Here is a 56,383-nt window from a genome sequence, read left to right as displayed (position 1 = left end):
ACATGACCAAAGAGTTAGGGCAACCCGTGGTGGTGGATAACAAGCCTGGCGCAAACGGTATTGTGGGAACCAAAGCGGGTGCAACGGCAAACCCAGATGGTTATACGCTGACGTTTGTGTTGCAAGCCACCATGGCACTTAACCCCAGCTTATACAAAGCGACAAACTACGATCCAGAGAATGATTTTGCAGCAATCTCACAACTGGCGAGTGTGCCCTATGTTGTGGTGGCAAATCCCGGATTGGGCGTCAAAACAGTCGAAGATCTCGTTGCGATGGCAAAAGCCAAACCCGGTGAAATTGATTTTGCGAGCGGTGCCTCGGCAGCTTACTTAGCGTCCTTGTTGTTCCAGAAAACCATGGGTATTGAAATGACGCATATCCCTTATCCTGGTTCAGGCCCAGCCTTAACGGATGTGATGGGCGGTCGTGTCAATATCATGCTTTCAAGTCCAGTGTCCGTCTTGCCGCATATCAATAGTGGGAAGCTGGTGCCATTGGCAGTGACAAGCCCACAGCGAGTGCCGTCACTCCCTGATGTACCTACGATCGCCGAGCTGGGCTTCCCAGAATTTGAGGTATCAGGTTGGTACGGTATGTCTGCACCCAAAGGAACACCGAAAGAAGTCCTCAATCGCCTGAACGAATCAGTCCAAAAAGCGTTGGCTGATGAAAAAGTACAAGCTAGTTTTGCGGGTGTCGGTGTCGGGGTACAGGGATCCACACCAGAAGAGTTTCAAGCACTGATTGCATCCGAAGGCAAGCGCTGGTCGGAGCTGATTAAAGAAGCGGGTATCGAAGCGCAATAAAAATCGTTATCGGCAGATCGATGTCTAGCCAGCACATGACTAGAAAGATTTGATAAAAACCAAACATTGGTCTGCCGATAACGCTTAACGTCAAGGAATCAAAATGCCTCACGCATGGATTGAGTATTCAAAAAACATTAAAGATCGTTCAGAAATTAAAACTCTAAAACACACGGTATATCGCAGCGCACTGGAGAGTGGGATTTTTCCGGTGGGAGGCGTTCGAGTGCGCTCACAGATGATTGACGATTACATCGTGGGTGATGATCATCCGGACAACAGCTTTGTGCACATTGTTTTGCGGATTGGCGCAGGTCGTGATTTGGAAACCAAGAAAAAAGCTGCAGACATGATTTTTGAAGCAGTTAAAGCTCATCTCAAACCTTTGCATGAGGCTGTGCCTTTGGCCGTGGCCTTTGAGGTTCAGGAGATGAGTGCTGATCTGAATTACAAGTACAACAATTTGCACGAATACATTAAAAACCGACAAGGTTAAGGGTTGGGGTTGGTGTTAGGAATTGGGGTTAGGGATCCACTTCGCCAATCCAGTCGTTTTCATTCTTTCGGGTATTTGCACATTCAAGCCACGAATTCATTCAACAAGCAGGAGTACACGCGTTGAAAAAGCTTATTAGTTTTTATGCCGCAGGGCAAAATCGTTTTGGGATTTTGCACGACAAGGACATTACCGATTTATCCACCAAAACGGGTTATGCGAGCCTGCGCGATCTCATTGCGGCAGGGGATCGAGATGCGTTGAGTGCAACCCGAACGGTGGATTTCAATGAAGACGAAGTGCAGTTTTTGACGCCTGTGCCCAACGCCGACAAAGTGTTGTGTATTGGCGTGAACTACGCCAATCGTAATGCAGAGTACAAAGACGACTCAGCACTGCCTAAGTATCCTAGCCTCTTTACCCGTACCAACTCTTCGCTGGTTGGGCAAGATCAGCCCTTGATGCTGCCCCCTGAGTCTGAGCAGTTTGACTATGAGGGCGAGATCGTGCTGGTGATTGGTAAGGCGGGTCGCCGCATCTCCCAAGAAGACGCGATGAGCCACGTGTTTGGCTTGACCTTGTGCAATGAAGGCAGTGTGCGCGATTGGATGCGCCACGGTAAATTTAACGTCACTCAAGGCAAGAACTTTGATGCTTCTGGCTCCATGGGTCCTTGGATTGTGCCCATTGAAGACATGCCTGATTTGTCCGACTTGTCGTTAAAGACGTATGTGAATGATGAACTGCGCCAATCAGACACAACGGCCAACATGATCTTCCCCTTTGCCTATCTGATCAGTTACCTGTCCACGTTTATGACGTTGTTGCCCGGTGATTTGATTGTGACGGGGACGCCCACGGGTTCGGGTGCACGCTTTGATCCTCCGAAATATTTGAAAGACGGTGATGTGGTGCGTGTTGAGGCGACAGGCCTTGGTGTATTACAGAATACGGTTAGACGCGAAACAGTTTGAGCGTCTTAGCTCAAGTCCTTCATTTAATTCGCTCAAGGGAGAGACAACCTCATGATGACCGCAGACGAGATTCAACAAGCCGCCGCCAGTCTGGAGCAAGCCGAGCTCACACGCCAACAAGTGGCTTTGCTTAGTCAAACCTATCCATCCATGGATATGCAAGACGCCTATCGGATTCAGGATGCTTGGGTTCAGCGCAAGATTGCCAGCGGTGACCCCCAAGTCGGTTTAAAGATTGGGCTGACCTCGCGCGCGATGCAGCAGGCTTTGAACATCACGACCCCAGACTCCGGTGTCTTGCTAGAAAGCATGCGCATTCAGGATGGTGAGGTGATTGCGGCTGATCGCTTCATTGCGCCAAGGATTGAAGCCGAATTGGCGTTCATCATGAAAGCCGATGTCTCACCCAACCCTTCGCTCTATGAAGTGCTCAATGCCACCGACTTTGTGGTGCCGGCCTTAGAGGTTCTGGATACTCGTGTTCAACGCAAAGATGCCAAGACCGGTCAGATGCGCAATGTCTACGACACGATTGCGGACAATGCGGCCAACGCAGGGTTTTTGCTCGGTGGTAAACCGATCCGTGTGGACAATCTGGACTTGCGCTGGATTGGTGCGATTGTGAGCGTGAATGGTCAGGTCGAAGAGACAGGGCTGGCTGCAGGGGTGATGAACCATCCGGCTCAGGGCTTGGTGTGGTTGGCACAGCGCCTGGCAACCTATGGAGAAGCGATTCGCGCTGGGCAAGTCGTCTTGTCGGGTTCCTTCATTCGTCCTCTTGAAGCCCCTCCCGGTACAACCATCACTGCAGACTACGGCCCATTGGGTACGATTAGCTGCCATTTCGCACAAGGATAATCACAGATGCAAGCACCTCGAAATCGCTTTAAACACGCGATCAATGCGTCGCAGCGTCAGATTGGCTTGTGGGTGGCGTTAGGGCATGCCAATGGCGCAGAGTTACTCGCCTCCACTGGCTATGACTGGTTACTCATCGATCTTGAACATGCCCCGAATGATTTACGCAGTGCAGTGGCCCAAATGCAGGCCATGGCGGCTTCGGGCGTGACACCCGTGATTCGTCCACCCATTGGGGAAACCTGGATGATTAAACAGATTCTGGATGCCGGTTGCCAGACTTTGTTGATCCCAATGGTGGAAAGTGCTGAGCAAGCCCAAGCCTTGGTGCAAGCCATGCATTACCCACCCCGCGGTGTGCGAGGCGTGGGTGCGGCACTGGCTCGAGCCTCGCAGTATGGGGGTCTGAGCGACTATCTGCGCACTGCCGATGATGAAGTCTGTTTGTTGCTACAAGTAGAAAGCCAGAAAGGACTTGATGCGCTTGACGACATCTTAAAAGTTGAAGGGGTTGATGGGGTCTTTATTGGTCCAGCGGATTTAGCGGCGGACATGGGTTATTTGGGTAACCCAACGGTTGAGCCTGTGGTCAAAGCCGTCGAAGAGGCGTTGATTAAGATTAAAGCAGCCGGACAAAAGGCAGGGATCTTAACAAGTGATCCGAACTTGTTGCGCCGAGCTGATGAAATTGGTGCCGAGTTTATTGCGATTGGATCGGATGTGGGCTTGTTACGCGTGGCAGCGGCCCAAGCTTTGAACAGCTTTAAAGCGATGACGCAGCCCAAGTAAATCATCATCTAATTAAAAAACATCGGCTCCGTGAGTACATTTCACGGAGCCGATGTTTTTATGAGTATTCAAACGTGCAATGTAACTGTCACGCTGAACCCTTGTGGTAAAGATGAAATTTAAGCCTGCTGATCGGGATCTTGCAGCGTGATAATCGCATCTACTGCATAAGCACCCTGACCCTCGGGCATGGCAAAGACTGGGTTCAAGTCGATTGATTCCAATCTGGGACCTGCGGCAACGGCAAATGCAGAGAGTTGTGACAGCATTTTGGCCAACGCTTTGATGTCAGCGACTGGTCTGCCGCGTGCACCCAACAGCAGCGGTGCACCCTTGATGCTACGAATCATTGTCTCGGCGACATCTTCACCAAAGGGGCAACGGTGTAGAACTACGTCCTCTAGAATCTCCACAAAGATTCCACCCAGACCAAACATGGCCATCGGTCCAAAGACGGGGTCGCGATGGATTCCCAAAATACATTCCACACCACCAGACAGCTGTTTGGCAACGAGCACGCCTTCAATATTGGCATTTGGAACGGCTTGTCGGCCTCGGGCAATTAGGGTGTCAAATCCTTCACGTACAGCGTCATCCCCTTCGATGTTCAGTAAAACACCACCGATTTCAGATTTGTGAAGAATATCAGGTGAGAGGATTTTCATGACCACTGGGCCACCAATCTCTTGGGCGGCAGCGACAGCCTCATCGACTGTGGCGCAGGCTTTTTCAGGGGCACTTGCAATGCCTGATTTAGCCAGCAATTGTTTGGCTTGCGCTTCGGACGGGTTGGTTGCAGGTAACTCAACCGCATCAAGGACGGGAGCAGCTTGTCGTTCTGCGCGCTCAAATGCTTCCCCAAACTGTCCCATGGCATGAATGGCAGCGACTGCACGACTAGGATCTTCAAAAATCGCAAAGCCGTCTCGCTCGTATTCACGCATTTGTTCACGTGATCCCATGGCCGCTAAAACAAACAAGCGATCTGGATAGGCATCACGAATTTTCTTCAGCTCTTTACGCAGACGCTCACCTGTACTGGGGGCACTGGTGGTGTAAGTAAAGAATCCAAGAATGGATTTATAGCCACCATCTTTCACCAATGAGTCGGTGAACAGATGTGCCAGATTCATGTCGTTTAGCACCTGCGCAGTCGTGTCCACTGGGTTGCGAGGGGAGGCGTAAGGCAGGATTTCAATCAGTTTCTTTTGTGCATCTTCTGGCATGGCGGGCATGGGCAGGCCGAGCATTTCAGCTGCGTCGCTGATGATGACCCCAGCACCACCACTGACGGTAATCACACCCAGTGAGTTGTCGGCTGGGAAGATGCCGTGGGTCGCCAGTCGTGCGATGTCGAGCATTTGTTCAGTTGTATCGACACGAATCACGCCCAACTCACGCATGACAGCATCGAACACCTTGTCGTCACCAGCAATCGAGGCGGTGTGCGACTGTGCGGCAGCACCACCCACTTCACTGCGTCCGACTTTCATCATGACGACAGGTTTTCTTTTGCGACGAGCTTGTTCTAAAGCCTCAACTAAGACATCCGATTGGCGAATGCCTTCTGCGTACAGTGCGATAACGCGGGTTTTAGGGTCATTAACAACCATCTGCACCATATCGCCAAGTGACAGATCGGCTTCGTTCCCCGTCATCACGGCGGCTGACAAACCAATGTCGTTGGCCACAGCCACCGCCATCAAGTGCGCACCATACGCACCCGATTGACTCACAATCGCAACATGGCCTGGTTCTGGGAAACCGAGTTCCAGACCCGTGGCAAACGTACCGTAAAAATGAGTTTGTGGGTTGAGCATGCCCAGAGAGTTTGGGCCAAGCAATCGCATGCCGTGTTCACGAGCGGCTTGGGCCATTTCATCCTGAAGCTTGGCGCCTTCTTCACCTGTTTCTGCAAAACCTGCGCTAAAGAGAATCGCGCCACCAGTACCTTTCTCTGCCAAAGCTTTGATCGTATCCAGCGCAGCGGCAGCCGGCACGGCCACAATCGCGATATCGGGCACTTCGGGTAGTGCTTGCACGCTGGGATAGCTTTTAAGACCTTGAACGGTGTCGCGGTTAGGGTTCACCGGCAGAATGGTGCCTGCAAAACCTTGCTTAAGCATATAAGCGATGGGTTTGCCACCGATACGGCTGGCATCGTTTGATGCGCCAATGACGGCAACGGTTTTGGGGTTGAGCAAGCGAGATAAATCAGTGGCAACGGACATGTTTTCCTCGAAATGTGAATATTCAGTTGAGTTTAGGAACGAATCGCACTGGTTGCCATCCATTTTGACAAAGGATGGCTTCAGCTACACGGCAGGCTTTAGCGTTTTCTGGCAATGAGATCAACGAGTGATGACATACCACGATGACCCTCACCTTCATCCAGCACTGCGTCATATTCTTCCAGCATCAGGATGTCCATGTCTGAAAACGCGGTCTCCAGCAGTTCCTTGGTGTACAAATTCTCTGGCGTGCTTGGCCCACCGGTGCGGTATTCCAGCTGCTTGAGTCCGTAGCCTTGCAATATCATCAGACCACCGGGTTTAAGGGCTTGTTTCATGCCCTCAAATAGTGTGTCTCGGAGAGTGGGGCCTGCAAACTGAATAAAGATGGCAATGACCGCATCAAACTCGTGTTCAGACCAGTTCCAATTCGATAAGTCAGCCGTTTCGATGTGTAAAGTGACACCACGTTCTTTGGCAAGTTTGCGCGCTTTTTCTGTGGCAGCCGGGGCTGCATCGACTGACCAAGTGTCAAAGCCTTGTTCGGCCAGCCAGACGCCATTGCGCCCTTCACCATCAGCCACGGCCAGCACACGCTGACCAGGTTTGAGGTGTTGGGCAGCTTGCTTGGCCATGAATTGGTTTGGTTTTGTGCCAAACACATAATCATCAGTTGATAAAAAACGATCATTCCAGCGAGAGACAGCGGGGTTCATGGTCATAAAAAACAGCCTTTAAAGCAATCAAGCAAAAATAAATACAAACACAAAAAAGCGACCCCGTAGGATCGCCTTATTTCAAAATTACAGAACTTTCATCATCCAATGATGCGGATCTGCGCGACGCCCATACTGGATGTCAGTTAGTTCCTGACGTAGTGACATAGTCAACTCACCCGCCGGCGCATTAGGCTCACCCACGGTAAAGCTTTCGCCTTTGATCATGCGAATTGGGGTGATGACAGCGGCTGTTCCGCAGGCAAATGCTTCACTGATGTCGCCAGAGCGCAGACCTTCCAGCATTTCATCGAGTGAAATCTTTCTTTCGACCACTTCATGACCGCGATCCTTGGCCAGTGTGATGATGCTGTCACGGGTCACGCCTTCAAGGATGCTGCCGGTCAGGGACGGTGTTAGCAAGGTGCCGTCACGTTTCACGAGAAACAAATTCATGCCGCCTAGCTCTTCAAGGTATTTGCCTTCTTGGGAGTCCAAAAACAGGACTTGCGAACAGTCATGGCGAGAGGCTTCTTGTTGTGGGAGCAACGATGCGGAGTAGTTTCCACCACATTTGGCAGCACCTGTGCCCCCTCTAGCAGCCCGCGAGTGTTCTTGAGAGACCCAAATGTTCACGGGTGCAACACCTTGCGGAAAATAAGCACCGGCAGGGGAAGCAATCACATAGTAGGCAGCGCGCTGAGCCGCTCTGACACCTAAGAATCGCTCGTTGGCAATCATGAACGGACGCAGGTATAAACTGGTTTCCGGTGCGCTGGGGACCCACATATCATCCACACGGATTAATGCTTTGATTGATTCCAAAAACAAATCTTCGGGGAGTGGGGGCAAAGCCAGACGTTCAGCGGAGCGTTGCATGCGCAGACCGTTTTCCAAAGGTCTAAAAATCCAGATGGATCCATCGGCATGACGGTAGGCTTTGAGCCCTTCAAAGATTTCTTGGGCGTAATGCAAAACTGAGGATGCCGGATCGATTTGCAAGGGACCATAAGGTTGGACACGTGCATCGTGCCAGCCTTGTTGTGCGGTCCAGTCAATGGCGACCATGTGATCCGTAAAGTTCACCCCAAAACCGGGGTTCGCGAGAATTTTCTGACGCAGATCGTCGTTTTGGCGATGAGTGGATTCAGTGATGTCAAAAACTAGGGGAGCAGCTGAGTTCATGTTCTTCTACGTGGTCAAAATCAAAAGGAATCGGCGGTTTTATGATGTAACCGGTGTTTTTAGGTTCGCAAACGGCATAATCTGATGACAGCATATGCTTTTATACAGAAAATGCGAGCATCATAGGGAAATGGTGGCATATGAAACATGACACGACTTCAATCACCAAGGCTGGAGATTTTGATGACATTGTGATCGGTGCCGGCACGGCGGGTTGCCTTTTGGCAAACCGACTGAGTGCCGATCCGCAGCGTCGGGTATTACTACTCGAAGCTGGCGGCCCCGATAACTATCACTGGATCCACATTCCGGTTGGTTACTTGTATTGTATAGGGAATCCCCGCACAGACTGGTGTTACACCACCCAAGTGCAAACAGGTCTGAACGGGCGGGCCCTAGGCTATCCGCGCGGACGCGTTTTAGGTGGGAGCTCCTCGATTAATGGCATGATCTACATGCGAGGCCAACGTGAAGACTATGACGGCTGGCGTGATCTAGGTAATCCAGGCTGGGGTTGGGACGATGTGTTGCCGATCTTTAAAGCGATGGAAGACCATCACAAAGGGGCAAGTCCTTGGCACGGCAGTGGCGGCCCGTGGCGCGTCGATCAGCAACGACTGTCGTGGGAAATTTTAGATGCGGTTCAGGAAGCAGCACGTCAGGCTGGGATTGAGCCGATTGAAGACTTTAACCGTGGTGACAATGAGGGTAGTGGTTATTTTGAAGTGAATCAGCGTCGGGGCTGGCGATGGAATACTTCAAAAGCTTTTCTACGACCTGTCAAAGATCGCACCAATCTGACCGTGATGACAGGTGCACGTGTCGAGCGTCTCTTGTTTGATGATCAAAAGCGCGTAACCGGCGTAGTTTTTGTGCGTGAAGGTCAGCGCCAACAAGTCGGTTGTCGGGGTGAGATTGCGTTGAGTGCAGGTGCGATCGGCAGTGTGCAGATCCTGCAAGCCTCAGGGATCGCAGCAGGTTCGTTGCTACAAAAGTTTGGTATTGAGCAAGTGCACGAATTGCCGGGTGTGGGGCAGAACCTTCAAGACCATTTGCAATTGCGTATGGTGTATCGAGTTCGAGATGTGTTGACTTTGAATCAACAGGCTGCGAGCCTCTGGGGGCGGTTCAACATGGGTCTACAGTATGCTTTGTTCCGTAGAGGACCACTGAGTATGGCGCCCTCACAGCTGGGAATTTTTACGCGCTCAGATCCTAATCAAAATCGTGCCAATGTGGAATATCACGTGCAACCATTGTCACTAGAAAAGTTTGGTGAACCTTTGCATCAGTTTCCGGCTTTCACAGCTTCTGTGTGTAACTTGCGTCCAACGAGCCGCGGAACGATTCAGATTGTGTCACCGAACACAGAAGTCGCCCCTTCGATTGATTGCAATTATTTGGCAACTGAAGAAGATCGTCAGGTGGCGATTGACAGTATTCGTTTGACACGCAAGATCGTCTCGCAAAGTGCACTCGCTCGTTATCACCCTGAAGAAGTCTTGCCAGGTGCGAGTCTTTTGAAGGATGATGATTTAATCAAAGCAGCGGGTGATATCGGAACGACAATTTTTCATCCGGTCGGCACCTGCAAAATGGGCCATGATCCCATGGCCGTTGTGGATAGTGATTTGCGTGTCCATGGTGTGCAAGGATTGCGTGTGGCCGACGCCTCTGTGATGCCGACCATCACATCCGGTAATACCAACTCACCGACCCTAGTGATTGCACAGAAAGCAGCTGATGCCATGCTGGCCGCCCGAAACAATGAGGGAGTAACTGTATGACTCAATCGGACATGAGTGTGCCTGTAAAACGATGCGATGTGGCCATTTTGGGTGGTTTGATTATTGATGGAACAGGCGCGCCCAGATATGCAGGGGATGTGTTTTTAAAAGACGGTCGAATCGTGGCTATGGGTGCCGACCAGTCGGACTGGCAGGCGGATATGACGTTGGATGCCAGTGGGTGTGTGGTGGCGCCGGGGTTTGTGGACGTCCATACGCATGATGATCGAGCCGTTTTGGTGTCAGAGCAGATCTTGCCAAAACTGTCACAAGGGGTGACTACGGTTGTGACCGGAAACTGCGGGTTAAGCGTTGCCCCCTACAAAAAGTCGGAGACACCGCCGCCATTGGATTTGATTCTGGAACAAATGGATTTGGGTCAGCAGCCACAGCGCTATGCCACCTTTGAGCAGTACATGCAGGTTTTAGAGAATGCAGATTTGGCGGTGAATGTGGTGCCGCTGGTTGGTCACACATCATTGCGAGTGCAGGCTGTTCAAGATTTAAATCGACCCGCCGATAAAGCGGAAACGGCACAAATGCGTGACTGGGTTGAAGAAGCCATGCAGGCAGGTGCTTGGGGGATGTCTTCGGGTGTTTTCTATCCCCCAGCAAAGGCTGCAACCACTCAAGAGTTAATTGAGGTAGGTCGTCCTTTAACAGCCGCCAAAGGACAGTATGTCACGCATTTGCGCGATGAAGGCAATCAGATTCTGGAGGCGATGGCGGAAGCTTTTGAGGTGGGCCGAGCGTTGGATATTCGAGTTGTGCTCTCTCACCATAAGGTGGTGGGGGTGGCCAATCATGGACGATCTCGTGAAACACTGGCCGCTATACTTGAAGCTGCTCAAACGCAGCCAGTTGCTTTGGATTGTTATCCGTATCATGCTTCTTCAACGATGTTGCATCCAGATTTGCTTGTGCGAGCCAAACGAACACAGGTGACTTGGTCGACACCACACCCGGAAATGACTGGACAGATGCTGGATGACATTGCTCAGATGTGGGGCGTGACAGAGAAAGAGGCTGCGCAGCGACTTGTACCGGGCGGTGCGATTTATTACGCCATGGATGAGCAAGATGTCCAGGCGATTCTGTCGTTTGACAACACGATGATCGGATCAGATGGAATTGCCCATGATATTCGTCCCCATCCTCGCTTATGGGGCACATTTCCGCGCGTGCTCGGTCATTACAGTCGAGATATAGGATTGTTTGATCTGGAGACCGCGGTCCATAAGATGACTGGATTGCCAGCCAATAATTTTGGGTTGATCGACCGAGGTGTCTTACGTGAAGGTGCCTGGGGTGATGTGGTGATTTTTGATCCTGAGACGATTCAGGATAGGGCAAGCTTTGAAAACCCAGTTTCTCCCAGTGCTGGAATTCGGTCGGTGTTGGTCAACGGAAAACTGACGTTTACACCCGGGCATGAACTCACCCCTGGGGGAGGACAAGTCTTACGAAGACCGTGAATCCCGTCTGTCTAGTAAAAGCGGGGTAAAATTGACGGCTTTTCTATGGGGACAGGTCTGGTTTCAAGGTCCCGTTTCAGATCCTGATTAGAAGGAGTGGCTCGTGCCCATCTATGCTTACCGTTGCGCATCTTGCGGACATGAAAAAGATGTTTTACAGAAGATGTCAGATCCTATCCTGATTGATTGTCCATCCTGTGGTCAGTCCACGTTTGAGAAACAAGTGACTGCAGCAGGTTTTCAATTAAAAGGGACTGGTTGGTATGTGACCGATTTTCGTGGTGGTTCTGGAAGCTCGGGTGGCTCTGCAGGGTCGTCTGAAGGCGCAGCCGCGAGCACATCGTCTGATACATCGAGCAGTGCCTCTGTAGGTTCTGCATCGAGCACAACGGATGCTTGATTCAGTGGCTGGATGTGCCATGACTTCTCTCATGAACGACTCACCGAAATATTGCCATGCGTGCATTTAAAAATTATCTCATAGCTGGATTTCTGATCTGGGCACCTTTGATCATTTCGGTCTGGGTCGTCGTGACGCTGGTTGCGATGTTCGAAGAGTTGTTGCCTGAATCATTGTCTGCAAAAGCCCTATTCGGTGTGGATGTGCCGGGTATGCGGTTTTTAATTGTGTTGGTGGTGTTGTTGCTCACCGGTGCATTGACGGCCAATTTCATTGGTCAAGCGATTTTGAATCGATGGGAGCGTTTGCTTGGACGTATCCCGCTGGTGCGATCGATTTACAATTCGGTTAAACAGGTGGGTGACACGGTGTTGGCACCCAATGGCGAGGCCTTTCGTCAGGCCGTTTTAGTTGAGTTCCCGCGCCAAGGGGCATGGACGATTGCGTTTGTGACGGGTGCACCCAGCGGTGAAACGAAGCAACATTTGCAAGCTGATTACGTCAATGTGTACGTTCCCACGACACCGAACCCGACTTCAGGTTATTTTTTAATGGTGCCTAGATCCGACATCGTGGAGCTCAAAATGAGCGTGGATGCCGCACTTAAACATATTGTTTCGATGGGTGTGGTCGCACCGCCCCCATCTATCCCTCAGGAGTAGTACCGAATGCGTACTTGTTATACCGGTCAGATTGATACGTCCCATCTTGGGCAAACCGTTACTTTATATGGGTGGGTGAACCGCCGTCGAGATCATGGTGGTGTGATCTTTATTGATATGCGTGATCGTGAAGGTCTGGCGCAAATTGTTTTTGATCCTGAGAATGCGCAATCTTTTGAAATTGCTGAGCGCTTGCGCAATGAATATTGCATCAAAATCACAGGCTTGGTGCGTGACCGTCCTGAAGGAACCGTGAACCCAGATCTGGCATCCGGGGCCGTAGAAGTGCTGTGCCAAGAAATTGAAATTCTGAATGCGTCAGTGACCCCACCGTTTCAGCTCGATGATGACAACTTGTCAGAAACAACACGTTTGACGCACCGCGTGATTGATCTGCGTCGCACTGAAATGCAAAACAATTTGATGCTGCGCTATCGAGTGACGATGGCCGTGCGTCAGTTTTTAGATAAGCTCGGATTTATCGACATTGAGACCCCTGTACTCACTAAAAGTACGCCTGAAGGCGCACGGGATTATTTGGTGCCATCGCGTGTGAATCCGGGTGAGTTTTTTGCATTGCCTCAGTCACCCCAGCTCTTTAAGCAAATGCTGATGGTGTCGGGTTTTGACCGTTATTATCAGATCACCAAGTGCTTCCGTGATGAAGACTTGCGCGCTGACCGTCAGCCTGAATTTACACAGATTGACTGCGAAATGTCCTTTTTGAATGAAGAGGAAATTCGCGAAATCTTTGAGAACATGATTCGTCAAGTTTTCAAGGACGTCAAGCAAGTTGATCTCGATGCCACGTTCCCTTGCATGCCCTATGCTGAGGCGATGGCACGCTTTGGTTCAGACAAACCTGATTTACGTGTGAAGCTTGAGTTCACCGATTTGTCCGATGTGATGAAAGACGTTGAGTTCAAGGTGTTCTCACAGCCTGCCCAGTCTGATTCAGGTCGTGTGGTGGCCTTACGCGTCCCGGGTGGTGCTGAACTGTCCCGAGGTGAAATTGATGCTTACACGCAATATGTAGGCATTTACGGTGCGCGTGGCTTAGCGTGGATCAAAGTCAACGATTTGTCGAAAGGTCGTGAGGGCCTACAGTCTCCCATCGTTAAAAACTTGCACGATCAGGCCCTTGAGCAAATGATTGAGCTCACAGGCGCACAAGATGGTGACATCCTCTTTTTTGGTGCAGATCGTGCCAAAGTGGTCAACGATGCCATGGGTGCTTTGCGTGTCAAGATCGGACACAGTGAGTTTGGACGTCAGAAGGGCCTCTTCGAAGAAGGTTGGAAGGCGCTTTGGATCGTTGATTTCCCCATGTTTGAATATGATGAAGAAGCTGGTCGTCATGTGGCTGCTCACCATCCGTTTACCAGCCCCAAAGATGGTCACGAAGACTATCTAACCAGCGATCCGTCTAAAGCGTTGGCCAAAGCCTATGACATGGTCATTAATGGTTGGGAAGTGGGTGGTGGTTCGGTTCGTATTTATCAAGAAGCGGTTCAGAGCAAAGTGTTCCGTGCCCTTAAAATCGATGAAGAGCAAGCGCGTAACAAGTTTGGTTTCTTGCTGGATGCTTTGCGCTACGGTGCGCCCCCACACGGTGGGATTGCATTTGGTTTAGACCGTTTAGTGACTTTGATGTGCGGTGCGGACTCCATCCGTGATGTGATCGCTTTCCCCAAAACCCAGCGTGCACAGTGCTTGCTGACACAGGCGCCATCCCCCGTGGATGAGAAGCAGCTCAAAGAGTTGCATATTCGTCTGAGAACGCCTGCTGTGACACCTGGTCAAACGGCGTAAATAGACAAATGGCACAGCTTCGGGTCGTGAGTTACAACATCCATAAAGGTCGCTCAATGAGCGGCAAGGATGCGCTGCACGACCTGCGGCTAGGTTTGCATAATTTACAACCCGATATTCTCTTTTTACAAGAGGTACAAGGGCGTAATGAAGATCAGGCCACGCTCGACGCACAGCATCAGTCTTTAGCCGCTGCGCTTCAAATGGACGTGGTGTACGGCTGTAACGCCATTCGTCAGACAACTGATCATGGCAATGCGCTGTTGTCGCGTTTTCCGGTCCTGCGTTCAGAGAACATTGATGTCTCTGATCATCAGCTTGAGCAACGTGGTTTGTTGCATGTCGTGCTCGATGTGAAAGGCCAAGAAGTGCATTGTTTTGTGGTGCACTTAGGGCTTTTAGGTGGCAGCCGAGTGCGTCAGGTTGAGGCGATGACCGCGCGGATTCGTCAGGTCGTCCCTGATGATGAACCTTTACTGATCGCTGGTGATTTTAATGACTGGCGTGATGAGTTAGCCCCGTTGTTTGTACAAAAGCTAGGTATGTATGAGGTTTTTGCGACAGCCAGTCGAGCCGCTGGTGACATGCCGCGTTTGCGCGACTCTGTGCGTCAAATTCGCCAAGTCCTCAGTGGCGAGCAGCGTTTGAGTCAGTGGAGTCAGACGCGTGATGGTCGTGAGAATCAGCTGGCGATGGGTGGCGCACAAATTATGCGCAGACCACCTAGAACGTTTCCGGCGAAGTTTCCGATGTTTCGGTTGGACCGCATTTATCAGCGTGGTTTTGCGGTGCATCGTGCGCAGGTATTGCGCGGACGACCGTGGACCATTTTGTCAGATCACGCCCCCATTCTGGCCGACATGGAGTTGTGCTGAATGACGGCTCAGACTAAGCTGCAAGCGACCGTGGTTGCAGCTTTTTATAATGATTTCGAGGTGCTCAGACTATTGATGCGAGCGCTCAATGCGCAGGCAGATGGGTGTTTTGAGCTCATCATTGCTGACGACGGTTCACGCGCAGAAGTCATCGACGCGATCACCGCCATTAAAGGGACGTTTGATTATCCGGTGCGACATCTTTGGCAAGAAGATGCGGGCTTTTTAAAAACCCAAATCATGAATGAAGCGGTGCGCCAAGCTCGAGGTCAGACACTGATTTTTGTGGACGCAGATTGTGTGGTTCAGGATGGGTTTGTGCAGGACCATTTGCGTTGTGCGGGCCCGGGCGTCATACAAACCGGTCGACGAATTGATGTGTTTCGGGAAGCGACCAAACATTTGGATTGTTCACAAGCATCGCGGATTGTGAAGCGCAACTTTTGGACGTTGTTGTGGTGGACATTGCGGGGTAAAGCGCGCAATTTGGAAAAAGCGATTCGTTTGCCACAATGGTTTCGTAACCGATTTCAAGGTCGAACTTGGGGCGTGCTTGGCTGTAATTTTTCAGTACAGCGTGAGGAGCTCCTAGCCGTGAATGGGTTTGATGAACGCCACGGGGTGCAGTGGGGCGCAGAAGATTCGGATATCGAACGACGTTTGCGCAAGACAGGCGCCAAGGTTTTGAATTTGCGCTATGCCGCCTCGATGGTTCACTTTGACGGGCAGTATTTCAAACGTGGCCCATCGGAAGATGCCCGCAACCGCTGGAAGTTATACCTGCAGGCCGAGCAGGAAGATCGAGTTTGGACACCCGATGGCATCCTGAAAGAAGATCGGGATGATGCGTCTGTAACCGCCCAATTACAGGCTTGGCGACAGACGGCTCAGGATCGATAAATCGTCAGATCAGGTTTTGTCTTGTTGACGAACATGGTTGGTGGTGACTTCCAGCACCAATCGCCCTTCGGATGTGATCAGTTTGGTACTAATCACAGCGGTCAAACGGCCTTGATGCACGACGTCAGAATAGGCTGTGATTGCATCGCCTTGTCCCGGACTGACATAAGCCGCTGTAATGCCAGATAAATTCCAATTTTCAGGTAAGGACGCATTGGCACTTGCCATGGCGAGTGCCAGACTGATACCACCTTGTAGATGCCCCACACGATTGCCTACATGGGGGCCGTTGTCCATTTCAGCTCGGGCCGCGCCATCGAGCGTTTGTGTGCGAATGTTTAGAAAGGCGTCTAGAAACGGGGTGTTGTTGTCTGTGTAGGCCGTCAGTGCGTTTTGTGCACGGGTATAAATTTCTTTTTCGTGTGCTTCTAAGGTTGTGGGATCAGGCAACTCAAGTGACTCAGGTGGACGTCGATTAATCCATGGAACTGGGTGCAGAATGCGCCCGCCCGGGGCGGGTAATACCATGAAGGTACCTGTGCCAAAGGCAACAAGTTGATCATTGCAATGAATTTCAAACTTGGCAAGTCCCAATCGGCCTTGGGCGTTTTCTGAATAACCCAGAAGCTCACCGCGAGCGACGAGATCTCCATTTAAAGAGGCATTGGTGAGCTGAACATGTAGATTCACAGTGGCTAAACGTTGCGCAGGATCCTCGGCGGTGCGAATCGCAGATGCGGCCGCAAAATCAGCTGCAATTGCCAAGCAAATTGGTGAAAGATGTCCGTTTTTGTCTTTGAGATGCGGTCCATCGGGAATGGTGACGCGGGCACGGCCATCGTAGACATCTTCAAAAATCATACCCATAAAATTGCCACAAAAATGGTAGCCCGGTGTGCGGTCGAGGACGATCGAGCGCAAAACGTGTTCTTGAATGAATGCTTTTGAGTTCAAAGTTGTTCAGCCCTTTTGATGAATCATGTCACTGAGCGTAAAGACAGAAATCAGTTACGATTATGACAGCGTGAGGTCTTGCTTCGGATGGCATGACGCACGGTCTTCAATATACACGCGCGCCTCACTGTGATGGAGATGAAACTTGTCTGACCAGCATGTCCTTGCGAGACGCATTGCGCATCTGGATATGGATGCATTCTTTGCGTCTGTTGAATTATTGCACTACCCACATTTACGGGGTCAAGCAGTTGTTGTGGGCGGACGATCTGTCGATGCACCACAACAAGATGCACAAGGACAATGGACGGCGTTACGTTTAGCGCAGTATACGGGTCGAGGCGTGGTGACGACATCGACGTATGAGGCACGGGCATTGGGCGTGTTTTCAGGGATGAGTCTGATGCGCAGTGCACGGCTGGCGCCCGATGCGATCTTGTTGCCAGCTCAGTTTGATGCCTATCGCCGTTATTCTGCCTTGTTTAAAAATGCGGTGCGTGCCATTGCGCCCGATGTGGAAGATCGTGGCATTGATGAGATTTATATTGATCTGACCGATGTGCCTGGTGAAACACGCGAATTAGCCATGCGAATTAAAGCGGCTGTTCACGAAGCGACGGGGCTAAGTTGCTCGATGGCGATTGCGCCCAATAAGTTACTCGCAAAAATCGGATCTGATTTAGATAAACCCGATGGTTTAACGCTCCTCGATATGGACAGTGTGCGTGAACGTATTTGGCCATTGGCGGTTAGTGCAATTAATGGGGTAGGTCCCAAAGCCACACAGCGTTTAAAAGACAACCAGATCGAAACCATTGCCGAACTTGCGCAGACACCACTTGCATCCTTAATTGCGCTTTTTGGATCGAATACAGGGCATTGGATGCACCGGGTTTCGCACGGACTGGATGATCGACCGGTCGTCACGCACAGTGCTCCTAAATCGCTGAGTCGGGAAACGACGTTTGCGCGAGATATGGATGTACGCCAGGACCGTCAGGCCTTAACTCAGTCGCTGGAGTCTTTGTGTGAACGTTTGGCACAAGACCTTTTACGTAAACAAGTGATGACGCAAACTATCGGTATCAAAGTGCGTTTTGCGGACTTTAGAACAGTCACCCGTGATGTGACTGTCGGTCGGGCCACAGACGAGGTTGAGACGATCGTGCGCATGGCACGTGAGTGCTTACGTCGAATTGAGTGGACAGGTCGACTACGACTGTTAGGCGTTAAAGCGTCTAGTTTGGTGGACAACGCACCGGATTCGCCCCGTCAGGCAGCTTTACCTTTTGATTTTGATATTTAAGCGTTGTTGTTTTGCGGATTCACCAATCGATTGATCACCCATTGGGCAGCTTCTTCGTTGCCGCTCGGATGTACGGGTGTGGGTGGTGCTTCTGAAAGCAATGTGTCCAGTAATGAACTCAATGGCTGGGTTTCATAAGACAAAGCCCGTCCGTGCTGCTGCAACCATGTGATCAGTGCTTGTGATTCGGGCCAGTCATCGCGTGCTAGATAAATCACGGGTTTGCCTGCGCAAGCTGATTCGGCAAAAAGGCCATAACCTGGTTTGGTGATCACCAAGTCGCATTGTTGGAAAGTTTGCGTAAAAGACAGCCCCAACTGGCTGGCACTCACGGCATTTGGATGCTGATCGACTTGACTGGGTGTCACGATGTATTGGATAGGCTTGTTCAGGCAGTGAGTTGGCCAGTCTGCCATTGAATAGCTGGTTGGAATGCCACCCAAACTGGCTAGAACAGACCAGTGTGATCTGTCTCGTTTTGAGACTTGAGTGATTGCAGCTTGCTGACAAATGGGTCCGATGCTGTGTAAGTTCGGCAGGCGAGGCATGTGCATACTAGGTTCTGGTGCGAGAAACGCTTGAGCACTGGCGTACGCATCGTGCATTTGGGTCAGAATCTGCTCAAATGTCTGTGAGCTGACTTGGGCTATTTGGAGTGCCTTGGGATCGGCTTGCACGAGTTGTTCCAAAATGATGGCCCAATGTAGAGAGCAAAGTGCGAGTGATGGAATGCCTGCGGCACGAGCGCCTGCCAGCGTGAGGTATGGAATGTCGGCAAGGACCCAATCCACTTGTTGGGTCACGAGTTGTTGACTAACACGTTCTACATGTGCGGACCAGTTTTGGTGAAGATGCTTGTATTGCTGCAAGGTTTGCACCAGATCGACACGCATCGCATCGAACATCAGTATCCCAAAATCATCGGCGACGGGATCGATTGTGATGGGGTGTGGATAACGTGATTGAATTTGATCGTGATCTAGAGTGGTGCGAATTGTCCAACGAATGGGCGGCAAATCTTGTTGGGCGATGAGACGATCCGTTGCTTCCAGAACCGGAGTGATTTGTGCCCAATGGCCAAAGCCGTGTGAAGACACGGCGACGAGTCCATGGCTTGCTTGGCTACTCATGCTTTAGATTGATGAAAATCCTTTAAAAGCAATGCTTGTGGTGCTTCATCTTTGAGCGACAGGATGGGGGTTTGATCGCCCAGTGGCCAGTCAATGTCAATCTCGGGGTCATTCCACAAAATACTGCGCTCGTGTTCTGGTGCGTAGTAATCCGTCGTTTTATACAGAAACTGAGCGGAGTCACTCAGAACTAAAAAACCATGTGCAAACCCTGCAGGAATCCAAAGTTGAAGGTGGTTCTCAGCTGAAAGATGGTGCCCAGTCCACTGCCCAAAGGTTGGGGAATCTTGACGCACGTCGACGGCGACATCAAAGACTTCACCTTCAATCACACGAACAAGTTTGCCCTGAGGTTGTTGGACTTGTACATGCAGACCACGTAAAACGTGTTTGCTTGATCGGCTGTGGTTGTCTTGGACGAAGGTTTCGCGCACGCCCGTTGCCGATTCAAACTCTCGTTGATTAAAGCTTTCATAAAAAGAGCCGCGGGCATCGCCCCAGACCCGAGGTTTGATGAGTAAAACCTCAGGCAAACGGGTGGTCGTGATTTCAAGCATCTTGGTTGTTTCCTGACAGATGGCGTTGTGCCAGCTGCATCAAATATTGTCCATAGCCATTTTTTGATAAGGGGGCGGCCAATTCCATCAGTGCGTCGGCCTGAATCCAGCCTGCATCTAAAGCGACTTCTTCCGGACAGGCAATTAACTGACCTTGGCGTTTTTGGAGTGTACCGACATAGCTGGAGGCTTCCAGTAAGCTGTCGTGTGTGCCGGTATCCAGCCATGCAAAGCCACGACCCATGATCTCAACTTGCAAAGCTTGTTGAGTCAGGTAATGCCGGTTGATATCGGTGATTTCCAGTTCGCCCCGAGCGGACGGACGGATACCTTTGGCGATTTCGCACACCTGATCATCATAAAAATAAAGTCCGGTGACTGCATAGGGACTGCGAGGTTTAGCGGGTTTTTCTTCGATGGAGATTGCTTGTTGTTGATCATCAAACTCAACGACGCCATAACGCTCAGGATCATGCACATGATAGGCAAAGACGGTGGCACCTTGCGTTCTGGCATCTGCTTGGCGTAATTGCTTGACCAGATCGTGTCCATGAAAAATGTTGTCGCCAAGAATCAACGCACTTGGGTGTCTGTCAATGAAATTACGGCCAATAATGAACGCTTGAGCCAAACCATCGGGAGAAGGCTGTACAGCAAATTCGATGTTAAGCCCCCATTGGCGACCGTCACCCAGTAATGTTTCAAACCGAGGTGTGTCCTCAGGTGTGGAAATCACCAAGATGTCCCGAATACCCGCTAGCATCAATGTGGTGAGCGGGTAATAAATCATCGGTTTGTCATAAATGGGTAAAAGCTGCTTGGAGACGGCGTGCGTCAGTGGATACAGCCGTGTGCCTGAGCCACCTGCCAGAATAATGCCGCGTCGGCTTGAGCCTGAGTGTGCGTGGGTTGTCATAAGTGTCTGTTTTTTACGGTTGTTGGTATTGCGTCTGAATCCATTGACGATAGGCGCCACTGGTCACATGCTCAACCCATTCGGGGTTGTCCAGATACCATTGTATGGTTTTAAGCAGACCGGTTTCGAAGGTTTCTTCAGGCTCCCAGCCTAGGCTTTGTGAGATTTTACGAGTGTCCACCGCATAGCGACGGTCGTGACCAGGACGATCGGTCACAAACGTAATTTGCTCCGCATAAGACAGGCCGTCAGCTTTAGGACGAATCTGATCCAAATGCGTGCAAATCGTGCGCACCACATCAAGGTTTGTGCGTTCACAATTGCCGCCAATGTTGTAGGTCTGACCTGGCTCTCCATCGGCCAGCACGGTCATTAAGGCTTGCGCATGGTCGCGTACATATAACCAGTCACGAACTTGTTGACCATCACCGTAGATGGGTAAGGATTTGCCTTGCAATGCATTCAGGATAACGAGCGGAATCAATTTCTCTGGGAAATGATAGGGCCCGTAGTTGTTGCTGCAGTGTGTGGTGATGGTGGGCAAACCATAAGTATGGTGCCAGGCACGGACTAAATGGTCTGAACTGGCCTTGCTGGCAGAGTATGGACTATTCGGTTCGTAAGGATGGTTTTCAGTGAAAGCCGGTGCTTCGGGTGTCAGTGTTCCGAAGACTTCATCGGTCGAAACATGGATGAAGCGAAAGTCTTTTTGTTGTGAAAGTGGTAATTTTGTCCAATAGTTTCGAGTTGATTCCAGTAGGTGGAACGTTCCCATCACATTGGTTTCAAGAAATGCTTGAGGTCCGAGAATGGATCGATCGACGTGTGATTCGGCCGCAAAGTTGAGAATTGCGCGAGGTTTGTGCTCTGCCAAGATTTGATCAATCAGTACACGATTTCCGATGTCAGTTTGAATTAGTTTATATCGATCATCTTCTTGATATATCGATAAGTTTTCTGGATTTCCAGCATAAGTTAGTAAATCTAAATTCAGAACAGATTCTTGCTGATTTTCTAGCCAAAGATGAATGAAATTACTGCCAATAAAACCTGCGCCACCGGTCACTATAATCATGATGTGCTCTTCATTTTTTAGATAAAAATTAAGAAATTATTAAAAACTAGACAAGTTGTTGGACATCCCACATTCATACAATCTTGCTAAATCTCACTATGATGGATCTAACCCGACGCGGCTGACGGAACCTAACCAGCAGCACAAAAAGATCGGGGTTAATCATGATCGAAAGTCATATGGTAACAATGCAACGGGGGTAAAGTATGTGGAACGGAGTAGGTAGAACAGTTCATAGTCGTGAAACTCGTCGTCAGTCGATGGTCAAGCCAGTCGCAGCGTTTGATAGTTTGGGTCGACCCGAGAATCTGGCCGATGAAATCGCACAACAGCTTCGGGATCGCATTCTGAATGAAACCCTAAGCCCAGGACAGCGCCTACCGACAGAACAAGCCCTTGGTGCCCAGTTTGGTGTGAGCCGAAATGTCGTGCGTGAGGCCATTGCCCGTCTGAAACTGACCGGTTTGGTTGAAACGCGCCATGGTGTGGGGACGTTTGTTAAACAAGATATTGATAATCGTCCATTTGAAGTTGCGCAAGATGACTTGTTGGACTTCCGACAGCTGATTGACGTTTATCGACTGCGCGTTGAAATTGAGTCAGGCGCAGCGGCCTTGGCGGCAGTGCACCGTACACAAGCTCAACTCGATGATTTGCATCAGGCATTAAAAGCACTAAAAGAGCAGCCTGATGATTGGGAAGCGGGTGCAACCTCGACTGTTGATTTTCATTTGGCGGTCATTCACGCTTCCAACAACCCGTATTTTGTGCGCATCATGGGGCATCTGAGTTCAGCTCTGAAAGATGCAGTCCGGACTTTGCGGTTTCGCAGTTCTGGCACATCACGCATTCATGAGGAACAACTCGAGCATGCACGTATCGTGGATGCCATTGAGCGTCAAGATGCCAATGCCGCTCGTCAAGCGATGCGTGAGCATCTAGAACACGGTATTAACGGTTATCGCAGTCTCTTTGGTGATTAAATAACCGAGTTTGTTGTCATCATCACCTGAATCCACTTGTGACTAGCGACTAAGTGGATTCTTTCTTTTCGGCGTCGCTCAGACGCTTTTTGGAAAACTGCCGTGCTGTCCTATTGGAACGAACTGTTTCCTACAACTGGCATGTTTGCTGTGTTGTTGTTGACCACCATTGTGGGGGCCACCATGCGGGCGTTTTCTGGGTTCGGAGCTGGGTTATTGCTCGCGCCAGTGCTCAGCTTATATCTGGTGCCTGCAGACGTGGTGATCGTTGTGATTGGTCTGAATTTTATGGCGACCTTTCAGGTCTTGCCCGGTGTTCGTAAAGACATAGACTGGCCATTGGTGTGGCGCATGGTGCCCGCCGCATTAATCGGTATCCCCTTGGGTGGATGGGTTCTGTCTGGTTTGGATCAGCATCTGATGCGCAAACTGGTGGCCGCTGTGGTGGTAGTTTTGTCGCTCATCCTGTTGGCGGGCTGGCATTACCGCGGTCGACGTGGGCGTATACAAGACAGCATTGCCGGTTTAACCAGCGGGGTTCTAACATCGATTGGTGGAATTGGTGGGCCACCTTTTGTGTTGTATATGATGTCCGCAAAAGACGTATCGCCTGTAGCCATTCGAACCTTTTTTATTATTTTCTTTGCGATTATGCAGGTTGTGACGCTGGCGATGTTTCTTGTACAAGGTGCGATGCGTCCGATCCAATTTGCATATATTGGGACGTTTTTACCGTTTTATGTGATGGCGACTTGGCTAGGTTCTTATTTGTTTGTGCGTGCGCTTTCAGGTAAAGCAGATTTAGTCCGACGTATTTCATTGTGGTTTTTACTGTTGGTGGGAATCGGCACATTCGTTGTATAAAAACTGCCACTGTCGATACCTTTAAAAGTGCATCGGCGTTGGGCAGGCCTTCACTCGGCGTAAAATCTCACATTCTGTGAATTTGGTATCAGTCATGATGCAGACCAGATTTTGATAGATGGCAAAGCGTCGTACACTAGCCCGAATGATTTGGGTTTGACCTATCCAATTTGATTCACAAAGAAATTGCCAGAATGAACAATGAATCACAGACAGATCATCCAGAAACGAATGGACGATCTCAGTTGTCGGACAACATGACTGATCAAAACAACCATAAAACTTGCCGTGTGCTAGTGACTGGTGCCACCGGACAACTTGGGCGCTCATTGGCAGCGTGCTGCCCGCCCGATTTTGACTATGTGGGCTTAACCCGGCAAGATCTGGATCTAGGTGACCTCTCAACCTTGCAAACCAAGCTGCAAGCAAAGATTGAAGCGGTTCAACCTTCATTTATATTGAATACAGCGGCGTATACAGCCGTGGATCAAGCAGAATCCGAGGTGGAGCAAGCTTGGTGTGTGAATGGCGTGGCGCCAGGTCTGGTGGCAGCAGTGGCCGCTCGTTATCAAATTCCGATTTTGCATTATTCGACCGACTATGTGTTTGATGGCCAGAAGTCAGACCCTTATACAGAAGCGGACCCAACCAACCCGCTGTCTGTCTATGGTCGCAGTAAGTTGGCTGGTGAATATGCCGTCACTGCCGGCAATGATTTAAGTCTGATTCTGCGTACAAGCTGGGTCTTCAGTCAGTATGGTCATAACTTTTTAAAAACCATGTTGCGTTTGGGTGCCGAGCGTGACACATTGGCTGTGGTGAGTGACCAAGTGGGGGCGCCAACTAGTGCGCACTGGCTTGCGCAAACGACATATGCCATGTTGCGGACTTTGCGTGACAGTCAACTACCAACGCAATACGCAGGTCTCTATCACATGACGGCAGGTGGTCACACTTCGTGGCATGGTTATGCACAGTATTTGCTTACACAAGCTCAAGAGATGGGGTTTGAACTGCGTGTACCGATTGATCAGGTTTTGATGCAGACAAGCGCGCAATATCCGACACCCGCTGCCCGTCCACTGATGGGACGTTTAGATACGACACGGTTACAAACAGCCTTTGGAATTGAGCCTGAACACTGGCAGACTGGTGTGCAGGATGTTTTGATGCGATTGCAAAAATGCGAATTCTGATTGTTCGAACCTCTTCTTTGGGTGACCTGATCCATATGCTGCCGGCGATGACTGACATCGCAAAGCACCATTCTGGTGTGACCATAGATTGGGTGGTGGAAGAGTCGTTTGCAGAAATTCCTGGCTGGCATCCAGCCATTCAGACGGTGATTCCAGTGGCCCATCGACGCTGGCGTCGTAATTGGTGGTCTTCGCAAGTGCGCAAAGAACGACAAGCTGTGTTGGCACAAATTCGTGCCAATCGCTACGATTTGGTGCTCGATATGCAGGCCTTGCTCAAATCGATAGGACTGGTGAGGGCGGCATCTGGCGTACATCATGGATTGGACTGGCGTTCTGCACGCGAGCCTTTGTGCACATTGTTTTATGACGTGCGTCATCGGGTTGAGTTTTGGCAGCCTGCTGTGATTCGACAAAGAAAGCTGGCCGCATTGGCACTGGGCCATTCAGTCACAGGGGCACCTGATTTTGGGTTGGGTGAACGTTTTATCGCACAACCTACGTCAGAACCCTATGCGGTGATCATGCCGTCTGCGAGTCGTGACGACAAACTTTGGCCTGAGCAGCACTGGCAAGTCGTGTTTGATGTCTTGCAGCGTCAAGGCTTGTCCTTGGTCTTACTCGCTGGTTCAGAGACGGAAGCACAACGTGCGCAAGCGTTGTTGGGGTCGAGAGCTCAAGCCTGGGTGCAACCGAAGTCGAGCTTAACCGAACTGGCACAGTTGATGGTTTCAGCCCGCGTGATGATTGGTCTGGACAGTGGTTTGACGCACTTGAGTGCGGCTTTAGGCGTAGATACCATCGGACTCTATAAAGCTTCAACGCCTGTGCGTACACCCGTGGTCGGGTCAGGACAGACGTTTAGTTTGGGAGATCGTGGGCGGGAAGCGACGTTGGAGGAGGTCTTAGCTGCGATGCGCAGCTTAGGATTCGAGACTGACTCAGAAAAAGAATAAGTTCTGAGTTCAAAGTCTCTCCAATGGTCGTGTGCAGGTGCTTATACTAAGCAGTCCGTAGAGTGTTGATCGCAAGAGGAGTTTACAAGTTTGGGGCGTCTGATCTATTCCGCTTTGTTGGTTCTAGCTGCGCCATTCGTCTGGTTGTGGATGTGGTTGCGAACGCGTAAAACGACAGATCACTGGGATATCTTCGCGCATGGACGCTTTGGTTACTACACCCAACCGTGGGATGGTGCTCATCCGATCTGGGTGCATGCCGTGAGCGTGGGTGAGGTTCGTGCATCTGTCCCCTTGGTGAAAGCCCTTGTCCTACGCGGTGAGCGCATTGTGCTCACGCACATGACACCGACTGGTAAAGCAGAAGCACAACGCTTGTTTGCAGAAGAAATTGCTCGCGGATTTGTGATTCAGAAATGGATACCTTATGACTTTCCGGGCGCGATGCGTCGGTTTTTGAAGCATTTCAGACCGCAAAAAATTATTCTGATTGAGCGCGAAGTCTGGCCCAATTTGGTTTATGCAGCGAATCGTGCGCACATTCCTGTCATTCTCGTGAGCGCACGGTTTTCAGAAAAATCTGCCAAGCAAAATCAGACACTTGATCGTTTGCTTTTGGGTGTCATGCGCCACACTTATGAAGGACTGACTTTGGTGTTGGCACAAACATCAGAAGATGGCGAGCGTTTGTACGACGCCGGTGCCCAGCGAATACAAGTGTGTGGCAATCTTAAATTTGATCTAGATTTACCCAAATTGGCAGTCGAAGCAGGGCAAGCTTGGCGTTCACAAGTCAATCGCCCCGTCATTGTCATCGCTAGTACTCGGGATGGTGAAGAAGCGCAATTTATCCCACTGTTGACGGCTCAAAGTGATTTGGCGCTCCATGAGGATGAGCTTGTGCCAGACCCGCACTCGATAGAGGGCGATGTGGTGAGCGATGTTGCGACAATCTCTGAAGAGCCAACACAAGTAAAGCCTTTATTTGTGATTGTGCCAAGACATCCGCAGCGATTTGACGAAGTGGCCCGTGAGTTAAGTGACACTGGGATGCACTATGCTCGTTGGTCGTTGTTGCGAGATGCCCCAGGGGAATCGATACAGACATTGGATGTGGTTTTAGGCGATACGATGGGTGAACTGCCGTTTTTTTATGGTGCAGCCGATGTGGCGATCGTCGGGGGAAGTTTTGAGCCGTTCGGTGGGCAGAATTTTATTGAAGCCAGTGCCGTTGGTGTGCCGGTGATTGTTGGGCCCAACATCAGAAACTTTAAAGACGCGGTGGAAAGTGCGTTACAAGCGGGCGTTTTGTCGCAAGTTTCAGATGCTAAAAGTGCAGTTGATCTGGCACGACGCTGGATTGCGCAACCTCAGAAAAGCCAGGGAATTGGTCAAACTGGTCAGTCATGGGTTGCTCAGCATGTGGGCGCAACGCAGCGGATCTTGGCATGCCTCGATGGTAAGTCATTGTAAAAATAAGAAATAAACGACAGACACTAAACACAAACACGAAGCTACAAAACGTCGCGTAGAAATTAAGTGTCGAAGAGTGGCCTGTGTTGCACAGACCACTCTTCGTGGGTTTTGCTACGTAGGTTTTACGCCGTAGGTTTTTTATTGCATGGTGACGCCTGACTCTTTGACTAGAGTGCCCCAACGTTCAATTTCCTGATCCAGATACGTCTGGAATTGTTCGGGAGTGCCTCCCAAAACTTGTCCACCAGATGCTTGCAACTTCTCGATCAATTCAGGGTTTTGCAGTGCTTGATTTAATGCTTTGTTCACTGTTTCAACCACGTCGGCTGGAACACCAGCTGGTGCCAGAATGCCCCACCATGATTGCAAATCAAAATCCTTATAACCGGATTCACTCAGTGATGGTGTATCAGGTAATTCCGGTGCCCGTTCAGGTGATGTGACGGCAATGGCACGAAGCTGGCCGGCCCGGATTTGGTTGAGTAATGTGGGGATAGATGACATATAAAGATCAATACCACCGCCAATCAGATCGGTCATCGCTTGCGATGCGCCTTTGTAAGGAATATGCGTGAGCTCAATGCCTGAGGTTTTTTCAATGCTGGTTCCAGACAAATGGGCCACTGTGCCGTTACCTGAAAAACCTAAAGTGATTGAACCTGGCTTTTCTTTCGAAGCATTAACCACGTCAGCGAAAGTTTTGTAAGGCGTATTGGCACCTGTTGCCATGGCGATAGGGGAGACGCTGACTAAGCCAATGGGCGTGAGGTCAGTTTTTGGATTGTAGGGCAGGCTTTTATAGAGCCAGGGACCGATGGCAAGGTTACTGGTCTGACCCAGAACCAGTGTGTAGCCATCAGGCTTAGCCTTAGCGGCCGCGTCAACACCAATGGTGCCACCAGCACCCCCTTTGTTATCAACGACCACAGTCCAGCCGGTATCATTGGCGAGCTGCATTGCAACAGCACGACCGATTAGGTCTGTACCGCCGCCGGGTGGAAAGGGCACAACCAAATGAATGGGTCTGGATGGATAAGCGTCAGTTTGTGCGAGTGCTGCACTCAATGGGATGGCTGAGAGTGTGGCGCAAAGACCGACGGTTGTGATCAAGCGCTTAGAAATAGTGGGTGTGAAAGTGAACATGGGTTTGTCTCCTGAACAAAACTACATGGATTAATTAGGCAGGCTGCAGCCTGCTTTGAGAAGGGCCGCATCGACCCAGCTGCGATCGTTGGTGCCGGCTTCAATGGCTTTAAGTTGTTCTAGTTCTTGTGCATGTTTGCGTTGTGTTAATTCGTAAATTTCATCGCATTGTGAAATAGGAACGCACACCACACCGTCAGAGTCTCCTAGGATTAGATCGCCTGGCATGATGACCATGTTGTTGATCGCAATCGGTGTGTTGATTTCGCCTGGGCCATTTTTATAAGGCCCAAGATGATTGACGCCAGCGGCAAACGTGGGTAAGTTTTGTTCCAAAAATGCATCGCAATCCCGAATCGCCCCATTGAGGACAAATCCGGCCACACCGCGCTTAATGGCGTACGCGAGCATAAGTTCACCCATGAGTGCGCGGCTGACATCACCGGCAGCATCCACGACAATGACATCACCAGGTTGTGCCATGTTGATGGCCTTGTGCAGCATTAGGTTGTCGCCAGCGGGGGCTTTAACAGTCAACGCAGGTCCGGCCATGACGCCTTGACGGTGGTAGGGTCTGAGTGATGGGCCAGTACCAGGTAGACGTCCCATCATGTCGCTGACATTAGCGACCGGTAAAGTTTTAAAGCGCTCAATTTGGTGTGTGCTAACGACTTGTGTACGTTCAAGGACTCTGAATCCGATACCCATGATTTGGGCTCCTTATATAACAGGGTGCAAAAAAGAAAACTAATGGGCTAATGCTTCCTTGCGTGCAGCTAAGGCTGCTCGATTCACGATGTGTTCTTCAGGTAAAGCAGTTTGATTCAGCATGGCGACGACTGCTTGTGCGGCCATCATGGCCACACGCCGTGAAGCCTGAACAGTGACGCCGCCAATGTGCGGTGTGAGCACGACGTTGTCCATACTCCAAAAAGGGTGATCGGCTGTAGGCGGTTCAGATTCGAAAGTGTCTAGCCCTGCGCCCGCGATTTGCCCATTTTTTAATGCTTGTAGGAGGGCGCTTTCATCGATCAATGCGCCGCGTGCAGTGTTAATCAAAAACGCACCCGGTTTCATTAAGGTAAGACTTTGTGCATTGATGAGGTGACGTGTTTGTGGCAAGAGTGGACAGTGCAGGCTGACAATGTCGGCGTTGCTCAGACACTCTTCAACAGTTGAAGCGCGTCGCGTGTTTGATGCTTCAAAAAATTGATCTTGAGCATGTGGGTCGTAGGCAATGGTTTGCAATCCGAACGCTTGTGCAAGACGTGCTGTCTCTCTGGCGATTGCCCCAAAACCGATGAGTGCTAAGCGAGAACCGGCCAATTCATACCCTTGGAACCCGGGTTTGTCCCATCGGCCAGCCCGAATGCTTTTGTCGAGTGGCACGATTTTTTTAGTAACTGCCAGCAACAGTGCCAACGCATGCTCGGCAACCGACTGCGCGTTGGCACCATAGGCGACTGCGACAGGAATGCCGTGTGCTGAGGCTGCGTCAATATCAATGTTATCGACCCCAACACCATGTTTGACGATGAGCTTTAGGCCTTTTGCAGCCTCAAAGACTGGTGCATCGATATGGCCCATTCTAGAGATAATGGCAACCGGATCAATCTCTTTCACTTTCTGGATCAAGTTGTCTGTGGTCGCATAGGCTGGTAGATAAGTGGGCTGCACTTGATGTCGCTGTAAGTAATGAACTGCCTCTTCGTCCAGACTAGGACCTGTCACAAGAATTTGCGATGACAAGGTTGTGTCTCCTTAGAAGTTTTAATCATTTGAATTGGACAACTAAAGCGTACTGAACAATATTTCTTAAGAAAAGCGAATTATTTTTCATATTTGATTAAGTTTTTCTGTTTTAATAGCTTGATGAATACACGACAAATGCGTTCGCTACTGGCAATTGCCAGACATGGCACGATGGTCGATGCCGCACAGGAAATGTTTCTGACGCCTTCAGCACTCAGTCAGCAGATGCGTGCGCTTGAGCAAGAGCTGAACGTGGAATTGTTTGATCGAAGCAAACGCCCACCTGTGTTGAATGCGCAAGGACGGTTGATGGTCGGTGCGGCGCAAGAAATGCTCGATAAATATGAAGAAGTTCGGGGGCTATTGCATGGAGAGCCATTACAAGGGACGTTAACAATTGGTGCAGTCCGCACGAGTGCGATGACCTTGATTCCGGCTGCCATGGCTGCTTTGCGACGGGCACATCCCACTTTGAAAATTCAGTTGCGCATGGGTGTTTCAGAAGGGTTGTTAACCGATGTGCTGGCGCAACGAATTGATGTGGCGATTGTGGCTGACCGGATTGCTGTGGGTCCGACCGTGGTCTGGCGGCCTTTTATTCAGGAGCCGTTGGTTGTCATCGCGCCCGAAGGAACACCCCAAGAATCAGCCCGTGAATTGCTTACAAAGTATCCCTATATTCGGTTTAGTAGCAATGTGCCGCTCGCGCATACCATTAACGCAGGTTTAGCCAGTATGGGCATTGAACCGCATGAGATTGCAGAAGTTGATATGGTGTGGGCGATTGCAGAAAGTGTGCGTCAGGGCTTGGGTGTCGCCATTGTGCCGCATGTGGTTTTAAGAGACCCACAAAACTCGAAATTAACGCATGTGGAATTTGGAGAGCCACCGGTCTACCGACAAATGGGGCTTTTGTATCATGAGCATAGTGTTCGTCATCCGTTGATCATGGCGTTTCAAGCGCAGTTATCCAAGGTCAGTGAACCCTACGGAGTGTGAGTTGGGTGTGAGCGTGGAGGCTTCAGAGGCGTTCCAGACTTGCCTGAGTAACCTGAATGGCTTGCGCATTAAGCTGGGTGCGTAGTTTTTCTGGGTGGCGTCCCAGATCGCTGCGTACAGTGCCAAACCAACCCTGTCCCAGCGCAAAAACCAGCAGGTTCAGCGTGACGATGACGATAACGAAACTTTTCATAAGTTGAACTATATCGCAGGAAATCTTAAGCATTCGGTAAAACCCTTATGCTAAATCAAAATTTCTGCCATGTTTAATGCATCGTTAAGTGAGACTAATAATCAGTTGCTTTTGATGCTACAGTCGTTAAAACACTGTGCATCTAAATGGTTTTTGACGAAAAGATCGAATCGATATGCGCTATTGGTGGGTGAATCAAAACCAGACATATCGCCACGAAGTTCCTGGTGGCTATCTCTGGTCGCCCAAACGAAAAGCCAATCAAGCTAAAAACCCGTTCTATGACTTCATGCGCGAGGTGATGCCGGGTGATGTCATCTTTTCATTCTGTAACACGCATATCCGTGCAATTGGTATTGCAACTTCATATGCGTATGAAGCGCCCAAACCTTTGGAGTTTGGCCAAGCTGGAGCCAATTGGAATTACATAGGTTGGCGGGTTGACGTTAAATTTTATGAATTGCGTTCGACGATTAGACCCGCAGACTATATGTCTGTTTTGTCTCCTCATCTACCCGCTAAATATGCCCCATTACAGGCGAATGGTGCGGGATTACAAGGCGTGTATTTAACGCGTTTGCCTGAGACTTTTGCTACTGCACTCGTTGATTTGATGGGTGTTGAGGCGCGCCAGATTGTGACATTGCACCAACAGATGGATCAGCATTTGGAGCAAGCAACTTCAGGTGTTGGGCTCGTGCAATGGGAAGAACATGAGCTGGCCCAAGTACAAAACGATACAACGCTCAGAGAAACTGACCGACAGGCGATCGTACTTGCTCGGCGTGGACAGGGATTGTTTAAAAAACGGGTCATGGAACTCGAGCAGTCCTGTCGCATTACGGGCGTAGATCGCGTAGAGCATTTACGAGCGAGCCATTGCAAACCCTGGCGTGATGCGAGTCATGAAGAACGGTTGGATGGTGAAAACGGTTTGTTGCTGACGCCAAGTATGGACCATTTGTTTGATCGAGGTTTTATCGGTTTTGAATCCAATGGTCAGACAATTGTTTCACCGGTTGCACATCAGGATTCATTGGCGCGTATGGGACTTGATCCAAAGCGTCCGCCAAATGTGGGTGCCTTTTCAGAGGGTCAGCGCAAATACTTGGAGTTTCATCGAGAAAATGTTTTGCTCATGTCAGCGTATCTGGAGCATTGAGCGTTTTTCGCCTTGTGTTTTTCAATAAACCGACTGGTCGTATTGTGCTTGCGCAAAAAAGCTTAACCCCATTAAGACCACATGCGGCAATTCTGTGACGGTAATGTTCGGTTGCTGACGTCTCCATTCGGCGGCGACGATCTGCCAAGCTCCCCCACTGACACACAGAATCGGTGCTTGTTGATCCCGTTTTTGACTCAATTCATATTGGCGCACAATGGCACCAATTTGCGCAGCAGCGATGCCACTGGTGATGGCGCTGTGTGTATCTGTCGGATAGGGAGTGATCTGACCTTTGGCAAGCGGCAAGCGGGCAGTGCCGTGCAACAGTGCGTCATGCATCATCGTGACGCCCGGTAAAATGAGGCCACCTAGAAACACGGATTCTTGGCTCAGGGTGTCGATGGTTGTCGCTGTCCCAAAATTAGCCAGAATCAAACTTCGGTTGAGGGCGCCGAAGTGATGGCGTAAACCAAGGACAGACATCCAGCGATCAGCACCCAGTTGGCTAGGTTCTGGGTAGCCATTGGTCACGCCCAGAGCCGCCTCTTGTGGCCAGAGCCAGTGAGTCTGGGTTGTCTCCAGTGTGTTCTTTAAAACCTCTTCAATTAAATCCATGCGAGCCTGTGAAGCAACGCTCACACCCAACGCCACTTTGAGCGCATGGCGTGTCTGCTCAGAGAGTTGTTGCAAAGTGGTTTGAAGTTGTTGACGCAACAAGTTAGGGTCTGCATGTGCAATGGCTGCAAGTGGTTCAATGTCTGGTTGATCTGCATGCCACAAGCCTACTTTTAGGCGTGTATTGCCCAAGTCGAGTAATAGACAAGTATTAAAGGGTGTTGAAAGATCCAGAGTCACGGTATAGAAACCTCGTGATAGCCACGACTAAGATGATAGTCCCATGCTTGGACGCACAGAGATGTCGCCGACCGTAATGTGGTGCATGACCGCATCAGACTGATCAGAACGTATCGATAAGCGCCCGTCATCAGACCATCCACAGGCGGTGCCTGACATTAGAATTTGGTCGTTTTGAATGATATTGACCGCTTTGCCGAAAAGATAATCGAGATTTCGGTGTGAGTGCACTAAATCGCGCAGATGTGACGAATCAAAAACCTGAACCGTTTTTTGCCAACTTTGGGCAACCGTTGCGACCAAATCAGCGTGTTGTGTGAAACCAGGCACGAAACTGTTCCAGTCGCCAACCGTTCGGTTGAGCTGCTGACCTACATGTTGTCCATGTGTGAGATTAAGCCCCATGCCGATGACGATTAGTGTGCGTGAGCCCCGTATACGAGATTCAACGAGAATGCCTGCGAGCTTTCCATCGTCGAGCATCAAATCATTGGGCCACTTCATGGTGAGGCGTTGGGTGTCTTGAGCCTGATGCGTTTGTGCGAATTCGCGCAGCGTCTGACAGGTCACTAAACCCAGCGCAGGGGCTAGTCCAACCAATTCCCGTGGTGTTTGATCCACCAGAAATCCACAGGAAAACATCAGCGTTTGTCCCGTCTCGTTTAACCAGGGTCGTCCGGCACGTCCACGTCCCTGACTCTGACGGTCAGCGCCCAATAAGCGGGGCCAGTCTTGTTTACGCCAGGGTTGTCGAGCGAGTTGCAAGAGTTGTCCGTTGGTTGAGTCAGTGCTTTGAACCCATGAAACATCGGCCCAGTGTTTCAGAATATCCTGAAGTTCGGTCATCGGGGAACAGCAAGCAGTCATGGTCAAAGTGGTTAGGAGGACAAAAATGGATGCCGTAGTATCCCACGGAACAGGCGTCATCGCTTCTCTTTGACGTGATAGCAGGTAAAGTTTGTTTTTGCGATGAGAAGCGATGGCGATGCGGTTGTTTTTATTCAATGATCATCGTCTGTCGTGATGACGATGAAAGACAACTGTTCCCGTTTGGATGGACAAGCTTTAAACTAGTGACCTAAGTGTGAGAGTCAGATTCAGTTTGGATCTAAAGGTAATCCTTCATGGCATCGGTTTTATCTGAGCCGTTTTTGAACGTCCAAGATGGTGTGTGTACCGTTGCGGGGCACTGGAATGTGGCCGCGTTGGCGAAGCACGCCGAAGTCGCTAAGCGCAGACGTTTGCTCAAGCGTGTGCCCGATGATGCGCGTTGGCAACTGGATGAGGCTGCGCAATTGGATACTTTGGGTGCGCAGCTCTTATGGGAGCGTTGGGGCTATGCATTGCCATCCTCATTGACGTTAACGCCAGCTCAGCGTTCGTTGTTTGAAATGCTGCCCACTAAAACGGAATCTGTTCCTAAACCACCCTTCGATCTTTTGTCCTGGCTAGTGAGTCTAGGCCGTGGTGTGCTGACTCTCTGTCACAATGGTCTGATGCTGCTCGTCATGTTGGGTCGGCTGGCAATTGATCTGGTTGTTTTTATTGCACGACCGTTGCGTGGTCCATGGAAAGAGATTTCTGCTCAGATTTTTCATGCAGGTGCACAGGCGCTGGGGATTACTGCGCTTGTGGGCTTTTTGATTGGTGTTGTGATTTCTTACCTATCCGCACAGCAATTGGCCATGTTTGGAGCCGGGCAGTTCATTGTGACTTTGTTGGGCGTTTCGATCGTGCGTGAGCTGGGTCCCGTGTTGGCTGCCATTCTCGTAGCAGGTCGATCTGGATCGGCGATTACGGCCCAAATTGGTGTGATGCGTGTGACGCAGGAACTCGATGCCATGGAAGTCATGGGGATTTCTCAGAGTCAGCGTTTGGTTTTGCCACGTGTATTGGCTTTGGCGCTTGTGATGCCGTTACTGACCCTGTGGACCGATGCCATGGCAATGTATGGCGGCATGCTGGCTGCCAAGTATGAGTTGGGACTGCAGGTCACTTGGTTTTTTTCACAATTGCCCAACGCCATCGGACTTAAAAATCTCTGGATTGGCTTAGTCAAGGCGATGACCTTTGGAATTTGGATTGCACTAGTTGCCTGCCATTTTGGGTTGCAAATTGCCCCGAACACCGAAAGTTTGGGTAAAGGTACGACCACGTCAGTGGTAGTTTCCATCACAGGTGTCATTTTGATTGACGCCATTTATGCGGTGATCTTTAGCCGGATGGGGATTTAGCCCATGGACCATGAAGATCTCGTCATTGAAATTCATAATTTGAAGACTGGCTTTGGGCATCATGTGGTGCACGAAGGTTTAAATCTGAACGTGCGTCGTAAAGAAATTCTTTCGTTGGTGGGCGGATCTGGCTCTGGAAAAACCACGTTGTTGCGTCATATTCTGGGATTACAGCGCGCCTGGGCGGGTTCCATTGACGTGTTTGGACAACCGATTGAGTCTTATACTGGCGAAAAACGGATTGCGCTGACGCGACGCTGGGGCATGTTGTTTCAGGCGGGTGCTTTATTTTCTGCTTTGCCTGTGTATGACAACGTGGCTTTGCCGCTACGTGAAGTTCGTTATCTGCCTGAAGATTTGATCGAAGAAATTGTTTTGATGCGACTAGGGTGGGTCGGGTTGACACCGGCTGATGCACGTCTAATGCCGTCTGATTTGTCGGGCGGTATGGTGAAACGGGTGGCGCTGGCACGCGCATTGTCGCTGGATCCGGAGTTACTCTTTCTGGATGAACCAACCGCTGGATTAGATCCGCAGCGCTCAGATGAATTTGTCAGTCTGATCCAGACATTACACCAACAATTGAACTTTACCGTTGTCATGGTGACTCATGATCTAGATACGATTCGGGACTTGTCCACTCGAATTGCGGTGTTAGCAAATAAGAAAGTACTGGTAGAAGGAACGCTGGAAACCGTTATGGCCACAAAAGATCCGTTTATCGAAGCATTCTTTCATGGTGAACGCGGGGCGCGGGCATTGGGCCAGAAGGCGAAATCGTAGGCGAGGTGCGTATGGAAAACAGAAGTCACGCAATCATGGCAGGTTTATTTGTCATTCTGTTGATGGTAGCTGCTGTCGTGACTGTGATTTGGTTGGGTAAGAAAAATATAGAATACGAGCCGTTTGAATTGATTTCACAGCAACCGGTTGGTGGACTGTCGGTGCAGTCACAAGTGCGCTTTCAGGGAATGCCGGTGGGTCAGGTTCAAGGGCTGGAAATTGATCAACAAGATCCGGGTAGTATTCGGATTCGTATTGGTGTGATTCCTGAAACGCCGGTGACGAAATCCACTTGGGCAGAAATTACGACCCAAGGCGTGACTGGCATTTCAAATATTGATTTGCGCGATGATGGCAGTCAGACTGTGCGTTTGCATTCGACTGAAGACCATTTGGTTCGGATTCCTGTACGCCCCGGGTTTTTGCAGCGTTTTCAAAACACCGGAGCAGGCATGGTGACGGATATTGAAGTCATGCTCAAACGTCTGCAAAGCGTGTTGTCGCATGAAAATGTCGAGGCATTCGGTGCGGTACTTGAAAACACAAAAGTTGCGAGTGAATCCTTGAAACGGTCTGTGGTGCATCTAGAACCCGTCTTTGAGCAATTGCCCGGGTTAGTGAGCGATTTTCAGGGGTCTTTAAAGACCGTGGATGCAGCAGGTCGTGAAATGGCTCTGCTTGTGAAAGATACGCGATCCGCTCTCGAAACAATGACACGCCCCGGAGGTGCTTTGTCTCAGGCCGGTACCAGTTTGTCTCAACTACAAAAAATGGTTGCGCAAATACAGTCCTCGACACTACCTGAAATTGAACGTACTTTGGCTGATCTAGGGCTCGCGTCGAGTGCATTTACCCGATCGATTAGACAGTTAGAACGTTCGCCACAATCACTTCTTTTCGGTCCAGCACCAGTTCAACCGGGTCCGGGAGAAGCAGGGTTTGAAGGATTTTCGCACTAAGGAAACGATGTGATGGAAACTTTGTTTAAGCAATTGAAAAACTGGATGATGCCAATTGTGCTGGCCGGGCTCGTCAGTGGTTGCACATCCATTGGTCATGTCGCACAGGCACCCACTACATTAGATTTAGGGTCAGCCCTGTCTGTGGAGACGACAGCCGGGGGGACTGAGCCGATTGCTACGTTGATCGTGGCACCTTTGTCCTCATCGCCAGTCTTAAAGGGAACAGGTGTGCTTTGGCGTCAAGGTCTGGAAGGGCAGCCCCATAGTTATGCGACGTATGTGTGGGCCGCTTCGCCCAATGCCATGGTGTATGAGCGGCTGATTGACGGGCTTTCTAAAAGCTTCGCCGTCCTAGACAATGGAACCAGCGATCGGGCACTGACAGTGCGGGTGAATTTGTTACAGTTTGAGCAAGTTTACGCCCCAGATGGTTCAAAAAATGAGGGCATTGTCAGCGTGCAAGCGGTTCTCTTGAGAGGAACGCAGATGCTGGGTCAATGGCGAGATACCCAACGCGTGTCCGCTAGTGCCAATGATGCCCCAGCGGGCGCACAAGCACTGCGTGTCGCAACCGATCAGGTTGCCAGTGGCCTGAGCCAGTGGATCACACAGATTGTTCGCAAAGCGCGTTAAAACAACAGAAAGGATTAAGAAAAGGAATATGTATGGAAAGTCGGCCCAGAACCATTGCTTTTGAAGGCATGGCAGGAAAAATTGATTGTGCACTGGATTGGCCTGAGAAAGGACAAGACCCGGTCGGTTGGGCTTTGGTGCTACATCCTAATCCCGCTGAAGGTGGGACGCGAGACAATAAAGTGATCACGACGATTTCACGGGCTTGTGCACAATACGGTTTGTTAGCTGTGCGACCGAACTTTCGGGGAATTGGTGAGTCTGAAGGTGAGTTCGACCGAGGTTTGGGTGAAACGCAAGACATGCGCTTACTGGTTGACCAGATGCAAGTGCGCTTTCCGAAAATTACGGCAGGAACTTGGGTGCTCGCAGGATTCTCCTTTGGCACTTCCGTGGGTGTGCAGCTTTATGGGCTGCGCGCACAAGGCGGTGAACGCTTGCCTGATGATGTCATTTGGGCGGGTTCTGCTGCATTACGGTTTCGTCATTATGATGGCCCTGTGCCTGAAGATGCTTTGATTGTGCATGGAGAAGAAGATGACGTGGTGCCGATCGAAGAAGTCATGCGTTGGTCACGTGAGCATGATCTGCCGGTTGTCGTGATGCCCAATGCCGGACACTTTTTTCATGGCAAGTTGCTGATTTTGCGCAACCTTGTGCAGCAACGACTGCGCGCACTGTTATTTCGCTCATAGAAGTGATGTGTGAAACAGTTAATATGACATCTTTGCCAGAACTTTTGATGCGACCAAAATATTGAGACCTATGAATTTTTTCCGATTTACCCCTCGTTCCTTTTCCTGGCTTGCGACCGCTGTAGTGAGTGCTGCATTATTTGTAAGCCATGCCCATGCACAAGCCCCTGTGCGCGTTGATGCGGCTGACGTGGTGCCGGTCCAAGAAGTTTCGTCTTTGCCAGTCCCTGCGATTGCTGCCAAAGCTTGGATTGTGGTGGACGCCGTGACGGGTCAGACCATTGCTGCAAACAACCTGCAACAGCAAGTAGAACCTGCGTCGTTAACGAAGATCATGACGGTGTACTTGGCGTTTGATGCGCTGAAAGAAAAGCGCATCACCGCAGATCAGCAAGTGACAGTTTCTGAAAAAGCCTGGAAAACACCTGGTTCCAGAATGTTCATCGAGCCTCGCAAACCCGTGACTGTGGATGAGATCCTGAAAGGCATTATTGTGCAGTCAGGTAATGATGCATCCGTCGCGATGGCGGAGTTGCTGGCCGGTACTGAAGAGACGTTTGCCCAGCAAATGACGGACAAAGCCCGCGAAATGGGGATGGCTGACACGACGTTTCGCAACTCTACAGGCTTGCCGGATCCACAACATACGACCACCGTTCGCGATTTGGCTATTCTTGCGCAACGCATGATTGAAGACCATCCGGATCGTTATGCCATGTACTCATTGCGTGAGTTTGAGTACAACAACATCAAACAACCTAATCGCAATCGTTTGCTGTGGGCTGACCCGTCCGTAGATGGCATGAAAACAGGTCATACAGAAGCGGCTGGTTATTGTCTGGTTTCGTCCGCACAGCGTGGTGAGCGTCGCATCATCACCGTTTTGGTGGGCGCGACAAGTGAAGCAAGTCGTGCAGAAGAAAGCTTGAAACTTTTGAACTGGTCATTCCAGAACTTTGATACGGTGGAGTTGGTGGCCCCCGGGCAACAAGCCGTTCAGGCTCAGGTCTGGGAAGGTAAAACCGAGGTTGTGGCTTTGGGGAATGACAAGGCTATTATGCTGACTGTGCCACGCAATAAAACAGGTGACGTGCGCATGATTGCCAGTCGTCCAGACCCATTGAATGCACCCTTAGAAAAAGGGGAACGTGTGGGTTCACTGGGCTTGACCATGGAAGGCGAATTGTTACGTGTTGTGCCTTTATATGTGCTTGAAGATGTTGAGCGTGCCGGGTTCTTTGGCAGAGCCTGGGATCAGCTCAGACTTTGGGTGCAAGATATTTTTTAAATCAAAAATCACAATAAAGCAGTCGGCGAGATTGTGAGCCGACTGCGGCAAACTGAAGGTGTGTGCATGCACGAAGTCATTCAAGGGGTCCAGGGTGACCCGACGGTTTACCTGAACGGTCAGTTTTTGCCCTTGTCCAAAGCCACGGTCTCCGTGTTGGATCGGGGGTTTATTTTTGGTGATGGCATTTACGAAGTGGTGCCTGTCTACTGGGGACGGCCATTTCGCATGAAGGAGCATTTGGACCGATTGGAGCGCAGCCTCGCTAAAATCGAGTTGCAGCAACCAATGCCGCGCGCCCAGCTTGAGCAATTGGTGTTTGATTTGCTCGAGCGTTCAGATTTGCGTGATGACTTGTCGATGGTTTACATGCAAGTGACACGCGGTGTTGCTAAACGTGACCATCCATTTCCTGTACCCGCGGTCAAGCCCACCTTGTTTGCCATGGTGGCGCCATTTGTGCGACCGACTGAGGCTGTGCGTACTCAAGGGTTGAGTGCGATTAGTGTGCCCGATGAGCGTTGGCTGCACTGTGACATTAAATCTGTTTCATTGTTGGGCAATGTGCTGGCCAAGCAAGCAGCAATCCGTGCTGGGGTGGATGAAGTGATCCAGTTTCGAGACGGTTGGCTGACAGAAGGCTCTTCTTGCAATATTTGGGTGGTGCATGATGGCTGCGTGTATGCGCCCCCAAAAAACAATTTGGTTTTAGAAGGCATACGCTACGGATTTCTGGAAGAACTCTGCGCAGCGCAAGGCTTGTCTTACGTTCTGGAACCTATCTCCCGTGAACAAGTCGTCATGGCAGATGAGTTGATGCTTACATCGGCCACGCGTGAAGTGTTGCCGATTGTGCGTCTGGATGACCAGCCGATCGCGCAAGGTCGGCCGGGTCCTGTTTATACCCGCCTGCGTCAGGCCTATGACGATCGGGTCTTGGCTTTGCGGCGTAATGATTAAAGAGGTTTTACATGACGATTTCTGAAGAAGAGTCCCTGATCGAGTATCCGTGTGATTTTCCGGTGAAAGCGATGTGCAAACAGCACCCAACACTGGCGCAAGAATTGTGCGAGGTGGTTCTGAAGCATGATCCTGAGTTTGATCCTGCAACCGTGGAAATGCGCATGAGCAGTCAGGGTAATTATGTTGGGCTGACTTTTACGGTGAAGGCCACATCGCGCCGTCAGCTTGATCAGATCTATCAGGATTTACACGACCATCCTCTGGTTTCTGTTGTGCTCTGATGACGATTCAGCGTCTTGCGACGGATCAGGCTGGAGTTTGGCGAATTCCTGGGCTGGCGCCTTACGAAACGATTTGGCAGGCCATGCGTGATCAGACTGAAGTCAGAACGCCGCAGTCGCTTGATGAAATCTGGCTGGTGGAGCACTTGCCAGTCTATACCTTGGGTGTGGCCGGCAAGCCCGAACACGTTTTAAATGCGGGTCAAATACCTTTGGTTCGGTCGGATCGGGGCGGTCAAGTGACCTACCACGGTCCAGGCCAGGTGGTGGCGTATGTGCTGTGTGATTTGCGCCGAGTCGGGATTGCCGTGCGCGAGTTTGTCGTGTGCCTTGAAGATGCTGTGCTGCAAACACTGGCTGACTTTGGTTTGACACGGGCCACCCGCCTTGCAGGCGCGCCTGGTATTTACTGGCCACTAGAAAATGGTGAGCTTGCCAAGATTGCCGCCTTGGGCCTGAAAGTGCGCAAAGGCTGCACTTACCATGGCGTGAGTCTGAATGTAGATATGGATTTGAGCCCGTTTGATGGGATTAATCCCTGTGGCTATGCGGGGATGCCGACGATCGATATGCGCCGCTTGGGTATGTCAGCAGATTGGGAGACAGTAGCCATGTCGCTAACAGGACATCTACAGAAAATCTGCCAACTAAAGGTAGAATAGTGACTGTGTCTTGTTGGTTGCAGCAGTCCCAACCAACAGTCCCTTTTGTGAATGCAGTTTTGAATGCAGGTTAGCCAAAATGTCGAACGCGACACCGTACGATCCGACCCAGAAGCAAAAAGCGCTGGCGAAGACTTCCCGAATTCCCATTAAAATTGTGCCCGCAGAGCGCCTTAAAAAACCTGAATGGATTCGGGTCAAAGCGGCTGCACCGAATTCACGATTTTATGACATTAAGCGGATTTTGCGCGAGCACAATCTGTATACCGTGTGCGAAGAAGCATCCTGCCCGAACATTGGTGAATGCTTTGGTAAGGGCACGGCAACTTTCATGATCATGGGTGACAAGTGCACGCGACGCTGTCCTTTCTGTGATGTGGGGCATGGACGTCCCGATCCTTTAGACACTGAAGAGCCGTCCAATCTGGCTAAAACCATTGCGGCCATGAAGCTCAACTACGTTGTGATCACTTCAGTGGATCGCGATGACTTGCGTGATGGCGGTGCAGGACATTACGTTGAATGTATCCAGGCCGTGCGCGAAATGTCACCGAGTACACAAATTGAGGTGCTGGTACCGGACTTTCGGGGACGTCTGGAAAAGGCATTGGATATCTTGGATACCGCACCACCCGATGTCATGAACCACAATCTGGAAACTGTACCCAGACTGTACAAACAAGCCCGACCCGGTGCGGACTATCTGCATTCTCTGAAGCTTCTCAAAGACTTTAAAGCTCGCAACCCCAAAGTGCCGACCAAATCAGGTTTGATGGTTGGTCTGGGTGAAACCGATGAAGAAATCTTGCAAGTCATGCGCGATATGCGTGAGTACGACATTGAAATGTTGACGATTGGCCAATACTTGGCGCCGTCGAATCATCATTTACCTGTCTTGCGCTATGTGCACCCAGATACCTTCAAGATGTTTGAAGAAAAAGCCTACGAGATGGGCTTTACCCACGCCGCTGTGGGCGCCATGGTGCGATCTTCTTACCATGCGGATGCTCAGGCTGAGGCCGCTGGTGTTTAAGCGGCTGTGAGCTTGTAATCAGGCGTATCCGAATTGCGTTTCTGGTTAGCCGTTCTCAGGGGTGTCTGAACGGCGCCAGAGCACATCAGGTTGTTCAAGTGCCTGATTGAGACAACGCGCCACCACAAACAAAAGATCGGACAGACGGTTGAGGTATTGTTGAGCCGTCGGGTTCAACACATCTTCGTTCGCGGCTTCTAGCACGGTTCGTTCCGCGCGACGGCAGACCGTGCGCACCACATGGGCTTGTGCAGCCAATAAACTCCCACCTGGCAAAATGAACTCTTTGAGGGGTGGCAAGGCCTCGTTCAATCGCTCGATATGCGTATCTAAGGCGAGAATTTGCGCTTCCTGAAGCTGGGTGTGACCTGGCCAAGCCAACTCACTGCCCAGATCGAAAAGGGCGTGCTGAACGGGTGAGAGTGTCTGATACAGATCGTCCATCGCTTGTTTTTGGGCATCTTGGACGGGTGTGTTGGACATTTGTGCCAGAAGCACGCCGAGTGTGCTGTTGAGCTCATCGACGGTTCCGATCGCAATGACGCGCGGATGCGTTTTTGGGAGACGACGGCCATCGGCTAATCCGGTGGTGCCATCATCGCCCTGGCGTGTGGTAATAACTGTCAGACGATTTGCCATGATGCATCCGCTTCCTTGTTACAGCACGTAGCGTGCGAGATCTTCGCTAGCGGCCGTTTGTGCAAGTTTGTTATTGACGTATGTCGCATCAATGACCACGGTTTGACTGCCTGGGTCTGTGGCATCAAAGGAGAGTTCTTCAAGCAGCTTTTCCATGACGGTGTACAAACGTCTGGCACCGATGTTTTCTGTGCGCTCATTAACTTCAAATGCAATTTCAGCCAAGCGGGCAATACCGCTGTCTTCAAATTGCAAAACGACTTCTTCAGTGCCTAACAACGCGGTGTATTGCTTGGTGAGCGATGCGTCGGTCTGCGAAAGAATGCGAACAAAGTCTTCTGAAGTCAGTGAATCTAGTTCAACACGAATCGGAAAACGTCCCTGAAGTTCAGGAATGAGGTCGGAAGGGCGGGACAAATGAAAGGCACCCGAAGCAATAAAGAGAATGTGATCGGTGCGGACCATACCGTACTTGGTGTTCACGGTCGTGCCTTCAACCAGAGGCAGCAAGTCGCGTTGCACACCCTGACGAGAGACATCGGCAGAACTGGAGTCCTGACGGGCTGTGATTTTATCGATCTCATCCAAAAACACGATGCCGTTTTGTTCGACCAGATCCAAGGCCACCGTTTTAATATTTTCTTCATTGACGCGTTTGGCGGCTTCTTCTTCGGTGATCATGCGCAGTGCTTCTGGAATGGCGAGCTTGCGCGGTTTGGTTTTGTCGCGCGACAAGCCTGCGAACATTGAACGCAATTGCTCAGTCATTTCTTCCATGCCGGGAGGACCCATGATGTCCATCTGTGGCATGGCCGAGCTCACTTCGATGTCGATTTCCATGTGATCGAGCTGACCTTCGCGCAAACGCTTACGAAACGTTTGACGGGTGGCGTTCTCATCGCGAATAGGGGAGCCATCGGCTGCGCGCGGTGGTGTGATGAGCGCATCCAAGACGCGATCTTCTGCCGCTTCTTCAGCTTGCATGCGCACGCGGTTCATTTCTGTCTCGCGTGTTTGTTTGATCGCAACTTCCATGAGGTCACGAATAATCGTATCGACGTCACGACCGACGTAGCCGACTTCCGTGAATTTGGTGGCTTCGATTTTAATAAAAGGTGCGTTGACCAGTTTGGCTAGGCGGCGGGCAATTTCTGTCTTACCCACACCAGTCGGTCCAATCATGAGGATGTTTTTTGGGTGAATCTCGCTTCGCAGGGGTTCACTCACCCGCTGGCGACGCCAGCGATTGCGCAGAGCCACAGCGACCGCACGTTTGGCCGCGTTCTGGCCCACAATGTGTTTATCCAGTTCAGAAACGATTTCCCGAGGCGTCATCGTAAAAGCAGACATAAATAAAACAGCCTTTCAGTCGAATTAAAGCACTTCTATTGTGTGCTGTTGGTTGGTATAGATGCAGAGATCACCTGCAATTTCTAGCGCAGATTTGACGACCTCTTTGGGTGACAACTTTGTGTGACGTAACAAAGCCAGTGCAGCCGATTGGGCGTAGGCACCGCCAGATCCGATGGCTGCCAGATTTTCTTCTGGCTCTAACACATCACCGTTGCCAGTGAGAACCAGAGTGTGTTCATGATCAGCCACGATAAGCATGGCTTCGAGACGTCGTAAGATTCGGTCTGTGCGCCAGTCTCTGGAGAGTTCGACAGCCGAGCGCATGAGATGCCCTTGGTGCTTTTCGAGTTTGCCTTCAAAGCGTTCTAACAGTGTGAAAGCATCGGCAGTCGCACCCGCAAAACCGACCAGCACTTTGTCGTGGTAGAGCTTGCGGATTTTACGGGCAGTCCCTTTAATAACAATATTGCCTAATGTGACTTGTCCGTCGCCGCCCATGGCAACTTGGTCACCACGGCGTGCGCAGACGATGGTGGTTGCGTGAAACTGTTCCATACAAAACCTGCGTCATGAATTTGAATGAGTTCGATCCGTTGGGCAGATCGAACTTGTGAAAAGGTTGGTCGGACTTAATCGCCAAACATTTTTTGGCGTTTTTCGCGTCTTTCCTGTGCTTCAAGTGATAGTGTGGCAGTTGGTCGAGCCAGTAGGCGAGGTAACCCGATAGGTTCACCGGTTTCTTCGCAGTAACCATAGTCACCAGAGTCGATGAGCGCGATAGCTTGTTGCACCTTTTTCAGGAGCTTGCGCTCGCGATCTCGAGTGCGCAGTTCTAAAGCATGCTCTTCCTCAATCGTGGCGCGGTCAGCCGGATCAGGCACGAATTGTGTTTCGCGCAAGTTCTCAGTCGTTTCGACCGCATTGTTGAGAATTTCTGTTTCCAGATCTTTAAGCTTTTGTTTAAAAAAAGCTAGTTGAGTCGGATTCATGTAATCCGATTCGGGCATTTTGAGCAGAGCTTCCTCTGTCAGAATCTCTGTGGCAGAGGTTGCCTTGTTTGTCTCACCCTTCTTGTTGGCTGCTTTCGTGGCCATATGCTACTCCATTACAGTCAATTGCCGTGATACCAGCTACAGCAGATCATTTAACCAGACATTGTGCCAGACCCTTTTGCAGAATCTCTTTTGGCAAGTCTCGGCCGATAAAAACCATTTTCGTTGCTTTCTTTTCTCTAGCGCCCCAAGGTTTGCCGGGTTCGGCTCCCATCATCATGTGAACACCCTGAAACAACATCCGTCGATTTGTGCCTTTCATGTAAAGAATGCCTTTATACCGCAAAAGGTCAGGTCCGTAGACCTGAACGACGCCACCTAAAAACTCATCGAGTCGCACCGGGTCAAAGGCCTTGTCAGATAGAAAGACAAATGCACCGATGTCGTCATCGTGATGATGGCTGTGATCGTGATCGTGGCCATGTCCGTGACCATGATGATCGTGCCCATGATGGTGGTGGGCGTCAGGATGGGTTTCCGCGAGGAATGCGGGATCGATTTCCAGAATCGTATCCAGATTAAAGGCATTGAGATCCAGAATCTTATTCAGATCGGCTTGCCCAAAATGAACGGATTCGATGTCGGCTCTGGGGTTGATGTGAACCAGACGCTGAACCAGCGCATCGTATTGGTCATCGTTGACGAGATCTTTTTTAGAAATCAGAATCCGATCTGCAAAACCGACTTGTTTTTGCGCTTCGGTTTGTTTGTCCAGAGTCTGCATGCCGTGTTTGGCATCCACCACTGTGATGATGCCATCGAGTCGGTAATACTCCGCGACGGTGTCGTCCATAAAGAATGTCTGGCAGACGGGACCTGGATTGGCCATCCCAGTGGTTTCAATCAACACGCGATCAAACTGGATGTCACCCTGTTCTCGGCGACGGCGCAAATCAATCAGCGTGCGCATCAGGTCTCCACGGACCGTGCAGCAAACGCAACCATTGGACAATTCAATGATTTCTTCACCTTGAACTTCCATCAGGAGATCGTTATCGATGCTTTCTGGACCGAATTCGTTTTCAATGACGGCCATGCGTTGACCGTGATCTTCAGTCAGGATTCGTTTAAGTAGCGTCGTTTTCCCGGCGCCCAAAAATCCAGTCAGGATAGTGACAGGAACCATGTCTTTCAGTGCGATGGGTGCGTTGGGCTGATTCATAAAAAAACTCTTCTGTAGTTGACGCGGGATTAAATCACAATTGACACATTAAGTCTGCAAGGCTGACTAGGGTTTGTACCCTGTCTGGTCTGCCAGTGTGCCTTAGAGCTTAGGACTAATTTGACCAGATGGGGGCGAATTTCTCCATTTCAAGAACCAGCTTACCTGATCAAGCATGAATGTGTGAGGCTTCGTGAAGTTGATGATTGTCGTCTGTGCGCGTGTGGTCGCTTAATCAGATGTGCGATACTGGCGTCCTGCCTTCAAATTTCAGAAGGCTTGTCAAAAATTATTCATATCAGGAAAGGAGAATGACGGGCATGCGTCGTGCTGTCTATCGAAGCCCCATGCTCTGGAGTGTTGGCAAACGCCTTGGATTTGTGGCTGTCTTGATTGCCTTGCTGTGGCTGGCTGTTTGGGCTGTGCTGCCAGACGCTTTATGAAGCCTTCTCCTTGCCGAATCGTCTTGCATGATGTCACGGTGGCTTATCGTGGGCATCCAGCCGTGCATCATGTGAGTGGTGCCTTTGAATCGGGTTCATTGACCGCCATTGTGGGTCCTAACGGCGCGGGTAAATCCACTTTGCTGGAAACCATTGCCGGGATTCGAGAACCCACACAAGGTCGTATTGAGCGCTTGCCTTTGAGCCCGACTTTGTTGCATGCCCAAGCCTACCTGGCTCAACGCAGTGGCATCAACCATGACTTTCCGTTGCGCGTCTTTGAAGTGGTTGCCCTTGGGACTTGGCAACAAATTGGCGCATTTGGCGCATTATCAACCTCTCGACATGAGGCGATTCATCAGGCTTTGCATCAGGTGGGTTTGCAAGGGTTTGAATCCAGATTGGTCGATGAGTTGTCTGTAGGGCAGCTTCAACGCGTTTTGTTTGCAAGACTGATTGTGCAAGATGCTCCAGTGATTTTGCTGGACGAGCCGTTTAATGCACTCGATAGCCAGACGACAGTTGATTTGTTGCGCATTATTCAAAGCTGGCATGAGGGTGGTCGCACAGTGATCGCCGTGATTCATGATTTACAGATGGTGCGACAGTTTTTTACAGAAACACTCCTCATGGCCCGAGAAAAAGTGGCTTGGGGACCTTCGCAGGACGTGCTCGTGCCACAATATCTTGAGGTTGCCTATGGGCGCTCATTGGCTTGGCAGGCCGATGCAGCCTGGTGTGCGGTGCCTACGGAACAGGATCAAGCATGATGGTGGACTGGTTCTGGCTGCCTTTCGCAGAGTTTGGCTTTATGCGTCGTGCGCTGATTGCCTGTATTGCATTGGGTCTGGTGAGTGGTCCCATTGGTTCAATCCTGGTGATGCGTCGCATGAGCTTGGCGGGTGATGCCATTTCTCACGCGGTTTTGCCCGGTGCGGCTATTGGTTATCTGCTGGCAGGTATGTCATTTGCCGTCATGGGGGTTGCTGCTTTCTTCTCAGCCTTGCTGGTGGCTTTGTTGGCGAGTCTGGTGTCGAGTTTGACATCACAACGTGAAGACGCGAGTTTGGCGGCTTTTTATCTCATAGCGTTGGCTTTGGGTGTGGCGCTGATTTCTGTCAGTGGCAGCAATGTGGATTTGATGCACTTACTGTTTGGCAGTGTATTGGCCGTGGATCGAGATGGTCTATTTCTCGTGGCGGGTGCCAGTTCCGTGGTTTTGCTGGTTCTAGCGATTATCTGGCGACCTTTGTTGGCTGGTAGTTTTGATCCTTTGTTTTTAGCGCAGTACGGCAAGGCAGGTCGACTTTCCACGCAACTCTTTATGGTGCTGGTCGTGCTGACCTTTGTGGCCTGTTTTCAGACCCTAGGTACGTTGATGGCCGTAGGGCTTTTGATGTTGCCTGCGATTGCGGCTCGATTCTGGGTACGAGATGTGTCACACGCCTGCGTTCTTGCCAGTGCACTGGCCATCATTAGTGCAGTAATTGGTTTGTTGTTGTCTTATCACTGGCGTTTGCCATCAGGCCCTGCAATTGTGCTCAGTGCAGGGGTGATTTATCTCGGTTCTCTGGCGATGGGTACCCGAGACAGTTTGTTGGCTTTATTGCTTAAACACCGTCGCCATAAAGAGGCTTGAAATGCGAGCAATATGGGTTCGTTTCTTAGTGATTGCACTGGGTTTTTGTAGTTCTGTCGCACTGGCAACAATCATCTCCTCGCCACCGAATACGGATGCCCCCAAAGTGGTGACCAGCTTTTCGATTTTGGCGGATATGGTTGAGCAGATCGCCGGTGATATGGTTCGCGTCCATCCTTTGGTTGGCCCCAATGCCGATGCGCATGTTTTTAGTCCCAGTCCGAGTGATGTGCGTGAAGTCGCCCAAGCCGATCTGGTGGTGGTGAATGGTCTGGGTTTTGAGGGATGGATGCAGCGCTTAGTGCAGGCATCGGATTTCAAAGGCCCTGTTGTGGTGGCTACAGATGGAATCGCCCCTTTAGACATGGAAGATGATCATGATCATCACAAAGGACACCACGATCATCATGATCATGGGCAGCATGATCCCCACGCTTGGCAGGATTTGAACAATGCCCGTGTGTACGTTGCCAATATTCGCGATGGTTTAATTGCTATTCTTCCAGCGCAACGTGCGCAGATTGAAGCCGGCGCACAACGTTACTTAGATCAAATCGATGAACTCGATGAAAGGCTGCAGGCGCAGTTTGCAGCTGTACCGCCAGGACGACGTTTGCTGGTGTCACATGATGCGTTTGCGTATTTAGCCAAGGCGTATGACCTAGATATTGCGCCCTTGCAGGGGCGTTCGACTGACCGTGATGTGTCGGCTGCCGATATGGCACAGCTAATCCGCGAAATTCGGGATGGGGAGATCCATGCGTATTTCATTGAGAACATGGCCGATCCACGCATGATGCAACAGGTCGCCCGAGAAACAGGTCTGGCTGACGGCGGCAAGCTGTATTCCGATGCACTTTCTGCACCGGGCAGTGAAGCCGATACCTACCTGAAACTCTACGAACTCAATGCACAAAAGTTGCTCAATGCCTTGAAAGATCGCTAGGCAAACGGTTTGGCGGACCGGGATTACGGGTCGGAGTCTGAGGGCGGTTGCGCAGATAGCGGTTGTGTCGATGCTGGCTGCGTTGATTTCTGACGCCGGGCACGCGGGTGTGCGGCGTCATACACTTTGGCCAGATGCTGAAAATCCAGTTTGGTATAGATCTGAGTCGTCGAAATGCTGGCGTGCCCGAGCATTTCCTGAACACCACGTAAGTCTTGTGAAGACTGTAATAAATGACTCGCAAAACTATGGCGCAGCATGTGTGGGTGTAGATCTGCCGGTAAATCAGTCTGAATCGCCAAGGTTTTTAGGCGTTGTTGGACAACGCGGGGATGAATGCGTTTGCCACGCTCACCTAAAAATAGGGCATAGCGATCACTGGTACTGGCATTGTTTTGAACAAAGCGATCACGGTGTTTGAGCCATTCTTTTAAAACGTTTAACGCCGTTTGCCCCACGGCAATAGTGCGTACCCGTGATCCCTTCCCGGTGACGTGAACATCAGCGGCTTCCCAGTCGATCCAGCCCAGTGATGTGTATGCCGGTTCACGAACATACTGACAATCGAGCTGAACCAATTCGCTTAAACGCAAACCACTGGAATATAAGAGTTCCATCATGGCTCGATCACGCCAGGTTAAGGGTGTCTCTTGCGCCTGTAAAATCGGCGCATCGAGCAAAGCTTGCGTTTGATCGACCGAAAGGGCTTTGGGCAATGGTTGACCAACTCTAGGGGCCCGAACATCTTGTGCGGGATTGAGTGTGAGCGGTCGCTTAGTGGCCCACCACCGATAGAAACTGCGCCAAGCAGACAAGATACGTCTGAGACTAGTCGGCTCATAGCCTTGTGCATGCAACTGCGCAATCCATTGCCGAATCTGCATCGAAGTGACTTGATCAAGAGCCTGAGTTTGTGCAAAATCGACGAGCTTCAGAAGGTCTTGTTGATACGCGTCCAGCGTGTGTGCAGAGTAGCGCCGGTGCTTGGTTAGCTCTTCCAACCAAAGCACCATGTCTGGTGTCAGACTCACAGCTGGGTGGTTGCGCTCAGTCATGAAGGTTAAGGTGTGGTTTCGGGCATAAGGCGTGCAAGTGCTGCGCTGGCCAGTTTGCCAATATGTTCCAGAAAGTCGGTCGCCATGTCCTCGGTATACCGTTGTGGATCGTCAGAAGCAATCATAAGCAAACCCGTTACTGGGCCATCGGTACCTACATGCAATGGGATTAGAGCCACAGAAGCAGGGGGTGCTTGCAACCATTCGTGCAGTGCTTCGTTTTTTGTGGGGCCTGCATACGGGCCTGTCAAACTAGCGGCAAGCGCTTTGATGTCGTCAGTCACATGATCGGTGAGTGACTCTGGCAGGTCATCAATGTCCCAGACACGCAGGGCGACATCAGTTAAACCAAAGATTTGTGCCAACCCGACTGTGATGTGGCCAGGCAGTCGCTGGGCGTCGGGCTCACTCAGCATTCGAGTACACCACTGATTGATCTTGGCCGAGACAGAATCATTAAATGTGGCTCGATAGCTCAGTGTTGAGAGTTGAATTTCGAGATCTTTGAGTCGATCACGCAAAATCAGAATCTGACGCTCTCCCAGAGAAATCGCCCGATTCTGATTAGGGTGCGGGACGCTCAGATTTGAAAACGTCTCTGCGTGCTCCACAAAAAACTCGGGATGAGCCTGAAGAAATCGTGCAATCAGCACGGCATCTGGTTGTACGTCCATAGGTTTCACTCTCTCAAAGGGTCGGGCGTGGGTTGGCTAGCGCATCAATGTCGAGAATACCCTCAAATACGCGTACCGCGGGCCCAGTCATGGTGAGGGTGTCGCCATCCCAGGCGATTGTGAGTTCTCCGCCGTGGGTCTGAACGCGTACAGGGGAGTCTAACAAGTCTTGTCGGATTCCGCTTACAACTGCAGCGCAAGCACCCGTGCCGCAGGCGAATGTCTCGCCCGCACCTCGCTCATAGACTCGCAAACGAATTTGTTGTCGATTCACGATTTCCATAAAGCCCGCGTTGACCCGATTTGCAAATCTGGGATGGGATTCAATCAGAGGACCGAGTTCTGTGACAGGAGCGGTGGTGATGTCAGAAACCACTTGAACTGCGTGCGGATTCGAAATGGACACCAAAGACAGCCAGCAGGTGGTTTGATCATTCGAATCAGGACCATCTGCAGGGAAACCATCTGAAAGTTTAGGGTTGAGATGCAGGCCGTATAGGGTATCTTGCCCGACTTGGCGTGTGGTTAAACCTTGTGCATCAAAACGCAGACATTCCGGCTCAAAACGCGTTTGACCCATCTGAACCGTGACTTGACCATCAGACTGGGTATAGAGTGTGATGAGGCCTGTGGCGATTTCTGCGCAGAGCGGATTGCGCGAGCTTAATCCACTGTCATGCACAAACCGTACAAAGCACCGTGCGCCATTGCCGCAATGCTCGACTTCGCTACCATCGGCATTAAAGATTCGATACTTAAAATCAGCCTGAGGATGGTTAGGCGGTTCCACAATTAGGATTTGGTCGCAACCGACACCAAATTGACGGTGTGCAATCGCACGGGCACGAGCAGGCGTCAAATCGATGACTTGGCGCACACCATCAAGCACCACAAAATCATTGCCAGTACCCTGCATTTTTGTAAAAGACCATTTCATGGCGCGCGTGACTTAAACGTTGGTGTAAAGAGGGGGTTCATTTGGTGGTCGTGTTTTAAAACGGCGGTGGACCCAGTAGTATTGCTCGGGGGCTTCTTCAATCCAGTCTTGGAGATGCTGATTAAGGCAAGCCGCATCTTCTTCAGGGGTCGCTCCTTCACCCGGAAAATCTTCCAACGGTGGCAGGATTTTGACTTGATAGCGACCTGTTTGTGGATCACGATAAGCGAGTGTTGGAATCACTACCATCTTGAATTGACGGGCTAGCTGTGCGGTGGCAGTTTGTGTAGCAGCCGGCACCCCAAAAAACGGCACAAAGACGGCACCCCGTGCGCCCAAATCCATGTCAGGCAAGTAGTAGATTGGCAGGTCTTGCCGAATCATGCGAATCAGACCACGAACCCCATCTTTGCGACTGACTAGATGAATGTGCTCAAACCGTCCTCGCCCCAGACGCACAATGGCATCCATGTCGGGGTTGGATTGTGGTGCATACAAAGTGGCACCGGCATAACCTTCAAGCGAAAGGCGTGTGGCTGCAGCATCGAGCCCGATCAGGTGCGGCGCCAACAACATGATCCGCTGACCACGGGCTCGCACATTTAAGATGTGCTCGAACCCTTCCAGACTCACCAAATCCAAGATGTCTTGGCGTGAGCCAAACCACAGGACGGCGCGATCCACAAACGTTTGCACAAGGGCGCGCCAGTGTGCGTGCACCAGAGTTTTACGTGCTTCAGGACTGAGCTCCGGAAAACAAAGTGCCAAGTTTTGTTCAACGATGCGCGAGCGCCGTGGTGCAATCCGGGGTGCCAAACTGCCTAAAATCTTGCCTAGCCACTGACGGGGCCGGTGACCAATGCGCACCAGCAGCTGAAAAAACATGACAAAGAATCGAGCGCTTAAACTACGGGCTTTAAGTGCTCGCACGGCATCTTGCCAGGCCTGGTCTCGCAGGTCGTCTGTCGTTTCTTTGCTCATGGAAATTGATCCGCAGGCGGTTCAGGTGCGTGAGAAGGGCGTTTGTAACGGTGGTAGCCCCAGAGGTATTGTTCCGGGAAACGGCGAATCATTTGTTCCATGAGTTGGTTAAAAAAGGTGGCTTGGGCCACTGTGTCGGTCGGGACTGGTTCATCGACTTGTATGTAGTGCATACGCCATCCCTGTCCTTTAGGTAGGCGTTCGCAGGCCGCCATAATCACAATCGGGTTTGTGGCGGCCGCGAGTTTGCCAGGCAAGGTGACAGTTAAGGCCTGTCGACCAAAAAAAGGAGCCCAAACACCATCGCCTTCGCGTGGCACTTGATCAGGTAGCATGCCCACGCCATGGCCGGCTCTCAGTGCCTTAAGAAATGCGCGCACACCTTGTAGGTTGGCAGGTACTGCTCTCATACTGACATGTTGTCTGGCGACTTGTACCAACGGTTCTAGGGCTGCTTTGCGAGGGGGACGGAACATGACGGTGAAATCCCGACCATATGCCGCATGGCGCCCTGAGATCTCAAACCCACCCAGATGGGGTGTCAGAATGAGCACGCCCCGTCCTGATGCAAACGCGTCATCCAGAAGGGATTCATTATCGTCGATGATTTTTTTTAGGCTCTCTTGCGTGCGCAGCCAAACCCAAGGCAGTTCCATCACCATCGCACCGGTTTGGGCCGCTGCGCGTCTCGCAAATGCCGGATCGCCATAGCCAGCCTGGCGGGCATTGGCTTGCAAGCGTTCTCGATAGCGGCCTGGAAGTGCATACACCAGACGCCCGCCAATGCGTCCGATTGCCTGAAGCCACCGTAACGGGATGCGTGACAGAAGTCGAAAGAGAAAAAGAATCATGGAGTGAATTTTCGCATAAGCTGCCAGAAAATCGCCCGAATCGCCCTGATCTTTGCGCACAAGTTTGATTTACCGAGCAAAGTGTCTGAAAACTGAGCACAAAATCAATGGCCAACCCAGTTGTCAGGATAAGTGTTCCCATATCCAGACTGAAGGTTTATGCTTGCTGTAAGCGTCTGGTGTCAGTGACCAAGATGACGCCGATATCAAACAACGGCTGTAATCGTTGCTTATCCCAAACCATGACTACTGGCGGTTTGATTGAGGCCGCTATCGAAGGAGAGTGCTGTGTCACACGTTGTTCATCGAAGTCTGATCGCCCAACCGCCCACCGCGGTGCGTGCCAAAGGGTTGTATATCGAAGATACAGAAGGTCGGCAGTACATTGATGCGTCAGGGGGTGCCGCAGTTTCTTGTCTTGGACATGGTCATCCCGATGTGTTGGCAGCCATGCATGCGCAGATCGATCAACTTGATTATGCGCATACCGGGTTTTTTACAACGCAGGCAGCGGAAGATCTGGCGACATTCTTAGCTGGTAAATCACCGGCATCCATGAACTACTCGTATTTTTTGTCAGGCGGTTCTGAGGCGGTCGAAGCGGCGCTTAAGATTGCTCGGCAGTATTTTGTGGAAATTGGTCAGCCTCAGCGCACCACCTTTATCGGGCGGCGCCAGAGCTATCACGGCAATACGCTCGGTGCATTAGCGGTTGGTGGCAATGAGTGGCGTCGCAAGCAGTTTGCACCGTTGTTGGTGGATGTGGGTCGTGTCTCCCCTTGTTTTGAGTATCGGGAACGTTTAGCTGATGAAACGCAAGAAGCGTATACCCAGCGTTTGCTGGCTGAGCTCGAAGCTACGATTCAACAAATTGGTCCAGACAACGTCATTGGGTTTTGTGCTGAAACCGTGGTCGGTGCCACGGCCGGTGCCGTGCCTCCGACCCCAGGTTACTTTAAAGGGGTGCGTGAGATTTGCGATCGCCATGGCATCTTACTGATTCTGGATGAGGTGATGTCCGGTATGGGTCGCACCGGTACCCTGTTTGCGTTTGAACAGGAAGGTGTTGTGCCCGACATTGTGACCATGGCCAAAGGATTGGGCGGTGGTTATCAAGCCATTGGTGCATTCATGGTGCAAGACAAGATTGCTCAATCATTGCGCGAAGGTTCAGGCCTGTTTCAGCATGGCCATACGTACATGGGGCATCCGGTGGCTTGCGCGGCAGCACTCGCTGTTCAGCAAGTCATTGAGCGCGACAATTTGCTGGCCAATGTGGTGGAACAGGGTCAGAATTTGCGCCAGGCACTGGAACAACGCTTTGGCGAACACACACATGTTGGCGATATTCGGGGTCGAGGCCTTTTTATGGCAATCGAGTTGGTGAAGGAACGGCAAACAAAGACACCCTTTGAGCCGAGCTTAAAACTCCATACCCTGATTAAACAAGCGGCGATGGCTCGTGGTTTGATGGTTTATCCGTCGGGTGGCACGATTGATGGTGTTCATGGGGATCACGTCCTGGTTGCACCGCCATTTATTGTGACCAAGGCTGATGTGCATGAGATCGTTTCAAGGTTGGGCGATGCTGTTAACGATGCGCTCGGACAAATTGGGCCTGCTGTTTT

At 50.8% G+C, this 56,383-nt stretch carries 59 protein-coding genes (1 of these 59 cut by a window edge); 35 read left to right on the top strand and 24 right to left on the bottom strand.

What is annotated here, in order from left to right:
- The 5 genes from ACOI06_RS10270 to ACOI06_RS10250 all read left to right on the top strand — a co-directional run.
- Positions 1-809 carry the 3' portion of a Bug family tripartite tricarboxylate transporter substrate binding protein gene (locus ACOI06_RS10270; protein WP_420662485.1) on the top strand. It extends 163 nt beyond the left edge of the window, so only the last 809 of its 972 coding nucleotides appear in the window; the start codon falls outside the window, past its left edge; it ends in the stop codon at positions 807-809.
- Positions 810-912: 103 nt separating this feature from the next.
- On the top strand, positions 913-1,305 hold the full coding sequence (locus ACOI06_RS10265) for a 5-carboxymethyl-2-hydroxymuconate isomerase (RefSeq protein WP_420662484.1): 393 nt from the start codon (positions 913-915) through the stop codon (positions 1,303-1,305).
- 122 nt (positions 1,306-1,427) lie between these two features.
- Positions 1,428-2,279, top strand: a complete 852-nt coding sequence (locus ACOI06_RS10260; RefSeq protein ID WP_420662483.1) for a fumarylacetoacetate hydrolase family protein — start codon at positions 1,428-1,430, stop codon at positions 2,277-2,279.
- Positions 2,280-2,330: 51 nt separating this feature from the next.
- On the top strand, positions 2,331-3,137 hold the full coding sequence (gene hpaH / locus ACOI06_RS10255) for a 2-oxo-hept-4-ene-1,7-dioate hydratase (RefSeq protein WP_420662482.1): 807 nt from the start codon (positions 2,331-2,333) through the stop codon (positions 3,135-3,137).
- A gap of 6 nt (positions 3,138-3,143) precedes the next feature.
- The gene (locus ACOI06_RS10250; RefSeq protein WP_420662481.1) at positions 3,144-3,926 is read left to right on the top strand and encodes an aldolase/citrate lyase family protein; all 783 of its coding nucleotides are present in this window, start codon (positions 3,144-3,146) and stop codon (positions 3,924-3,926) included.
- A 119-nt stretch (positions 3,927-4,045) separates the two neighbouring features.
- On the opposite strand, the gene ACOI06_RS10245 is transcribed toward ACOI06_RS10250, so the two are convergent.
- The 3 genes from ACOI06_RS10245 to ACOI06_RS10235 form a co-directional block, all read right to left on the bottom strand.
- Positions 4,046-6,157, bottom strand: coding sequence for an acetate--CoA ligase family protein (locus ACOI06_RS10245; RefSeq protein ID WP_420662480.1), 2,112 nt, complete (start codon positions 6,155-6,157; stop codon positions 4,046-4,048).
- Between the two features lie 98 nt (positions 6,158-6,255).
- Complete coding sequence (locus ACOI06_RS10240) at positions 6,256-6,879, bottom strand: SAM-dependent methyltransferase (RefSeq protein WP_420662479.1); 624 nt, start codon at positions 6,877-6,879, stop codon at positions 6,256-6,258.
- 81 nt (positions 6,880-6,960) lie between these two features.
- The gene (locus ACOI06_RS10235; RefSeq protein ID WP_420662477.1) at positions 6,961-8,058 is read right to left on the bottom strand and encodes a branched-chain amino acid aminotransferase; all 1,098 of its coding nucleotides are present in this window, start codon (positions 8,056-8,058) and stop codon (positions 6,961-6,963) included.
- A gap of 140 nt (positions 8,059-8,198) precedes the next feature.
- On the opposite strand from ACOI06_RS10235, the gene ACOI06_RS10230 reads away from it, so the two are divergent.
- From ACOI06_RS10230 to ACOI06_RS10200, 7 genes are all read left to right on the top strand, one after another.
- A complete protein-coding gene (locus ACOI06_RS10230; protein WP_420662476.1) occupies positions 8,199-9,845 on the top strand; it encodes a GMC family oxidoreductase in 1,647 nt (548 codons plus the stop codon).
- Positions 9,842-11,320, top strand: a complete 1,479-nt coding sequence (locus ACOI06_RS10225; RefSeq protein WP_420662475.1) for an N-acyl-D-amino-acid deacylase family protein — start codon at positions 9,842-9,844, stop codon at positions 11,318-11,320. Before ACOI06_RS10230 ends, ACOI06_RS10225 begins: the two co-directional genes overlap by 4 nt.
- A 103-nt stretch (positions 11,321-11,423) precedes the next feature.
- The gene (locus ACOI06_RS10220; protein WP_420662474.1) at positions 11,424-11,720 is read left to right on the top strand and encodes an FmdB family zinc ribbon protein; all 297 of its coding nucleotides are present in this window, start codon (positions 11,424-11,426) and stop codon (positions 11,718-11,720) included.
- A gap of 56 nt (positions 11,721-11,776) precedes the next feature.
- Positions 11,777-12,382, top strand: coding sequence for a DUF502 domain-containing protein (locus tag ACOI06_RS10215; RefSeq protein WP_420662473.1), 606 nt, complete (start codon positions 11,777-11,779; stop codon positions 12,380-12,382).
- A 6-nt stretch (positions 12,383-12,388) separates the two neighbouring features.
- A complete protein-coding gene (gene aspS, locus ACOI06_RS10210; protein ID WP_420662472.1) occupies positions 12,389-14,194 on the top strand; it encodes an aspartate--tRNA ligase in 1,806 nt (601 codons plus the stop codon).
- A gap of 8 nt (positions 14,195-14,202) precedes the next feature.
- A complete protein-coding gene (locus tag ACOI06_RS10205; protein WP_420662471.1) occupies positions 14,203-15,069 on the top strand; it encodes an endonuclease/exonuclease/phosphatase family protein in 867 nt (288 codons plus the stop codon).
- Positions 15,070-15,969 (top strand): glycosyltransferase, encoded by a 900-nt coding sequence (locus ACOI06_RS10200; protein ID WP_420662470.1) that lies wholly within the window; start codon positions 15,070-15,072, stop codon positions 15,967-15,969. It abuts the gene before it with no gap.
- A gap of 9 nt (positions 15,970-15,978) precedes the next feature.
- Here ACOI06_RS10200 and ACOI06_RS10195 read toward each other — a convergent pair whose 3' ends face one another.
- A complete protein-coding gene (locus tag ACOI06_RS10195) occupies positions 15,979-16,836 on the bottom strand; it encodes an acyl-CoA thioesterase domain-containing protein (protein WP_420662469.1) in 858 nt (285 codons plus the stop codon).
- 232 nt (positions 16,837-17,068) lie between these two features.
- On the opposite strand from ACOI06_RS10195, the gene dinB reads away from it, so the two are divergent.
- The gene (gene dinB / locus ACOI06_RS10190) at positions 17,069-18,229 is read left to right on the top strand and encodes a DNA polymerase IV (protein ID WP_420662468.1); all 1,161 of its coding nucleotides are present in this window, start codon (positions 17,069-17,071) and stop codon (positions 18,227-18,229) included.
- Here the strand turns inward: dinB and ACOI06_RS10185 are convergent.
- Genes ACOI06_RS10185 through rfbB form a run of 4 tightly spaced genes read right to left on the bottom strand, consistent with a single transcriptional unit; the run spans position 18,226 to position 21,907 of the window.
- Positions 18,226-19,359: a hypothetical protein gene (locus tag ACOI06_RS10185; RefSeq protein ID WP_420662467.1), complete on the bottom strand. Its 1,134-nt coding sequence runs from the start codon at positions 19,357-19,359 to the stop codon at positions 18,226-18,228. The two genes, dinB and ACOI06_RS10185, sit on opposite strands and share 4 nt — an antisense overlap.
- Positions 19,356-19,916 carry a dTDP-4-dehydrorhamnose 3,5-epimerase gene (gene rfbC / locus ACOI06_RS10180; protein ID WP_420662466.1) on the bottom strand — a complete coding sequence of 187 codons (561 nt, stop codon included), beginning with the start codon at positions 19,914-19,916 and terminating at the stop codon, positions 19,356-19,358. Before rfbC ends, ACOI06_RS10185 begins: the two co-directional genes overlap by 4 nt.
- The gene (gene rfbA, locus ACOI06_RS10175) at positions 19,909-20,832 is read right to left on the bottom strand and encodes a glucose-1-phosphate thymidylyltransferase RfbA (protein ID WP_420662465.1); all 924 of its coding nucleotides are present in this window, start codon (positions 20,830-20,832) and stop codon (positions 19,909-19,911) included. The genes rfbC and rfbA overlap by 8 nt, the downstream gene beginning before the upstream one ends.
- Before the next feature lie 13 nt (positions 20,833-20,845).
- Positions 20,846-21,907 (bottom strand): dTDP-glucose 4,6-dehydratase, encoded by a 1,062-nt coding sequence (gene rfbB / locus ACOI06_RS10170; RefSeq protein WP_420662464.1) that lies wholly within the window; start codon positions 21,905-21,907, stop codon positions 20,846-20,848.
- A 206-nt stretch (positions 21,908-22,113) separates the two neighbouring features.
- On the opposite strand from rfbB, the gene ACOI06_RS10165 reads away from it, so the two are divergent.
- The 5 genes from ACOI06_RS10165 to ACOI06_RS10145 all read left to right on the top strand — a co-directional run bounded on the left by ACOI06_RS10165 (position 22,114) and on the right by ACOI06_RS10145 (position 27,379).
- Positions 22,114-22,890, top strand: coding sequence for a FadR/GntR family transcriptional regulator (locus ACOI06_RS10165; protein ID WP_420662463.1), 777 nt, complete (start codon positions 22,114-22,116; stop codon positions 22,888-22,890).
- Positions 22,891-22,992: 102 nt separating this feature from the next.
- Entirely contained in the window at positions 22,993-23,754 is a 762-nt protein-coding gene (locus tag ACOI06_RS10160) for a sulfite exporter TauE/SafE family protein (RefSeq protein WP_420662462.1), read from the top strand.
- Between the two features lie 194 nt (positions 23,755-23,948).
- Positions 23,949-24,950, top strand: coding sequence for a dTDP-4-dehydrorhamnose reductase (gene rfbD, locus ACOI06_RS10155; RefSeq protein ID WP_420662461.1), 1,002 nt, complete (start codon positions 23,949-23,951; stop codon positions 24,948-24,950).
- On the top strand, positions 24,938-25,906 hold the full coding sequence (waaC, locus tag ACOI06_RS10150; RefSeq protein ID WP_420662460.1) for a lipopolysaccharide heptosyltransferase I: 969 nt from the start codon (positions 24,938-24,940) through the stop codon (positions 25,904-25,906). Before rfbD ends, waaC begins: the two co-directional genes overlap by 13 nt.
- 90 nt (positions 25,907-25,996) lie before the next feature.
- A complete protein-coding gene (locus ACOI06_RS10145; protein ID WP_420662459.1) occupies positions 25,997-27,379 on the top strand; it encodes a 3-deoxy-D-manno-octulosonic acid transferase in 1,383 nt (460 codons plus the stop codon).
- Between the two features lie 141 nt (positions 27,380-27,520).
- On the opposite strand, the gene ACOI06_RS10140 is transcribed toward ACOI06_RS10145, so the two are convergent.
- The 3 genes from ACOI06_RS10140 to ACOI06_RS10130 are packed head-to-tail and all read right to left on the bottom strand — an operon-like array spanning position 27,521 to position 30,274.
- Positions 27,521-28,525, bottom strand: a complete 1,005-nt coding sequence (locus ACOI06_RS10140) for a Bug family tripartite tricarboxylate transporter substrate binding protein (RefSeq protein ID WP_420662458.1) — start codon at positions 28,523-28,525, stop codon at positions 27,521-27,523.
- Between the two features lie 30 nt (positions 28,526-28,555).
- Positions 28,556-29,233 (bottom strand): RraA family protein, encoded by a 678-nt coding sequence (locus ACOI06_RS10135; protein WP_420662457.1) that lies wholly within the window; start codon positions 29,231-29,233, stop codon positions 28,556-28,558.
- A gap of 39 nt (positions 29,234-29,272) precedes the next feature.
- On the bottom strand, positions 29,273-30,274 hold the full coding sequence (locus ACOI06_RS10130; RefSeq protein WP_420662456.1) for a hydroxyacid dehydrogenase: 1,002 nt from the start codon (positions 30,272-30,274) through the stop codon (positions 29,273-29,275).
- A gap of 123 nt (positions 30,275-30,397) precedes the next feature.
- On the opposite strand from ACOI06_RS10130, the gene ACOI06_RS10125 reads away from it, so the two are divergent.
- Entirely contained in the window at positions 30,398-31,276 is an 879-nt protein-coding gene (locus ACOI06_RS10125) for a LysR family transcriptional regulator (protein ID WP_420662455.1), read from the top strand.
- 22 nt (positions 31,277-31,298) lie between these two features.
- Here ACOI06_RS10125 and ACOI06_RS10120 read toward each other — a convergent pair whose 3' ends face one another.
- Positions 31,299-31,469: a hypothetical protein gene (locus tag ACOI06_RS10120; RefSeq protein ID WP_420662454.1), complete on the bottom strand. Its 171-nt coding sequence runs from the start codon at positions 31,467-31,469 to the stop codon at positions 31,299-31,301.
- 175 nt (positions 31,470-31,644) lie between these two features.
- On the opposite strand from ACOI06_RS10120, the gene ACOI06_RS10115 reads away from it, so the two are divergent.
- A complete protein-coding gene (locus ACOI06_RS10115) occupies positions 31,645-32,631 on the top strand; it encodes an HNH endonuclease (RefSeq protein WP_420662453.1) in 987 nt (328 codons plus the stop codon).
- Positions 32,632-32,652: 21 nt separating this feature from the next.
- Here ACOI06_RS10115 and ACOI06_RS10110 read toward each other — a convergent pair whose 3' ends face one another.
- Positions 32,653-33,489: a type III pantothenate kinase gene (locus tag ACOI06_RS10110; protein ID WP_420662452.1), complete on the bottom strand. Its 837-nt coding sequence runs from the start codon at positions 33,487-33,489 to the stop codon at positions 32,653-32,655.
- A 27-nt stretch (positions 33,490-33,516) separates the two neighbouring features.
- On the bottom strand, positions 33,517-34,335 hold the full coding sequence (locus ACOI06_RS10105; RefSeq protein ID WP_420662451.1) for a biotin--[acetyl-CoA-carboxylase] ligase: 819 nt from the start codon (positions 34,333-34,335) through the stop codon (positions 33,517-33,519).
- A gap of 278 nt (positions 34,336-34,613) precedes the next feature.
- Here ACOI06_RS10105 and ACOI06_RS10100 point away from each other — a divergent pair, with 278 nt between their 5' ends.
- The 10 genes from ACOI06_RS10100 (at position 34,614) to lipA (ending at position 43,023) form a co-directional block, all read left to right on the top strand.
- Complete coding sequence (locus tag ACOI06_RS10100) at positions 34,614-35,723, top strand: MlaE family ABC transporter permease (protein WP_420662450.1); 1,110 nt, start codon at positions 34,614-34,616, stop codon at positions 35,721-35,723.
- A 3-nt stretch (positions 35,724-35,726) separates the two neighbouring features.
- Positions 35,727-36,506, top strand: coding sequence for an ABC transporter ATP-binding protein (locus ACOI06_RS10095; RefSeq protein ID WP_420662449.1), 780 nt, complete (start codon positions 35,727-35,729; stop codon positions 36,504-36,506).
- 11 nt (positions 36,507-36,517) lie between these two features.
- Positions 36,518-37,465 (top strand): MlaD family protein, encoded by a 948-nt coding sequence (locus ACOI06_RS10090; protein ID WP_420662448.1) that lies wholly within the window; start codon positions 36,518-36,520, stop codon positions 37,463-37,465.
- A gap of 12 nt (positions 37,466-37,477) precedes the next feature.
- On the top strand, positions 37,478-38,101 hold the full coding sequence (locus ACOI06_RS10085; protein WP_420662447.1) for an ABC-type transport auxiliary lipoprotein family protein: 624 nt from the start codon (positions 37,478-37,480) through the stop codon (positions 38,099-38,101).
- Between the two features lie 32 nt (positions 38,102-38,133).
- Positions 38,134-38,796: an alpha/beta hydrolase gene (locus ACOI06_RS10080; RefSeq protein ID WP_420662446.1), complete on the top strand. Its 663-nt coding sequence runs from the start codon at positions 38,134-38,136 to the stop codon at positions 38,794-38,796.
- Between the two features lie 70 nt (positions 38,797-38,866).
- The gene (locus tag ACOI06_RS10075; RefSeq protein ID WP_420662445.1) at positions 38,867-40,084 is read left to right on the top strand and encodes a D-alanyl-D-alanine carboxypeptidase family protein; all 1,218 of its coding nucleotides are present in this window, start codon (positions 38,867-38,869) and stop codon (positions 40,082-40,084) included.
- A gap of 66 nt (positions 40,085-40,150) precedes the next feature.
- Entirely contained in the window at positions 40,151-41,044 is an 894-nt protein-coding gene (locus tag ACOI06_RS10070) for a D-amino acid aminotransferase (RefSeq protein ID WP_420662444.1), read from the top strand.
- A gap of 11 nt (positions 41,045-41,055) precedes the next feature.
- Entirely contained in the window at positions 41,056-41,328 is a 273-nt protein-coding gene (locus tag ACOI06_RS10065; RefSeq protein ID WP_420662443.1) for a DUF493 family protein, read from the top strand.
- Entirely contained in the window at positions 41,328-41,990 is a 663-nt protein-coding gene (lipB, locus tag ACOI06_RS10060) for a lipoyl(octanoyl) transferase LipB (protein ID WP_420662442.1), read from the top strand. Before ACOI06_RS10065 ends, lipB begins: the two co-directional genes overlap by 1 nt.
- A 79-nt stretch (positions 41,991-42,069) precedes the next feature.
- Complete coding sequence (gene lipA, locus ACOI06_RS10055; protein ID WP_420662441.1) at positions 42,070-43,023, top strand: lipoyl synthase; 954 nt, start codon at positions 42,070-42,072, stop codon at positions 43,021-43,023.
- Positions 43,024-43,068: 45 nt separating this feature from the next.
- On the opposite strand, the gene ACOI06_RS10050 is transcribed toward lipA, so the two are convergent.
- From ACOI06_RS10050 to ACOI06_RS10030, 5 genes are all read right to left on the bottom strand, one after another.
- Positions 43,069-43,662, bottom strand: a complete 594-nt coding sequence (locus ACOI06_RS10050; RefSeq protein WP_420662440.1) for a cob(I)yrinic acid a,c-diamide adenosyltransferase — start codon at positions 43,660-43,662, stop codon at positions 43,069-43,071.
- A gap of 18 nt (positions 43,663-43,680) precedes the next feature.
- Complete coding sequence (gene hslU, locus ACOI06_RS10045) at positions 43,681-45,012, bottom strand: ATP-dependent protease ATPase subunit HslU (RefSeq protein WP_420662439.1); 1,332 nt, start codon at positions 45,010-45,012, stop codon at positions 43,681-43,683.
- Between the two features lie 24 nt (positions 45,013-45,036).
- Positions 45,037-45,570, bottom strand: a complete 534-nt coding sequence (hslV, locus tag ACOI06_RS10040; RefSeq protein ID WP_420662438.1) for an ATP-dependent protease subunit HslV — start codon at positions 45,568-45,570, stop codon at positions 45,037-45,039.
- Between the two features lie 74 nt (positions 45,571-45,644).
- On the bottom strand, positions 45,645-46,109 hold the full coding sequence (gene dksA / locus ACOI06_RS10035) for an RNA polymerase-binding protein DksA (protein WP_420662437.1): 465 nt from the start codon (positions 46,107-46,109) through the stop codon (positions 45,645-45,647).
- Positions 46,110-46,155: 46 nt separating this feature from the next.
- Positions 46,156-47,229, bottom strand: a complete 1,074-nt coding sequence (locus ACOI06_RS10030) for a CobW family GTP-binding protein (protein ID WP_420662436.1) — start codon at positions 47,227-47,229, stop codon at positions 46,156-46,158.
- A gap of 311 nt (positions 47,230-47,540) precedes the next feature.
- Between ACOI06_RS10030 and ACOI06_RS10025 the strand changes: the two genes are divergently transcribed.
- From ACOI06_RS10025 to ACOI06_RS10010, 4 genes are read left to right on the top strand one after another with little or no spacing between them, the layout of a single operon-like run.
- Complete coding sequence (locus tag ACOI06_RS10025; RefSeq protein ID WP_420662435.1) at positions 47,541-47,672, top strand: hypothetical protein; 132 nt, start codon at positions 47,541-47,543, stop codon at positions 47,670-47,672.
- Entirely contained in the window at positions 47,669-48,442 is a 774-nt protein-coding gene (locus tag ACOI06_RS10020; protein WP_420662434.1) for a metal ABC transporter ATP-binding protein, read from the top strand. The genes ACOI06_RS10025 and ACOI06_RS10020 overlap by 4 nt, the downstream gene beginning before the upstream one ends.
- Entirely contained in the window at positions 48,439-49,311 is an 873-nt protein-coding gene (locus ACOI06_RS10015) for a metal ABC transporter permease (RefSeq protein WP_420662433.1), read from the top strand. The genes ACOI06_RS10020 and ACOI06_RS10015 overlap by 4 nt, the downstream gene beginning before the upstream one ends.
- Position 49,312: 1 nt before the next feature.
- Entirely contained in the window at positions 49,313-50,257 is a 945-nt protein-coding gene (locus ACOI06_RS10010; protein ID WP_420662432.1) for a metal ABC transporter solute-binding protein, Zn/Mn family, read from the top strand.
- Between the two features lie 23 nt (positions 50,258-50,280).
- Here ACOI06_RS10010 and xerC read toward each other — a convergent pair whose 3' ends face one another.
- From xerC to ACOI06_RS09985, 5 genes are read right to left on the bottom strand one after another with little or no spacing between them, the layout of a single operon-like run.
- Entirely contained in the window at positions 50,281-51,312 is a 1,032-nt protein-coding gene (xerC, locus tag ACOI06_RS10005; protein WP_420662431.1) for a tyrosine recombinase XerC, read from the bottom strand.
- 5 nt (positions 51,313-51,317) lie between these two features.
- Positions 51,318-51,986 carry a DUF484 family protein gene (locus tag ACOI06_RS10000; protein WP_420662430.1) on the bottom strand — a complete coding sequence of 223 codons (669 nt, stop codon included), beginning with the start codon at positions 51,984-51,986 and terminating at the stop codon, positions 51,318-51,320.
- 13 nt (positions 51,987-51,999) lie between these two features.
- Entirely contained in the window at positions 52,000-52,923 is a 924-nt protein-coding gene (gene dapF / locus ACOI06_RS09995) for a diaminopimelate epimerase (protein ID WP_420662429.1), read from the bottom strand.
- Between the two features lie 12 nt (positions 52,924-52,935).
- Positions 52,936-53,853, bottom strand: a complete 918-nt coding sequence (locus ACOI06_RS09990; RefSeq protein ID WP_420662538.1) for a lysophospholipid acyltransferase family protein — start codon at positions 53,851-53,853, stop codon at positions 52,936-52,938.
- Between the two features lie 47 nt (positions 53,854-53,900).
- Complete coding sequence (locus ACOI06_RS09985; protein ID WP_420662537.1) at positions 53,901-54,755, bottom strand: lysophospholipid acyltransferase family protein; 855 nt, start codon at positions 54,753-54,755, stop codon at positions 53,901-53,903.
- A gap of 288 nt (positions 54,756-55,043) precedes the next feature.
- On the opposite strand from ACOI06_RS09985, the gene ACOI06_RS09980 reads away from it, so the two are divergent.
- A partial coding sequence (locus tag ACOI06_RS09980; protein WP_420662428.1) for an aspartate aminotransferase family protein occupies positions 55,044-56,383 on the top strand: 1,340 nt, incomplete at its 3' end.

Source organism: Orrella sp. 11846, from assembly GCF_048820935.1.
In the GTDB taxonomy this organism is placed as follows: Bacteria; Pseudomonadota; Gammaproteobacteria; order Burkholderiales; family Burkholderiaceae_B; genus Algicoccus.
Note: the sequence above shows the minus strand (reverse complement) of the source record. Positions and strands in the feature narration are given on the sequence as shown.

Excerpts from the sequence above, each read along its gene's own strand:
- ACOI06_RS10265 (WP_420662484.1), top strand. The coding sequence starts at position 913 with ATGCCTCACGCATGGATTGAGTATTCAAAAAACATTAAAGATCGTTCA.
- hpaH (WP_420662482.1), top strand. The coding sequence starts at position 2,331 with ATGATGACCGCAGACGAGATTCAACAAGCCGCCGCCAGTCTGGAGCAA.
- ACOI06_RS10250 (WP_420662481.1), top strand. The coding sequence starts at position 3,144 with ATGCAAGCACCTCGAAATCGCTTTAAACACGCGATCAATGCGTCGCAG.
- ACOI06_RS10245 (WP_420662480.1), bottom strand. The coding sequence starts at position 6,157 with ATGTCCGTTGCCACTGATTTATCTCGCTTGCTCAACCCCAAAACCGTT.
- ACOI06_RS10240 (WP_420662479.1), bottom strand. The coding sequence starts at position 6,879 with ATGACCATGAACCCCGCTGTCTCTCGCTGGAATGATCGTTTTTTATCA.
- ACOI06_RS10235 (WP_420662477.1), bottom strand. The coding sequence starts at position 8,058 with ATGAACTCAGCTGCTCCCCTAGTTTTTGACATCACTGAATCCACTCAT.
- ACOI06_RS10230 (WP_420662476.1), top strand. The coding sequence starts at position 8,199 with ATGAAACATGACACGACTTCAATCACCAAGGCTGGAGATTTTGATGAC.
- ACOI06_RS10225 (WP_420662475.1), top strand. The coding sequence starts at position 9,842 with ATGACTCAATCGGACATGAGTGTGCCTGTAAAACGATGCGATGTGGCC.
- ACOI06_RS10215 (WP_420662473.1), top strand. The coding sequence starts at position 11,777 with ATGCGTGCATTTAAAAATTATCTCATAGCTGGATTTCTGATCTGGGCA.
- aspS (WP_420662472.1), top strand. The coding sequence starts at position 12,389 with ATGCGTACTTGTTATACCGGTCAGATTGATACGTCCCATCTTGGGCAA.
- ACOI06_RS10205 (WP_420662471.1), top strand. The coding sequence starts at position 14,203 with ATGGCACAGCTTCGGGTCGTGAGTTACAACATCCATAAAGGTCGCTCA.
- ACOI06_RS10200 (WP_420662470.1), top strand. The coding sequence starts at position 15,070 with ATGACGGCTCAGACTAAGCTGCAAGCGACCGTGGTTGCAGCTTTTTAT.
- ACOI06_RS10195 (WP_420662469.1), bottom strand. The coding sequence starts at position 16,836 with ATGGGTATGATTTTTGAAGATGTCTACGATGGCCGTGCCCGCGTCACC.
- ACOI06_RS10185 (WP_420662467.1), bottom strand. The coding sequence starts at position 19,359 with ATGAGTAGCCAAGCAAGCCATGGACTCGTCGCCGTGTCTTCACACGGC.
- rfbC (WP_420662466.1), bottom strand. The coding sequence starts at position 19,916 with ATGCTTGAAATCACGACCACCCGTTTGCCTGAGGTTTTACTCATCAAA.
- rfbA (WP_420662465.1), bottom strand. The coding sequence starts at position 20,832 with ATGACAACCCACGCACACTCAGGCTCAAGCCGACGCGGCATTATTCTG.
- rfbB (WP_420662464.1), bottom strand. The coding sequence starts at position 21,907 with ATGATTATAGTGACCGGTGGCGCAGGTTTTATTGGCAGTAATTTCATT.
- ACOI06_RS10165 (WP_420662463.1), top strand. The coding sequence starts at position 22,114 with ATGTGGAACGGAGTAGGTAGAACAGTTCATAGTCGTGAAACTCGTCGT.
- rfbD (WP_420662461.1), top strand. The coding sequence starts at position 23,949 with ATGAACAATGAATCACAGACAGATCATCCAGAAACGAATGGACGATCT.
- waaC (WP_420662460.1), top strand. The coding sequence starts at position 24,938 with ATGCGAATTCTGATTGTTCGAACCTCTTCTTTGGGTGACCTGATCCAT.
- ACOI06_RS10140 (WP_420662458.1), bottom strand. The coding sequence starts at position 28,525 with ATGTTCACTTTCACACCCACTATTTCTAAGCGCTTGATCACAACCGTC.
- ACOI06_RS10135 (WP_420662457.1), bottom strand. The coding sequence starts at position 29,233 with ATGGGTATCGGATTCAGAGTCCTTGAACGTACACAAGTCGTTAGCACA.
- ACOI06_RS10125 (WP_420662455.1), top strand. The coding sequence starts at position 30,398 with ATGAATACACGACAAATGCGTTCGCTACTGGCAATTGCCAGACATGGC.
- ACOI06_RS10120 (WP_420662454.1), bottom strand. The coding sequence starts at position 31,469 with ATGAAAAGTTTCGTTATCGTCATCGTCACGCTGAACCTGCTGGTTTTT.
- ACOI06_RS10115 (WP_420662453.1), top strand. The coding sequence starts at position 31,645 with ATGCGCTATTGGTGGGTGAATCAAAACCAGACATATCGCCACGAAGTT.
- ACOI06_RS10105 (WP_420662451.1), bottom strand. The coding sequence starts at position 34,335 with ATGACCGAACTTCAGGATATTCTGAAACACTGGGCCGATGTTTCATGG.
- ACOI06_RS10100 (WP_420662450.1), top strand. The coding sequence starts at position 34,614 with ATGGCATCGGTTTTATCTGAGCCGTTTTTGAACGTCCAAGATGGTGTG.
- ACOI06_RS10095 (WP_420662449.1), top strand. The coding sequence starts at position 35,727 with ATGGACCATGAAGATCTCGTCATTGAAATTCATAATTTGAAGACTGGC.
- ACOI06_RS10090 (WP_420662448.1), top strand. The coding sequence starts at position 36,518 with ATGGAAAACAGAAGTCACGCAATCATGGCAGGTTTATTTGTCATTCTG.
- ACOI06_RS10085 (WP_420662447.1), top strand. The coding sequence starts at position 37,478 with ATGGAAACTTTGTTTAAGCAATTGAAAAACTGGATGATGCCAATTGTG.
- ACOI06_RS10080 (WP_420662446.1), top strand. The coding sequence starts at position 38,134 with ATGGAAAGTCGGCCCAGAACCATTGCTTTTGAAGGCATGGCAGGAAAA.
- ACOI06_RS10075 (WP_420662445.1), top strand. The coding sequence starts at position 38,867 with ATGAATTTTTTCCGATTTACCCCTCGTTCCTTTTCCTGGCTTGCGACC.
- ACOI06_RS10070 (WP_420662444.1), top strand. The coding sequence starts at position 40,151 with ATGCACGAAGTCATTCAAGGGGTCCAGGGTGACCCGACGGTTTACCTG.
- ACOI06_RS10065 (WP_420662443.1), top strand. The coding sequence starts at position 41,056 with ATGACGATTTCTGAAGAAGAGTCCCTGATCGAGTATCCGTGTGATTTT.
- lipB (WP_420662442.1), top strand. The coding sequence starts at position 41,328 with ATGACGATTCAGCGTCTTGCGACGGATCAGGCTGGAGTTTGGCGAATT.
- lipA (WP_420662441.1), top strand. The coding sequence starts at position 42,070 with ATGTCGAACGCGACACCGTACGATCCGACCCAGAAGCAAAAAGCGCTG.
- ACOI06_RS10050 (WP_420662440.1), bottom strand. The coding sequence starts at position 43,662 with ATGGCAAATCGTCTGACAGTTATTACCACACGCCAGGGCGATGATGGC.
- hslU (WP_420662439.1), bottom strand. The coding sequence starts at position 45,012 with ATGTCTGCTTTTACGATGACGCCTCGGGAAATCGTTTCTGAACTGGAT.
- hslV (WP_420662438.1), bottom strand. The coding sequence starts at position 45,570 with ATGGAACAGTTTCACGCAACCACCATCGTCTGCGCACGCCGTGGTGAC.
- dksA (WP_420662437.1), bottom strand. The coding sequence starts at position 46,109 with ATGGCCACGAAAGCAGCCAACAAGAAGGGTGAGACAAACAAGGCAACC.
- ACOI06_RS10030 (WP_420662436.1), bottom strand. The coding sequence starts at position 47,229 with ATGAATCAGCCCAACGCACCCATCGCACTGAAAGACATGGTTCCTGTC.
- ACOI06_RS10025 (WP_420662435.1), top strand. The coding sequence starts at position 47,541 with ATGACGGGCATGCGTCGTGCTGTCTATCGAAGCCCCATGCTCTGGAGT.
- ACOI06_RS10020 (WP_420662434.1), top strand. The coding sequence starts at position 47,669 with ATGAAGCCTTCTCCTTGCCGAATCGTCTTGCATGATGTCACGGTGGCT.
- ACOI06_RS10015 (WP_420662433.1), top strand. The coding sequence starts at position 48,439 with ATGATGGTGGACTGGTTCTGGCTGCCTTTCGCAGAGTTTGGCTTTATG.
- ACOI06_RS10010 (WP_420662432.1), top strand. The coding sequence starts at position 49,313 with ATGCGAGCAATATGGGTTCGTTTCTTAGTGATTGCACTGGGTTTTTGT.
- xerC (WP_420662431.1), bottom strand. The coding sequence starts at position 51,312 with ATGACTGAGCGCAACCACCCAGCTGTGAGTCTGACACCAGACATGGTG.
- ACOI06_RS10000 (WP_420662430.1), bottom strand. The coding sequence starts at position 51,986 with ATGGACGTACAACCAGATGCCGTGCTGATTGCACGATTTCTTCAGGCT.
- dapF (WP_420662429.1), bottom strand. The coding sequence starts at position 52,923 with ATGAAATGGTCTTTTACAAAAATGCAGGGTACTGGCAATGATTTTGTG.
- ACOI06_RS09985 (WP_420662537.1), bottom strand. The coding sequence starts at position 54,755 with ATGATTCTTTTTCTCTTTCGACTTCTGTCACGCATCCCGTTACGGTGG.